General features: G+C 68.5%; 53 protein-coding genes, 1 pseudogene and 1 riboswitch (2 of these 55 only partly in view). Of the genes and pseudogenes, 31 read left to right on the plus strand and 23 right to left on the minus strand.

The window, feature by feature from the left end; translation table 11 throughout:
- Positions 1-15: the 3' end of a nitroreductase family deazaflavin-dependent oxidoreductase gene (locus ABD260_RS13400; RefSeq protein WP_344233895.1), read on the plus strand. 339 nt of this gene lie to the left of the window's left edge; only the last 15 of its 354 coding nucleotides appear in the window; its start codon lies beyond the left edge, outside the window; its stop codon occupies positions 13-15.
- A 24-nt stretch (positions 16-39) separates the two neighbouring features.
- Here ABD260_RS13400 and ABD260_RS13405 read toward each other — a convergent pair.
- Positions 40-903 (minus strand): annotated as a pseudogene (locus ABD260_RS13405) (PDDEXK nuclease domain-containing protein); the annotation flags it as partial.
- A 41-nt stretch (positions 904-944) separates the two neighbouring features.
- On the opposite strand from ABD260_RS13405, the gene ABD260_RS13410 reads away from it, so the two are divergent.
- Positions 945-2,003 carry an adenosine deaminase gene (locus ABD260_RS13410; RefSeq protein ID WP_344233786.1) on the plus strand — a complete coding sequence of 353 codons (1,059 nt, stop codon included), beginning with the start codon at positions 945-947 and terminating at the stop codon, positions 2,001-2,003.
- On the opposite strand, the gene ABD260_RS13415 is transcribed toward ABD260_RS13410, so the two are convergent.
- The 5 genes from ABD260_RS13415 to ABD260_RS13435 all read right to left on the minus strand — a co-directional run bounded on the left by ABD260_RS13415 (position 1,995) and on the right by ABD260_RS13435 (position 6,800).
- Positions 1,995-2,771, minus strand: a complete 777-nt coding sequence (locus ABD260_RS13415) for an ABC transporter permease (protein ID WP_344233787.1) — start codon at positions 2,769-2,771, stop codon at positions 1,995-1,997. The genes ABD260_RS13410 and ABD260_RS13415 overlap by 9 nt on opposite strands.
- Positions 2,771-3,751: an ATP-binding cassette domain-containing protein gene (locus ABD260_RS13420; protein WP_344233788.1), complete on the minus strand. Its 981-nt coding sequence runs from the start codon at positions 3,749-3,751 to the stop codon at positions 2,771-2,773. Before ABD260_RS13420 ends, ABD260_RS13415 begins: the two co-directional genes overlap by 1 nt.
- 145 nt (positions 3,752-3,896) lie before the next feature.
- Complete coding sequence (locus ABD260_RS13425; RefSeq protein WP_344233789.1) at positions 3,897-4,595, minus strand: PadR family transcriptional regulator; 699 nt, start codon at positions 4,593-4,595, stop codon at positions 3,897-3,899.
- A 57-nt stretch (positions 4,596-4,652) separates the two neighbouring features.
- Positions 4,653-5,666: an acyltransferase family protein gene (locus ABD260_RS13430; protein WP_344233790.1), complete on the minus strand. Its 1,014-nt coding sequence runs from the start codon at positions 5,664-5,666 to the stop codon at positions 4,653-4,655.
- Positions 5,667-5,846: 180 nt separating this feature from the next.
- Complete coding sequence (locus ABD260_RS13435; RefSeq protein WP_344233791.1) at positions 5,847-6,800, minus strand: helix-turn-helix domain-containing protein; 954 nt, start codon at positions 6,798-6,800, stop codon at positions 5,847-5,849.
- Positions 6,801-6,882: 82 nt separating this feature from the next.
- Here ABD260_RS13435 and ABD260_RS13440 point away from each other — a divergent pair, with 82 nt between their 5' ends.
- Complete coding sequence (locus ABD260_RS13440; protein ID WP_344233792.1) at positions 6,883-7,152, plus strand: hypothetical protein; 270 nt, start codon at positions 6,883-6,885, stop codon at positions 7,150-7,152.
- Here ABD260_RS13440 and ABD260_RS13445 read toward each other — a convergent pair.
- Positions 7,140-8,306 carry a DUF418 domain-containing protein gene (locus ABD260_RS13445; RefSeq protein WP_344233793.1) on the minus strand — a complete coding sequence of 389 codons (1,167 nt, stop codon included), beginning with the start codon at positions 8,304-8,306 and terminating at the stop codon, positions 7,140-7,142. The two genes, ABD260_RS13440 and ABD260_RS13445, sit on opposite strands and share 13 nt — an antisense overlap.
- Before the next feature lie 118 nt (positions 8,307-8,424).
- Here ABD260_RS13445 and ABD260_RS13450 point away from each other — a divergent pair, with 118 nt between their 5' ends.
- Positions 8,425-9,264, plus strand: coding sequence for a class I SAM-dependent methyltransferase (locus ABD260_RS13450; protein ID WP_344233794.1), 840 nt, complete (start codon positions 8,425-8,427; stop codon positions 9,262-9,264).
- Here ABD260_RS13450 and ABD260_RS13455 read toward each other — a convergent pair.
- Complete coding sequence (locus ABD260_RS13455; protein WP_344233795.1) at positions 9,261-9,404, minus strand: hypothetical protein; 144 nt, start codon at positions 9,402-9,404, stop codon at positions 9,261-9,263. The two genes, ABD260_RS13450 and ABD260_RS13455, sit on opposite strands and share 4 nt — an antisense overlap.
- A gap of 101 nt (positions 9,405-9,505) precedes the next feature.
- On the opposite strand from ABD260_RS13455, the gene ABD260_RS13460 reads away from it, so the two are divergent.
- Both ABD260_RS13460 and ABD260_RS13465 read left to right on the plus strand, forming a co-directional pair.
- Complete coding sequence (locus ABD260_RS13460) at positions 9,506-10,363, plus strand: DNA-formamidopyrimidine glycosylase family protein (RefSeq protein WP_344233796.1); 858 nt, start codon at positions 9,506-9,508, stop codon at positions 10,361-10,363.
- 9 nt (positions 10,364-10,372) lie between these two features.
- On the plus strand, positions 10,373-10,855 hold the full coding sequence (locus tag ABD260_RS13465) for a DUF2871 domain-containing protein (RefSeq protein ID WP_344233797.1): 483 nt from the start codon (positions 10,373-10,375) through the stop codon (positions 10,853-10,855).
- On the opposite strand, the gene ABD260_RS13470 is transcribed toward ABD260_RS13465, so the two are convergent.
- Positions 10,829-11,665, minus strand: a complete 837-nt coding sequence (locus ABD260_RS13470; RefSeq protein ID WP_344233798.1) for a hypothetical protein — start codon at positions 11,663-11,665, stop codon at positions 10,829-10,831. The genes ABD260_RS13465 and ABD260_RS13470 overlap by 27 nt on opposite strands.
- A 115-nt stretch (positions 11,666-11,780) precedes the next feature.
- On the opposite strand from ABD260_RS13470, the gene ABD260_RS13475 reads away from it, so the two are divergent.
- From ABD260_RS13475 to ABD260_RS13485, 3 genes are all read left to right on the plus strand, one after another.
- Positions 11,781-12,104, plus strand: a complete 324-nt coding sequence (locus tag ABD260_RS13475) for a rhodanese-like domain-containing protein (RefSeq protein WP_344233799.1) — start codon at positions 11,781-11,783, stop codon at positions 12,102-12,104.
- 201 nt (positions 12,105-12,305) lie between these two features.
- Positions 12,306-15,674, plus strand: a complete 3,369-nt coding sequence (locus tag ABD260_RS13480) for a phosphodiester glycosidase family protein (protein ID WP_344233800.1) — start codon at positions 12,306-12,308, stop codon at positions 15,672-15,674.
- 10 nt (positions 15,675-15,684) lie between these two features.
- Positions 15,685-16,596, plus strand: a complete 912-nt coding sequence (locus tag ABD260_RS13485) for a S66 peptidase family protein (protein WP_344233801.1) — start codon at positions 15,685-15,687, stop codon at positions 16,594-16,596.
- On the opposite strand, the gene ABD260_RS13490 is transcribed toward ABD260_RS13485, so the two are convergent.
- From ABD260_RS13490 to ABD260_RS13505, 4 genes are all read right to left on the minus strand, one after another.
- A complete protein-coding gene (locus tag ABD260_RS13490; RefSeq protein WP_344233802.1) occupies positions 16,568-18,355 on the minus strand; it encodes a S9 family peptidase in 1,788 nt (595 codons plus the stop codon). The genes ABD260_RS13485 and ABD260_RS13490 overlap by 29 nt on opposite strands.
- Before the next feature lie 57 nt (positions 18,356-18,412).
- Positions 18,413-20,191 (minus strand): ABC transporter ATP-binding protein, encoded by a 1,779-nt coding sequence (locus tag ABD260_RS13495; RefSeq protein ID WP_344233803.1) that lies wholly within the window; start codon positions 20,189-20,191, stop codon positions 18,413-18,415.
- Positions 20,188-21,948 carry an ABC transporter transmembrane domain-containing protein gene (locus ABD260_RS13500; RefSeq protein WP_344233804.1) on the minus strand — a complete coding sequence of 587 codons (1,761 nt, stop codon included), beginning with the start codon at positions 21,946-21,948 and terminating at the stop codon, positions 20,188-20,190. Before ABD260_RS13500 ends, ABD260_RS13495 begins: the two co-directional genes overlap by 4 nt.
- Positions 21,949-22,085: 137 nt before the next feature.
- Complete coding sequence (locus tag ABD260_RS13505) at positions 22,086-23,009, minus strand: helix-turn-helix domain-containing protein (protein WP_344233805.1); 924 nt, start codon at positions 23,007-23,009, stop codon at positions 22,086-22,088.
- Positions 23,010-23,124: 115 nt separating this feature from the next.
- Here ABD260_RS13505 and ABD260_RS13510 point away from each other — a divergent pair, with 115 nt between their 5' ends.
- Both ABD260_RS13510 and ABD260_RS37560 read left to right on the plus strand, forming a co-directional pair.
- The gene (locus ABD260_RS13510) at positions 23,125-27,099 is read left to right on the plus strand and encodes a S8 family peptidase (RefSeq protein WP_344233806.1); all 3,975 of its coding nucleotides are present in this window, start codon (positions 23,125-23,127) and stop codon (positions 27,097-27,099) included.
- Positions 27,100-28,828: 1,729 nt separating this feature from the next.
- Complete coding sequence (locus tag ABD260_RS37560) at positions 28,829-29,005, plus strand: dihydrofolate reductase family protein (protein ID WP_425553338.1); 177 nt, start codon at positions 28,829-28,831, stop codon at positions 29,003-29,005.
- Here the strand turns inward: ABD260_RS37560 and ABD260_RS13525 are convergent.
- Entirely contained in the window at positions 28,995-30,008 is a 1,014-nt protein-coding gene (locus ABD260_RS13525; protein ID WP_344233810.1) for a GTP pyrophosphokinase, read from the minus strand. The genes ABD260_RS37560 and ABD260_RS13525 overlap by 11 nt on opposite strands.
- Positions 30,009-30,157: 149 nt before the next feature.
- On the opposite strand from ABD260_RS13525, the gene ABD260_RS13530 reads away from it, so the two are divergent.
- From ABD260_RS13530 to ABD260_RS13555, 6 genes are all read left to right on the plus strand, one after another.
- On the plus strand, positions 30,158-31,351 hold the full coding sequence (locus ABD260_RS13530) for an ATP-binding protein (RefSeq protein ID WP_344233811.1): 1,194 nt from the start codon (positions 30,158-30,160) through the stop codon (positions 31,349-31,351).
- Between the two features lie 48 nt (positions 31,352-31,399).
- Positions 31,400-32,245 carry a DUF3152 domain-containing protein gene (locus tag ABD260_RS13535; protein ID WP_344233812.1) on the plus strand — a complete coding sequence of 282 codons (846 nt, stop codon included), beginning with the start codon at positions 31,400-31,402 and terminating at the stop codon, positions 32,243-32,245.
- Positions 32,246-32,278: 33 nt separating this feature from the next.
- A complete protein-coding gene (locus ABD260_RS13540) occupies positions 32,279-33,085 on the plus strand; it encodes a hypothetical protein (RefSeq protein ID WP_344233813.1) in 807 nt (268 codons plus the stop codon).
- Positions 33,086-33,102: 17 nt separating this feature from the next.
- Entirely contained in the window at positions 33,103-33,744 is a 642-nt protein-coding gene (locus ABD260_RS13545) for an alpha/beta fold hydrolase (RefSeq protein ID WP_344233814.1), read from the plus strand.
- Between the two features lie 18 nt (positions 33,745-33,762).
- Positions 33,763-33,878, plus strand: a riboswitch (TPP riboswitch).
- Positions 33,874-35,196 (plus strand): purine-cytosine permease family protein, encoded by a 1,323-nt coding sequence (locus ABD260_RS13550; protein WP_344233815.1) that lies wholly within the window; start codon positions 33,874-33,876, stop codon positions 35,194-35,196. (Overlaps the previous riboswitch by 5 nt.)
- 27 nt (positions 35,197-35,223) lie before the next feature.
- Positions 35,224-35,907, plus strand: coding sequence for a class I SAM-dependent methyltransferase (locus ABD260_RS13555; RefSeq protein WP_344233816.1), 684 nt, complete (start codon positions 35,224-35,226; stop codon positions 35,905-35,907).
- 89 nt (positions 35,908-35,996) lie between these two features.
- On the opposite strand, the gene ABD260_RS13560 is transcribed toward ABD260_RS13555, so the two are convergent.
- Together ABD260_RS13560 and ABD260_RS13565 are read right to left on the minus strand one after the other, a co-directional pair.
- Complete coding sequence (locus ABD260_RS13560) at positions 35,997-36,563, minus strand: methylated-DNA--[protein]-cysteine S-methyltransferase (protein WP_344233817.1); 567 nt, start codon at positions 36,561-36,563, stop codon at positions 35,997-35,999.
- On the minus strand, positions 36,556-37,047 hold the full coding sequence (locus ABD260_RS13565) for an RNA polymerase sigma factor (RefSeq protein ID WP_344233818.1): 492 nt from the start codon (positions 37,045-37,047) through the stop codon (positions 36,556-36,558). The genes ABD260_RS13560 and ABD260_RS13565 overlap by 8 nt, the downstream gene beginning before the upstream one ends.
- 152 nt (positions 37,048-37,199) lie before the next feature.
- Here ABD260_RS13565 and ABD260_RS37565 point away from each other — a divergent pair, with 152 nt between their 5' ends.
- From ABD260_RS37565 to ABD260_RS13590, 6 genes are all read left to right on the plus strand, one after another.
- Positions 37,200-37,271 carry a putative leader peptide gene (locus ABD260_RS37565; protein WP_387771715.1) on the plus strand — a complete coding sequence of 24 codons (72 nt, stop codon included), beginning with the start codon at positions 37,200-37,202 and terminating at the stop codon, positions 37,269-37,271.
- 106 nt (positions 37,272-37,377) lie between these two features.
- The gene (locus ABD260_RS13570) at positions 37,378-37,935 is read left to right on the plus strand and encodes a flavin reductase family protein (protein WP_344233819.1); all 558 of its coding nucleotides are present in this window, start codon (positions 37,378-37,380) and stop codon (positions 37,933-37,935) included.
- On the plus strand, positions 37,925-38,977 hold the full coding sequence (locus ABD260_RS13575) for an ABC transporter substrate-binding protein (RefSeq protein ID WP_344233820.1): 1,053 nt from the start codon (positions 37,925-37,927) through the stop codon (positions 38,975-38,977). Before ABD260_RS13570 ends, ABD260_RS13575 begins: the two co-directional genes overlap by 11 nt.
- Positions 38,974-39,813, plus strand: a complete 840-nt coding sequence (locus tag ABD260_RS13580; protein ID WP_344233821.1) for an ABC transporter permease — start codon at positions 38,974-38,976, stop codon at positions 39,811-39,813. Before ABD260_RS13575 ends, ABD260_RS13580 begins: the two co-directional genes overlap by 4 nt.
- Positions 39,789-40,505 carry an ABC transporter ATP-binding protein gene (locus ABD260_RS13585; RefSeq protein WP_344233822.1) on the plus strand — a complete coding sequence of 239 codons (717 nt, stop codon included), beginning with the start codon at positions 39,789-39,791 and terminating at the stop codon, positions 40,503-40,505. Before ABD260_RS13580 ends, ABD260_RS13585 begins: the two co-directional genes overlap by 25 nt.
- A complete protein-coding gene (locus ABD260_RS13590) occupies positions 40,502-41,839 on the plus strand; it encodes an LLM class flavin-dependent oxidoreductase (protein ID WP_344233823.1) in 1,338 nt (445 codons plus the stop codon). Before ABD260_RS13585 ends, ABD260_RS13590 begins: the two co-directional genes overlap by 4 nt.
- Positions 41,840-42,036: 197 nt before the next feature.
- Here the strand turns inward: ABD260_RS13590 and ABD260_RS13595 are convergent, their stop codons facing one another.
- Positions 42,037-42,204, minus strand: a complete 168-nt coding sequence (locus ABD260_RS13595; RefSeq protein ID WP_344233824.1) for a hypothetical protein — start codon at positions 42,202-42,204, stop codon at positions 42,037-42,039.
- Between the two features lie 40 nt (positions 42,205-42,244).
- Between ABD260_RS13595 and ABD260_RS13600 the strand changes: the two genes are divergently transcribed.
- From ABD260_RS13600 to ABD260_RS13610, 3 genes are all read left to right on the plus strand, one after another.
- Entirely contained in the window at positions 42,245-43,048 is an 804-nt protein-coding gene (locus tag ABD260_RS13600) for a glycerophosphodiester phosphodiesterase (RefSeq protein ID WP_344233825.1), read from the plus strand.
- Positions 43,049-43,222: 174 nt separating this feature from the next.
- On the plus strand, positions 43,223-43,639 hold the full coding sequence (locus ABD260_RS13605) for an ATP-binding protein (RefSeq protein ID WP_344233826.1): 417 nt from the start codon (positions 43,223-43,225) through the stop codon (positions 43,637-43,639).
- 82 nt (positions 43,640-43,721) lie between these two features.
- Positions 43,722-44,705: a DUF5926 family protein gene (locus ABD260_RS13610; RefSeq protein ID WP_344233827.1), complete on the plus strand. Its 984-nt coding sequence runs from the start codon at positions 43,722-43,724 to the stop codon at positions 44,703-44,705.
- 169 nt (positions 44,706-44,874) lie between these two features.
- On the opposite strand, the gene ABD260_RS13615 is transcribed toward ABD260_RS13610, so the two are convergent.
- Together ABD260_RS13615 and ABD260_RS13620 are read right to left on the minus strand one after the other, a co-directional pair.
- Positions 44,875-46,089, minus strand: coding sequence for an arginine deiminase (locus tag ABD260_RS13615; RefSeq protein ID WP_344233828.1), 1,215 nt, complete (start codon positions 46,087-46,089; stop codon positions 44,875-44,877).
- A 140-nt stretch (positions 46,090-46,229) separates the two neighbouring features.
- Entirely contained in the window at positions 46,230-46,817 is a 588-nt protein-coding gene (locus ABD260_RS13620; protein WP_344233829.1) for a dihydrofolate reductase family protein, read from the minus strand.
- Positions 46,818-47,017: 200 nt separating this feature from the next.
- On the opposite strand from ABD260_RS13620, the gene ABD260_RS13625 reads away from it, so the two are divergent.
- Together ABD260_RS13625 and ABD260_RS13630 are read left to right on the plus strand one after the other, a co-directional pair.
- Complete coding sequence (locus tag ABD260_RS13625; protein WP_344233830.1) at positions 47,018-47,809, plus strand: glycosyltransferase; 792 nt, start codon at positions 47,018-47,020, stop codon at positions 47,807-47,809.
- A complete protein-coding gene (locus ABD260_RS13630) occupies positions 47,806-49,353 on the plus strand; it encodes an MptA/MptB family glycosyltransferase (RefSeq protein ID WP_344233831.1) in 1,548 nt (515 codons plus the stop codon). Before ABD260_RS13625 ends, ABD260_RS13630 begins: the two co-directional genes overlap by 4 nt.
- Before the next feature lie 21 nt (positions 49,354-49,374).
- On the opposite strand, the gene larC is transcribed toward ABD260_RS13630, so the two are convergent.
- Both larC and larB read right to left on the minus strand, forming a co-directional pair.
- Positions 49,375-50,709 carry a nickel pincer cofactor biosynthesis protein LarC gene (gene larC, locus ABD260_RS13635; RefSeq protein ID WP_344233832.1) on the minus strand — a complete coding sequence of 445 codons (1,335 nt, stop codon included), beginning with the start codon at positions 50,707-50,709 and terminating at the stop codon, positions 49,375-49,377.
- A complete protein-coding gene (larB, locus tag ABD260_RS13640) occupies positions 50,709-51,425 on the minus strand; it encodes a nickel pincer cofactor biosynthesis protein LarB (protein WP_344233833.1) in 717 nt (238 codons plus the stop codon). Before larB ends, larC begins: the two co-directional genes overlap by 1 nt.
- Before the next feature lie 112 nt (positions 51,426-51,537).
- Here larB and ABD260_RS13645 point away from each other — a divergent pair, with 112 nt between their 5' ends.
- Positions 51,538-52,017, plus strand: a complete 480-nt coding sequence (locus ABD260_RS13645) for a DUF4446 family protein (protein ID WP_344233834.1) — start codon at positions 51,538-51,540, stop codon at positions 52,015-52,017.
- A 578-nt stretch (positions 52,018-52,595) separates the two neighbouring features.
- Here ABD260_RS13645 and ABD260_RS13650 read toward each other — a convergent pair.
- The gene (locus ABD260_RS13650; protein ID WP_344233835.1) at positions 52,596-54,188 is read right to left on the minus strand and encodes a bifunctional phosphatase PAP2/diacylglycerol kinase family protein; all 1,593 of its coding nucleotides are present in this window, start codon (positions 54,186-54,188) and stop codon (positions 52,596-52,598) included.
- A 94-nt stretch (positions 54,189-54,282) separates the two neighbouring features.
- Here ABD260_RS13650 and serS point away from each other — a divergent pair, with 94 nt between their 5' ends.
- Both serS and ABD260_RS13660 read left to right on the plus strand, forming a co-directional pair.
- Positions 54,283-55,557, plus strand: a complete 1,275-nt coding sequence (gene serS, locus ABD260_RS13655) for a serine--tRNA ligase (protein WP_344233836.1) — start codon at positions 54,283-54,285, stop codon at positions 55,555-55,557.
- Complete coding sequence (locus ABD260_RS13660) at positions 55,554-56,342, plus strand: HAD family hydrolase (protein ID WP_344233837.1); 789 nt, start codon at positions 55,554-55,556, stop codon at positions 56,340-56,342. The genes serS and ABD260_RS13660 overlap by 4 nt, the downstream gene beginning before the upstream one ends.
- A gap of 149 nt (positions 56,343-56,491) precedes the next feature.
- Here the strand turns inward: ABD260_RS13660 and ABD260_RS13665 are convergent, their stop codons facing one another.
- Positions 56,492-56,663 carry the end of a WhiB family transcriptional regulator gene (locus tag ABD260_RS13665; protein WP_344233838.1) on the minus strand. It continues 383 nt past the right edge of the window, so only the last 172 of its 555 coding nucleotides appear in the window; the start codon falls outside the window, past its right edge; it ends in the stop codon at positions 56,492-56,494.

Below are 56,663 nucleotides of genomic sequence, written 5' to 3' on the forward strand. Positions count from 1 at the left end.
TTCAAGATCCACTGATCCGTTTTGTGCAAGGTGCCCGAGGAACGCCGCGTTGAACTTCACCGCCTTCAACTCGATCACCACGTAGCACCGCAGCTCCAGGTGGTAAAAGAGCAGGTCGCAGTAGAACTCCTCACCGTCCAGCTCGAGCCGGACCTGTTCGCCGATGAACGCGAACCCTTGGCCGAGCTCGAGCAGGAACCTCCCGACGTGCTCGACCAGCTTCTGCTCGACCTCCCGCTCGCGCCATCCGTCGGTGCTGCCGAGAAAGTCGAACAGGTACGGATCGCGGGTCGCCTGCTGCGCCAGATCGGACTCCTCCGGCGGCATCGCGGTCGCGAAGTTGGTCACTGCCTTCCCCGACCGCTCGTGGAACCGCCCTTCGATATGCAGCACCAGCACGTCCCGGCTCCACCCCCGGTCGACGGCAGCGGCGGCGTACCAGAGCCGGAGCTCTGCGGTGTCCAGCTTGTCGAGCAGCGCGATGTGGTGGCGCCAGGGCAATTGTGCAACGCCGCGTTGCACAATTGCCGGATCGGGCCAGGCGGCTGCGAACGCCCGCATGTACTTGAGGTTGCGCGGCGAGTACCCGGTCATCCCCGGGAAGCGTTTCTTCAAGTCGGTCGACAGCCGGTCGATCACCTTCGCGCCCCACCCCTCCGCGTCCTGCCGGACGAGAATCTCCTGGCCGATCGACCAGTAGCTGCGCAACATCTCCTGGTTCGCAGCGGTCACCGCACGTCGGTGGCCGACGGCGACGTGTTCGGAGACCTTGTCGAGTAGTTCCGGGTACCAGCTGGGTAGGGACGATCGGGCGGGGGCGCTCTCGAAGCGCGGCGTCAAGTCGTTCATGCAGATCAGGTTTTCGTGTTCGGCGCCCGTGACACGACGGCCATTTGCGGGCATCCCGGGGCAGGTTCGGGCGGGTGGGCTGGGAGGATGGGGGGATGATTTCGGTGGAGGATTTGGGGGCGGCGCCCAAGGTGTTGCTGCATGATCACCTGGATGGTGGGTTGCGGCCGGGGACTGTGGTGGAGTTGGCGGGGGAGGTTGGGCATGCGCTGCCGCGGACGGATGCCGGTGAGTTGGGGGCGTGGTTCGTCGAGTCGGCCGATTCCGGGTCGTTGGAGCGGTATCTGGAGACGTTCGATCACACCGTCGGGGTGATGCAGACGGCTGAGGCGATCACCCGGGTGGCGAGTGAGTGTGTGCAGGATCTGGCCGCGGACGGGGTCGTGTACGCGGAAGTGCGTTATGCGCCGGAGCAGCACCTGGTGAAAGGGCTGACGCTCGAGCAGGTGGTGGAGGCGGTGCGCGAGGGGTTCGAGCACGGGATGGCGGTGGCGGAGCGGCCGATCGTGGCGCGGCAGTTGCTGACCGCGATGCGGCACCAGGCGCGGTCGATGGAGATCGCCGAGCTCGCGGTCGGGTACCGCGACGGGGGTGTGGTCGGGTTCGACATCGCCGGCGCCGAGGCGGGTTATCCGCCCACCCGGCACCTGGACGCGTTCGAGTACCTGCAGCGGGAGAACGCGCATTTCACCATTCATGCGGGTGAGGCGTTCGGGTTGCCGTCGATCTGGCAGGCGATCCAGTGGTGCGGTGCGGACCGGCTCGGTCACGGCGTACGCATCATCGACGACATCACGTACGACGGTGAGCAGGCCGAGCTCGGGCGGCTCGCGGCGTACGTCCGGGATCGCCGGATTCCGCTGGAGATGTGCCCGAGCTCGAACCTGCAGACCGGTGCCGCCGCGTCGATCGCCGAGCACCCGATCGGCCTGCTCGCGAAGCTCCGGTTCCGGGTGACCGTCAACACCGACAACCGGTTGATGAGCGGTACGTCGATGAGCCGTGAGCTCGCCCTGCTTGCCGAGGCGTTCGACTACGGGCTGGACGATCTCCGCTGGTTCGCGATCAACGCGATGAAGTCGGCGTTCATCCCGTTCGACGAAAGACTGAAGCTGATAGACGAAGTGATCAAGCCTTGGTACGCGTCACACTGAGCGTTGGTACGTCCTGAAGGCTCTTGTGGACAACCAGCCGACGACCAAGGTGAAGGCGACCAAGTACCCGACGTGCCGCCACACCGATGACCAATCCGGATCGGCTGCCAGCGACTGACGGGCGGCGATCGTTGCCCAGTCGACCGGATTGAAGCGGGCCGCGACGTTCACCCAGTGCGGCGCCACCGACGGATCGATCATGATCGACGACATGAACGTCAGCGGCAGCGACACGAACTGGGAGATCCCGATCAGTGCCGTCTGCTGCCGGGTGAGCAGCGCGACCGCGTTCGACAGCGAGCCGAACGACAGCCCGACCAGCACCGACGCGAGGATCGTGACCAGGTAGCCGCCGATCCCGCCGTGGTACCGGGCGCCGGCGGCGATCCCGATCGCGAACACCAGGATCGTCTGGATCAGCGTGGTCGACGCGCTGCTGAGCAACTGCCCCGCCATCAGGCCGCCGCGGCTGACCGGCGACGCGAGCATCCGGTCCATCACGCCGCGCTCCATGTCCTGGATGAACGACGTACCGCTCCAGCCGCTCGTCATCAGCGCGGTCATCATCACGATCCCCGGCGTCAGGAACGCGATGTACGACGAGTTGCCGAACCCCGGGATGTGTACGACACCCTGGAACAACTGCCCGAACAACAGCAACCAGATCGCCGGCTGGACCAACGTGAATGCGATCAAAGCCGGCTGCCGGTACGAAGCGCGCGTCCACCGGCCGAGTACCAAGCCAGTGTGTGAAATCGTCGCGGACATCACGCAGCCTCCTCGGCGATCCGGAACGAACGACCGGTGTGCTGCAGGTACACATCGTCCAGCGACGGCCGCGAGACCGTCACGGCGACGACCGGAATCGCCTTGTCCTCAAGGGCTCCCAGCACGGCTGGTACGGCGGTCGCGCCATGATCGACGCGTGCTCGCAAAGTGTTGCCCTCGACAACGATCTCACCGACCCCGGACAGTTGCCGCAGCAGCGTACGCACGTTGCCGTCGGTGTCCGGTTCGACCAGCTCGACCTGGACCGAATCGCCGCGCAGCCCGGCCTTCAACGTCTCCGGGGTGCCTTCGGCAACGATCTTGCCGTGGTCCACGATCGCCAGCTGCCCGGCGAGCCGATCGGCCTCTTCCAGGTAGTGCGTGGTGAGCAGGACGGTCAGCCCTTCCTGGCCGGACATCCGGAGCACCTCGTTCCACAGGTCGGCGCGGGCTTCCGGGTCCAGCCCGGTCGTCGGCTCGTCCAGGAACAGCACTTTCGGCCGGTGCACCAGGCCGAGCGCGACGTCCAGTTTGCGCTGCATCCCGCCGGAGTACGTCCGTACCGGGCGGCTGCCGTGTTCGGTCAGACCGAACCGCTCCAGCAACTCGTTCGCCCGCCGGGTCGCGTCCGGCCGGGACAGACCGAAGATCCGGCCGCTCAGCACCAGGTTCTCGAAGCCGGTCGCCATCGGGTCCGAGCTGGACTTCTGCGGTACGTACCCGATCGCGTGCCGTACTTTGTCCTGCTCCCGCCCCACGTCGTACCCGGCGACCCGCGCGCTGCCGGAATCGGCCCGCGACAGCGTGGTGAGGATCTTGACCGTGGTGGACTTGCCGGCGCCGTTCGGCCCGAGCAGGCCGAGGACGATGCCCTCCGGGACGCTGACGGTCAGCCCGTCGAGGGCGCGCAGCGGTGGTTTCTTCCGCCCGGCCGGGTACGTCTTGACCAGGTCGACTGCTTCGACGGCATGCGTGGCCATCTGTTGACTCCCTTGTGATTGGGGAGCCGGTCGTCGGGCTGGCTATCCTGATGGTTGCGCCTTGGGTGCCAGGTCTTCGGACCGACTCGAGGAACTTGCGGCCCTTGACCCCTGGTGTTGCCGCACCGTGGGTCGAGGGCCGCGCTTATTCGGCTTCCGGTCGAACCTCCCGCATCCAGGCGAAGTCCTGACCGAAGTACTTGACCGGGTCCTTCAGCTGGTCGGCCGGCGCGATGCCTTCCTCCAGGTAGACCTTCCAGGCCTTGCGCCAGAAGGCCGAGCCGCCGAGCGCGTCGGTACGGATCTCCTCCGCGAGCTGGTGTACGTACTGCGACTCGGCGCGCAGCAACGCCAGCCGGAACTCGGACTCGACCCAGAAGATCCGCGGCAGGTCCTGCGAGTCCATCAGCTTGTGCATGGCGGTCATGTCGCGGATCTCGGTACCGATCAGCACCTGCCGCTGCTCCAGCAGCTCGACGACCCGGTCCGGCGACAGGCCGGGGAGGTACGCGAGCCCGGCCTCCAGCGGGTGGAACTCACGGAACGGCGTACCGAGCAGCTCGGTCAGCCAGTCTTCGAACTCGGCCTGTCCCGCGCCGGTGATCCGGTACACCGTCCGCTCCGGCCGGTTGCCCTCCCGGATCTTCTCCTGCGCTTCGACGAAGCCGTGCTTCTCCAGCGCCGCGACGACCGAGTAGAGCGAGCCGTAGTTGACCTTGATGCTCTGGTCCTTGCCGCGCTCGCGGAGCGTCGTGGAGATCTCGTACGGGTGCATCGGCCGCTCGAACAGGGTGCCGAGCACAGCGAACGCCAGCGGGTTGCCGACCTTGCGCCGTTTGGCCATCACCACTCCTCGATCTCGATTACTCGAAATCAAGTATTAGTCTGCGGGTATCCGATGTCAAGTAGTCAGCCAGGCGAACGCCCGCGCCCGGAGCCCGCGGACCCGCAGCCCGGAGAACGCCCGGAACACCGGCTCCTCGATGTACTTGGTCAGCAGCCAGGCCAGTCCGATCACGCCGACGACCGCACCGATGATCTGGGCCAGCCGGCCGGCGCCCACCTCCATCAGCCGGTACGCGATCAGGTAGCCGACTTCCTGGTTGAGCAGGTACAAGGCGAAGGAGATCCGGGCCAGGAACTCGATCGGCCGCCGGAACCTGGCGAACACCGTCCAGTCCGGTCCGCGAGCGGCGAGTGCGACGAGCAGCAGGAGTACACCGATGCCGAGCGAGGACGGCCAGTCGGCGGTATGCGCGTGCTGGGCGAACACGGTGGCGACCAGCAGGGCGCCCAGGTGCGGCGCGCTGATCCGGTTCTTCGACCAGAGCCAGATGGCGATACCGATCGCGAAGAGCTGCATCCGGTGCAGTCCGAGCCCGTTCCAGAGCTGGATCACCCAGATCGGGCTGTGGTCGATCCGGCCGTTCCACTGCAGCGCCACCGGGGCCAGGATCATGATCCAGAGCAGCGTGGTGATCCGGTTGCCCAGTCCGCGCGGCCAAAGCAGGGCGGCTACGGCGAAGGCCATCAGCTGGAGCGGCAGCGTCCAGTACGAGCCGTCGATCAGCTGCACGGTCGGATCGAACGACGCGGCCAGGGTGAGGTTGCCCCAGAGGTCGTGCCGGGTCGGGAGGATCCAGTTCGAGGGCCCGAAGAACACCAGCAGGGTGTACGTGAACAGGACGGCCGCCAGGTACGGCGGGAGCACCCGGCAGACGCGGCGCCACAGCCAGCGGGACGTGGAGCCCTTTCGGATCGTCACGCAGACGAAGTACGCACTGATCACCAGCAGCACGCTGGCGCCGACCTGAAACGGGTACCGCCCGAGGGGCGCGCCGAGCTCAGGGTGCAGGAAGGGGCCTTGGTACGTCGTGTGCGTGAACATGACCGCGAGCACCGCCAGAACGCGCACGACGTCCCAGCTCAGCCTGCGGCCGTTCCTGACCCGGGGACGGTCCGGCGTTGTCACAGTCACTCCAATTACGCATCGCTCGCCGATCTCTTCGGCCGTTACCCCCCTGTGACACTTCCGTCGATCCTAGGGGCCCGATGCGGGCGTACGCCAATTCGTGTGCGTGGCGTCACGTTCGGGTCAGCCGGTGGTCTGGAACGTGCGGCGGTAGTCCTGCGGCGGTACGCCGACGATGCGGCGGAAGTGGTGGCGGAGCAGCGCGGCGGTGCCGAAGCCGGACTCGGAGGCGATCTGCTCGATGCCCATCCGGGTCAGCTCGAGCAGCGTGCGGGCGCGCAGCACGCGCTGGGTGGTGACCCATTTGAGCGGGGTGGTGCCGGTCTCGGCGACGAAGCGGCGGGCGAAGGTGCGCTCGGACATCTGCGCGCGGCGGGCGAGCGCCGGCACGGTGTGTTCGATGGTGAGGTTGTCGACCATCCAGTCCAGCACCGGCTGCAGGCTCTCGCCGGACGACTCCGGTACGGGCACGTCCACGTACTGCCGCTGGCCGCCGTCGCGCTGGGGCGGAACGACCATCCGGCGGGCGATCCGGGTCGCGACCGCGCTGCCGAGCTCGCGCCGGACCAGATGCAGGCAGGCGTCGATCCCGGCCGCCGTACCGGCGCTGGTGATGATGTTGCCGTCGTCGACGAACAGCACGTCCGGGTCGATCTTCGCGCTCGGGAACTGCGCCATGAACTTGTCGATGTACCGCCAGTGCGTGGTGCAGGCGCGACCGTCGAGCAGCCCCGCGGTGGCCAGCACGAACGCGCCGGAGCAGACCGTGAGCAGGATCGCGCCGCGCGCCTCCGCCCGCCGGAGCGCGTCCAGGATGCGCTCGTCGTACTCGTGCCGCCAGGTGGTGGCCGGGATGCCGATCAGGTCGGCGTCCTCGAGCTCCGCCAGCCCGTACGGCGCAATCACCTGGGAGTGGGTGCTCGTCTGCAGCGGCTCGCCCGGCCGGGTGGAGCAGACCTTGAAGTCGAACGGGGGTACGCCGTCGTCGGTCCGGTCCAGCCCGAACACCTCGGCGAGGACGCCGAACTCGAACAGCGCGACGTCCTCCATCAGCACGACCGCGATCTTCTGCAGCATTCCGCCAGTATGGCCGGATTTTGCCGGACTATGTCAATAGTGCCACTGGTGGCAGGATCTGGTTGGGAGAATCATTACTGCCATGACCGGATACTTCGTACTCGTAGTCCTCGTGCTGGCCGTGATCGCGGCGCTGGAGCTCAGTCACCGGCGCAACTCGACCGGTCCGCAGGCTGGTCCGCGCGGCTCCTGGAGCTCCGACGACCGCGACGTGGCCCGGACCAAGCTCGACCTGCTCGCCCTCGGCGGGTCGGCCGTGCCCTTCAACCACAAGCCCGCTTCGACCACTGGGTCGGTGCACGCGATTCGCAGCGCCCAGTTGTTCGCCGACGACGGCCGTCACGCGGCCTGACCGACCTGTCGCCAGCTGGGGGCGGTCGCGTTCGTGACCGCTCGCAGTGCGCCTTCCACCGGGCCGTACCGGAAGGTGCTCAGCCAGATGTGGCTGGCGATGATCTGCAGCAAGAAGATGCCGGCCGCGAGGCCGACTGTCTCCAGTGGAGACACCTGACCGACCAGTCCGAAACCGACACCAGTGAAGATGAGTACGGTCGCCACCGACTGGCCAAGGTAGTTCGACAGCGCCATCCGGCCGGCTGGAGCGAGTAGACGACGGATGTCCTCGCCGCGATCGGTATGCATGACTCGCAACAGCGTCGCGACGTACGCGGCCGTGAGGAACGGTGCGGTGAGCACGCTCGTCAGTACGGCGCCTGTCGTACCGTTGCCGCCGTCCGACGCGTAGAACACCCCACCGGTGATGCCAACGGTGAATCCGATCAGCTGGATCAGCCGCAGTACCGCCTCGTTGCCCGTGACGTTCTGGAGCAACCGGCGCCGGCCAACCACCATGCCGATCAGGAAGGCGGCCAGTGTGGTTGGGCCCTGGACAGTCAGCAGCGACAGTCCGTACGTCGGCAGCGCGCGGATGTGCTCGCCGATGATGTCGCTGAACGAGCCGGCCAGGTTCGCCGTGGTCTGCTGTGCGGCCGCTACCGCTGTCGTGGGATCGACCAACTGGGACGTGAAGAACGTCGCGGCCGCCAGCGTGACGAACAGGTACGCGTAGATCGCGCCGGCGACGATCAGCGCCGTACGGTCCTTCACGCGGCGCATGCCCAGCAAGACCAGGCCGATGATCGCGTACACACTGAGGATGTCGCCGGTGATCAGGAAGACACCGTGCAGCGCGCCCAGTACGAACAGACCGCCGAGCCGGCGCAGCATGCGCGGCCTGAACGCGGCGCCCGCCCGCTGCGCCGCCTCCAGTTGCAATTGGAAGCTGTAGCCGAACAGGAACGAAAACAGCAGATAGAACTTCATGTCCACGAAGGCAGACGACAGCCAGTGCACCGAATGGTCGAGCCAGGAGTCGTACGCCGGGTCCTTCGCGAGATGAATCGGGAAGCCGGAGGCGGCGAACGTGATGTTGACGATCAGGATGCCCAGCAAGGCGAACCCGCGCAGCGCGTCGACGTCCTGAATGCGAGTCCGTACCTGGCTCATGCCGTCCAGCACATCAGGCCGGCCCGCCGTACACAGTCGCGCTGCATCCTCTTCGAGGGTGGAGTTTCCTCTACCAAATGCGGAGGCGCCGCCCGGGTGCGTGTGCCAGAGTCGGAGCGTGAACGACTACCGGGACGTCAATCGGGCCAACTGGGACGAGCGGGTGCCTGCGCACGTGGCCTCGCCGAGCTACCACGTGCAGCAGTTCATCACCGATCCGTCGTACCTGAGCGGCGTGGTGCGCTTCGACCAACCGAGGCTCGGCGCGATCAGCGGCTTGCGTGGCGTACACCTGCAGTGCCACATCGGTACCGACACGGTCTCACTCGCCCGGCTGGGCGCGCGGATGAGCGGCCTGGACTTCTCGGCACCCGCAGCGGAGCACGGGCAGTCGCTGGCGGACCGGCTCGGGCTGTCGATGGACTTCCACGTGGCCGACGTGTACGACGCGGTGGACGTGCTTGGCGCGGACTCGTACGACTTTGTCTACACCGGGATCGGGGCGCTGTGCTGGCTGCCGGACATCCAGCGCTGGGCGCGGGTGGTTGCCGGCCTGCTGAAGCCAGGCGGCCGGCTCTTCGTCCGCGAAGGGCATCCGATGCTGTGGTCGCTGGACGCGGGCGCGCAGCACCCCGAGGTGCGGTACCCGTACTTCGAGACCGGCGCGGCGATCGTCGTCGACGAGGGTGGGACGTACGTCGAAACCGATGTCGACTTCGACTCCACGGTCACGCACGAGTGGAACCACGGCCTCGGTGAGATCATCACCGCGCTCCAGCAGGCCGGACTGGTGTTCGACTCATTGACCGAGCACGACAGCGCACCCTGGAACGCCCTCCCCGGTCTGATGACCGAGGACGGTGCCGGTGAGTGGCGCCTGACGGAGAATCCGGACCGCCTGGCCGCCACCTACACCCTGCAGGCGCACAAACCGAGCCAGTGCCCCGCGCCCGGCTAGCCGGCCCGGCGCTGCTGCACCTTCTGGAACGCCTGCTTGATCTTCTGCTGATTCTCCGGCTTGCTCAGCTCGCGCTGCGCGACCTGGACCAGCTTGGCGACCACAGCGCCCTTGACCAACGTCTTCACGAAACCGCCCATCGGGGCCTCCCTCTCTCTTCCTGACGAAACTACCGCCCCCGGCAACCCGCCTCCATGGGTGATGTACCGGAACTGTCCCTGGCGTCGGGCACACTAGGAGGGTGCCTGAGCTGCCGGAGGTCGAGTCGCTGGCCACGTTCCTGCGTGAGCGAGCGGTCGGGCATGCCTTCGTCCGGGCGGACATCACCGCGATCAGCGCGCTGAAGACGTACGATCCGCCGATCTCCGCGATGGCCGGGCTGCTGATCGACGGCGTCGAGCGGCACGGGAAGTTCCTGGACATCCAGGCGCAGGGCGTACACCTGGTGATCCACCTGGCCCGGGCCGGGTGGTTGCGGTGGAAGGAAGAGCAGTCGACCGGGCTGATCCGGCCGGGGAAGGGGCCGATCGCGCTCCGGACCGTGCTGGACGACGGCGCGGGTTTCGACCTGACCGAGGCCGGCACCCAGAAGAAGCTCGCGGTGTACGTGGTCCGCGACGTGGCCGAGGTGCCGGGGATCGCCCGGCTCGGGCCGGACCCGTTCACGCTCTCGATCGAGGACTTCGGCGACATCCTGAAGAAGGCCGGCCGGGTGCAGCTGAAGGGCGTGCTGCGGAACCAGTCGGTGATCGCCGGGATCGGCAACGCGTACTCCGACGAGATCCTGCACGTGGCGAGGATGAGCCCGTTCAAACCCGCGTCGAACCTGTCCACCGACGAGCTCCAGACCCTGTACGACGCGATGCGCGAAACGCTCCAGGACGCGGTCGACCGCTCCGCCGGGCTGGCCGTCCAGGACCTGAAGTCAGAGAAGAAGTCGGGCCTGCGGGTGCACGGCCGGAAGGGCCAGAAGTGCCCGGTCTGCGGTGACATCGTCCGCGAGGTCAGCTTCGCCGACTCCTCCCTGCAGTACTGCGCGACCTGCCAGACCGGCGGCAAGCCGCTGGCCGACCGGAGGATGTCGAAGCTGCTGAAGTAGGTTCCGCTCATGCGGAAGATCTACGTGGCTGCCCACGTGTACATGATCCTGGGTCTGATCAGCGGGCTGTACTACCGCGAGCTCACCAAGGCCAAGGACTTCACCGGCGACTCCCAGCTCGGGGTCGTCCACACCCACATCCTCGCGCTCGGGATGCTGTTCTTCCTGATCGTGCTGGCGCTGGAGAAGCTCTTCACGCTGACCTCCGGCAAGCTGTTCAACGGGTTCTTCTGGGTCTACAACGCCGGTCTGGCGCTGACCGTCGGGATGATGCTGACCCGCGGCACGATGACCGTGCTGGGTCACCAGCCCGGGCCCGCGCTGGACGGGATCTCCGGCCTGGGACACATCGTCATCACCCTCGGCCTGATCTTCTTCTTCGTGAACCTCGGCAAGTGCCTGCCCAAAACCGCTGCAGGCAAGGAGTCCGCCGCCGGCAAGGAGACCGCGGCCGGCCAGGCCGAGTCAGCGGTGGACGACGTACGGGGATGACGCGGATCGCCGCCCGGCCTCGAGCCGCACTCTGAGTTCATGATCGCCGGGCGGTCCCGCGACCCGGGTCGCCCAGCCGACTGACCTCCCGCCTTCGAGCCCTTCGAACGCCCACGCCTGTGCGGCGGCGGTCCAGCCGCGGGGCAGTGCGAGCTCGACTTCGCCGCGGGCGGGCGCACGGCCGAAGTTCGTCACCACGACGGTGATTTCGTCCCGGCCCGGATGGATCCACGCAAGCACCGTGCCGACCGGCGCGATCAGCACCCGGCGTACGCCGCTGGGCACCGCGAGCGGGACGACTCGCCGGGGCGGCACCGGGAACGGGCCGATCGTGGTCCTGGTGAGCTGGTGCCCCGTGACCGCGTACCGCCGCCCCGCGAGGCGGATGTGGTGCTGGCTGTCCGGCTCCACCATGCCGACGAAGCGGACGGCCACATCGGTCACGCGCCGGGCCAGCAGATGCGCCTTCGGGCCGGTCGGGGTGAGGTCCCAGACACCGTCCGCGTTCGCGGTGACCGTGTTCGCCGGGACGATCCGGAGCTTGCCCTGCAGGGCGACCCGGACGACCGGCACTGCGCCGGCTTCGGGCAGCCGGACGACCAGGTCGTCACCGTCCTTGCGCCAGGTCAGCGCGCGGCCGGTGTGGTCCTCGACGACGTGCAGCGGCGCGGTGACCAGCCCCGGCAGCCGGACCTCCTGGTCCGCCGGTGGGCACGCGATCCGGAGCAGCAGAAGCTCGCGCGACCGCACGACCGCCTCGCCCCAGGGTTGCGGTTCGAACTCCCCCGGGATGCCCTGAATCAGTGCCACCGCAGCCTCCTCCCGAGCCACGGTCCGAAATCTGTCGCCAACTGTCAACGGCTTATCCCGGTCGGTAACCGCTTCCGGCCACCGCCTGGTAGGGCTGGTCTGGCATGCTGGGCGCATGTTCCGGAACCAGGAGATCCCTTCGGTCGTGGTGGCCGATCTCGACGACAGCCTGCTGGCGGAGGCGTTCGTACTCGACGTGCGCGAGCCGGACGAGTGGGATCGCGGGCACATCGAAGGCGCCACCCACATCCCGCTCGGTCAGCTGCAGGAGCGGGTCGGCGAGGTGCCGGTGGACCAGAAGGTGCTCTGCGTCTGCGCGGTCGGCGGCCGGTCCGGGATGGCCACCCAGTTCCTGAACCAGGTCGGCCGGGAGGCGATCAACCTGGATGGCGGCATGCACGCCTGGGAAGTGTCCGGCCGCCCGATGAGCACGGACTGACCTCCGCGAGCTGACCTCGCGAGCCGCCCTGCGCGAACGGGCCCCTCGCGATCCTCTACGGATTGAGAAGAAAACCTTCCAAAGAGTGACGGCGCGGGTTACTTTGTCACCGGTCGGTTGACCGGCGTACACCTGCGGCTCATGGAGCGGTAGCGCGCACGGCGTCGGATGGCCGCGTCCGTCCACGCTGGGGAGGCTTCCGTGTCGCTCATCCGTCCCTTGACCACAGCGCTGGGCGTCGGCGGCTTGCTCGCCGGCGTCCTCGTCAGTCCGGCCGTAGGCCAGCCCACCCGGCCCGGCATCCCGGACGCCGCCATCGCGGAGAACGGGGTGCTCACGTCCCGGACCGACAGCCCGGTCGCGCCCGGCGTGAACTACACGTCGTTCGAGCGGCTCGACCCGAAGGGCTGGCAGCGCGGCGACATCCTGGACACCGACCTCGACAAGCACGGGGTCACGGTCGACTACGTGAACACCGGCAAGGTGTCGGGCGGGCAGCCGCTCAGTCAGCAGCTCGCCCGGAAGGGTGCGATCGCCGGCGTCAACGGCGACTTCTTCGACATCAACGACACCACCGCGCCGCTCGGTGTCGGCGTCGAGCGGACCGGCCGGCTGATCAACGCGCCGGCCGCCGGCCACAACGACACCGCGGTGATCGGCAAGGACGGCCTCGGCAAGATCGCCCAGCTGTTCCTGCAGGGCACGGCGACCGACGGCGCGACCAAGCTCGAGCTCACCAACCTGAATTCGCCCGGTGTGAACGCCGGCGGGATCGGTCTCTACACCCCGGAGTGGGGCGACGCGGCCCGGACCCGGACCGTCGACGGCCTCGCGAACGTCCGCGAGGTGATCCTTCGCGACGGAGTGGTCGCCAGCTCTGCCACCACTCCGGCCAGCACGCCACTGGCCGCGAACGAGCAGGCGCTGATCGGCCGCGAGGCCGGCGCCGACGCACTCAAGGCGCTCGCGGTCGGCGACAAGGTCGACGTGCAGTACGGTCTGCGCCCCGACGCGGCCGATGTCGCGGTCGGGATCAGCGGCAACTACCAGTTGGCGAAGGACGGACAGGTACCGGCCAATGTGCCGGATGCGGATCTGGCGCCGCGCACGGCGGTCGGGTTCGATGCGGACGGCAGCCGGATGATCCTGCTGACGGTCGACGGCCGGGCGACCGGTTCGCGCGGGTTGACCCTGAAGGAAATGGGTCAGCTGATGATCAGCCTCGGCGCCGACGACGCGCTGAACCTGGACGGCGGCGGCTCCTCCACGATGCTCTCGCGGACCCCCGGCAAGGCCGCGCCGGAGGTGGTCAACGACCCGTCCGACGGCGGCGAGCGGCTGGTGCCGAACGGCCTCGGCCTGCTCCCGGTCAAGGGCTCCGGCAAGCTGAAGGGCTTCCGGGTCGAGTCCGTCGGTACGTCGCAGGCAGGCCCGGACGCCGACATCTCACGCAGCTCCCGCGTCCTGACGGGCCTCAGCCGCGTACTGAGTGCGACCGGCTTCGACGAAACGTACGCCCCGGCGACCGGTACGCCGTCCTGGTACGCGGGTAGCAATGTCCGCGTCGATCGGCGTGGTGTGGTCACCGGGCGGCGAGCGGGCGATGTGGTCGTCACCGCGACCCGCGGTACGGCGAACGGAAGGTTCCCGATGACAGTGCTCGGTACGCCGGCCCGCCTCGCGCCGTCGACCCGCCAGGTCTCGCTCGCCGACGCCAACGCCAAGGGCTTCTTCGAGATCGACGGGTACGACGCCGACGGCTTCTCCACCTGGATCGAGCCGCGCGACGTGAAACTCGACTACGACGCGACCAAGGTGAAGATCGTTGCGAAGGGCAATGGGTTCGAAGTCAGTGCCCTGAGCAACGATGCGGTGTCGGCCGTGGTGACCGCGAAGGTCGGTGGACTGTCCACGCAGCTCAGTGTCACCGCCGGTCTGGCCAGCACAGTGGTCGACAAGCTCGATGACGTGACGAAGTGGGCCGCCAACGCCGTACCGGCCGGGGCCGCGACGGCGACGCGCTCGGCCGCGGAAGGGCATGACGGCGGGCAGGCGATCGCGCTCGACTACTCGCTCACGGGCAGTACGGCGACGCGGGCCGCGTACCTGTCGCAGACTCCGCAGCAGACGTTGCCGGGGCAGCCGCAGAAGCTCGGTGCGTGGATCTACGGCGACGGCAAGGGCGCCTGGCTGCGCGCGAACGCGTACGACGCGGCCGGTGGTACGGCGCAGACGCTGAACCTGGCCGCGACCATCGACTGGACCGGCTGGAAGTACGTCGAGGCGGACATCCCGCCCGGGCTGGCGATGCCGCTGCGGTTCTGGCGGCTGTACGTTGTCGAGACCTCGCCGACCCGGCAGTACTCGGGCCGCATCGTCGTCGACGACTTGACCGTACGCAGCGCGCCGCCCGTGACGATGGACCCGCAGGCCTTGGTGATCGACCCGATGGTGGTCACGGACGGGACCGTGCAGACCAGTGGCCGCTGGCGGTTCGCGGTGATGTCGGACGCGCAGTTCACCGCCGACGACCCGAACTCGGACTACGTGAAGCAGGCCCGGCGGACGATCCGCGAGGCGCTGGCGCAGAAGCCCGACTTCCTGGTGATCAACGGCGACTTCGTCGACCGGGCGTTCGGGCCGGACATCGCACTGGCCAAGCAGATCATCGACGAGGAGGTCGCCGGCAAGGTGCCGGTGCACTACGTGCCGGGCAACCACGAGACGTACGGGCCGGGTGACCTGTCCGAGTGGAAGAAGGTCTTCGGCGCCGCGACCAGCACCTTCGACCACAAGGGCACCCGGTTCATCCTGCGCGACTCGTCGCTCGGGTCGCTGCGGGCCGGTGGGTTCGACCAGATCCTCGACCTGCGCAAGCAGCTCGACTCCGCGGCTCAGGATCGCTCGATCCGCAACGTGGTGGTGATGGCGCATCACCCGATCGACGACCCGTCGCCGACACAGAACTCGCAGCTCGGTGACCGCAAGGAAGCCGCGATGATCGTGAAGTGGCTGGCGGACTTCCGGGCGTCGACCGGCAAGGGCGCAGCGTACATGGCCGGTCACGCCGGTACGTTCGCCGCGACTCGTACCGACGGTGTGCTGCTGCCCTTGACCGGCAACTCGGGCAAGAGCCCGGCCGCCGCGCCGGACGCTGGTGGGTTCACCGGCTGGGCGCTGGTCGGGATCGACCCGAAGGCGACCGCGGCCCCGGCCGGCGAGCGCAACTGGTCGGCGCCGGAACGTGCCTGGTTCCAGGTCGAGCTGCGACCGCATGTCGACTCGCTCGAACTGGCGGCTCCGGCGGTGCTCCGCCGTGGTCAGACCGCTCCCGCGTCCGCCACAGTCGTGCAGGACAGTCGCCGGGTTCCGGTGGCCTTCCCGGTGTCGGCTGACTGGTTCGGTTCGTCCAACCTGCACATCGGTACCGCGAAGAGCGCTCCGTTCTGGGCAATCGCCTCGTACGACCCGGCGACCGGCCAGCTCACCGCGCTCCGGCCTGGCACCGCCCAGCTCGGTGTCACGGTCAATGGCGTCACCAAGAGCACGACGCTTCGGGTCGATTGGTAGCGTCAGCGGGGTGACTGACGTGGTTGTGCCGCAGCGGCTGCGGAGTGGAGACCGGGTTGCCGTGGTGGCACCGTCTGGTCGAGTGGACGGTGCCCGGCTCGCGGTTGGGGTCGAGCACCTGAAACGGTGGGGCCTTGAGGTCGAGGTGATGCCGTCGGTGCTGGCGGGGCACGACCGGTTCCGCTACCTGGCTGCCGACGACAAAGCGCGTGCGGAGGATCTGCGGAACGCATGGCTCGACCAGCGGTTCGCTGCGGTGTTCTGCGCGCGCGGTGGGTACGGCGTGCAGCGGATGCTCGAGTACGTCGACCCGGACGAGCTGGTGGCCGTACCGAAGTGGTTCGTCGGGTTCAGTGACATCACCGCGCTGCACGAGCCGTTGAACGCACGTGGTCTGGTGACTGTGCACGGGCCGATGGCTGCTGCGGTGGAGCAGTTGGGCAACGACGTGGGTCGGGAACGGCTGCGGGCGTTGCTGTTCGAGCCGGAGACAGTCACCGACCTGTTGGCGCCAGTAGGTGCTCGTACGGTTGTCGATGGGGTCGCGGAGGGGCCGCTGCGTGGTGGCAACCTGGCGCTGCTGGCATCGAGCATCGGTACGCCGACGTACGCGCCGCCCGCCGGTGTGGTCGTACTCGAGGATGTGAACGAGGAGGGCTACCGGGCTGACCGGTTGCTCACCCAGCTGTTGCGGGCCGGGTGGTTCGAGCTGGTGACCGGTCTGGTTGTCGGCGACTTCAGTGAGGCCGATGCGGGTATTGGTGACGTCATTCGCGAACGGCTCGAGCCACTGGGCGTACCGATGGTGGAGGGTGCGGCGGTCGGGCATGAGGCGTTGAACCTGGCCGTACCGCTCGGACTGCCGGTACGGCTCGATGCGACCGCCGCGACGCTTACGCCAGGTGCTCTCGCAGGAAGCTGAACGCCTGCGGGTACGCATCCAGCCGGTTGGTGAGCTTGGCGAGACCATGACCCTCGTCGGGGTAGACGAGCAGCCGGCACGGTACGCCCCGCTTGGTCAGCGCGTCCGTGATCTGCTCCGCCTCCGACAGCGGTACGCGCGGGTCGTTGGCGCCGTGGATGACGAACAGCGGCGCCCGGATGTCGTCGACCCAACTGAGCGGGCTGGCGGACTCCAGGAACTCCCGGTCGGTCGCCAGATAGCCGTACTCGCGTTCGCGCATCGCACGCCGGTAGTCCGAGGTGTTCTCCAGGAACGTCACCAGTGACGCCATCCCGACCAGGTCGACACCGGCGGCCCACAGGTCGGGCTGGAACGCCACGCCGGCCAGGACCATGTAGCCGCCGTACGAGCCGCCCCAGAGCGCGGCGCGCGACGAGTCGGCGCCGATGGTCGGCAGCCAGGCGTTGATCGCGGCCAGGTCCTTGACCGAGTCGAGGCGCAGTTCGCGGTCGTCGAGTGAGTACCAGCGCTTGCCGTACCCGGCTGAGCCGCGCACGTTCGGTACGACGACCGTGTGCCCTTCGCCTGCCAATGCGGCGACGATCGGGTTCCACATCCGCAGCGCGGCACCCTCCGGCCCGCCGTGTACGTGCACCACTGTGGAGCCCAGCGCCGTACCGGTCGGACGGAACACGAACACCGGCACCTGCTCCCCGTCGAACGACGGCACTCGCAGGCTCTCCGGGTACTGCAGCTCCGCCGGTACGTCAGGCATGTTCGGCGGCCGGATCGCGGTCAGCTCACCGCCTGGTACGAAACGGAACACCGTTGGCGGCGCGACCGGGGAGTTGTAGGTGATGGCGGCGAACGAGCCGTCCGGCGACCAGACCGGGTTCGGCGTCGCGATCATCAACGCCGCACAACCACCGGCGGGCAGACCGAGTGGTGCAATCGGCGTGCCGTGCTCCAGCCGGTGCAGCGCGAGCGACACCTCGCCGTCGTCCAGTGCGGCAACCAGCAGGTGCTGACCGTCCGGCGAGGGCCAGCCGGCCAAGTCGCGGGCGTCATCGGCCAGGAAGTCGCTCCAGGTGCCGTCGGCCACGTCGTACCGGCGGAGTGCTTTGCGGTCGCGGCCGGCATCACTGGAGACCAGGAACGCGGACGAGTCGGGCAGCCAGGCCAGCGGACTTTGGTCGTTTTGGGCGTCTTCCGCGGTGAGCTCGGTGACGGACCGGCTGGACGTGTCGAGCAGGAGCAGCTGCATCGAGTTTGCCGGGCTGCTGGCCTTGGACAGTACGACCCACTTGTCGTCCGGCGACGGGTCGACGGCCATCACCCAGCCACCGGCGTCGTACAGGACACTCTCGCTACCAGTGGTCAGGTCGTGCGCGATCAGGTCGAAGTCGACGCCGTTGCGACGGTTCGTCGTGTACAGCACGCGTCCGGCGCGTACGGCGACCAGGTGGTGGATGTACTCGGCATCATGCACCAGCGGAGCCAGTACGGGCAGGCCGGCGTCCTTCAGGTCGAGCCGCGACAGCTGACCGCGCTCGTTGCCACCGGCATCATGTTCGACGATCACCTGACTGGTGCCGGGGACGAACTGGGCGCCACGGCAGGTGTCACCTAGATCGGTCAGCGCACGCCAAGTGCCGTCCGGTGCGACCTCGTTGATCTGACGGGTGCCGGTGCCGTCGTACAGCACCAGCAGCCGGCCGTCGTCAGCGACGTCGAGAGCCATGGCGGTGGGCAGCGAGAAGAGCGTCGTCAGCAGCACCCCCTCATCCTGGCACGAGAGGGGTGCCCGGCTGGTTACGCCGGACACCCCTGTTGGTCAGCGTTCGCCGTGCCAGGACTGCCAGAGGGCCGCGTACGGTCCCTGGGCGCCGACCAGCTCGTCGTGGCCGCCGAGCTCGACGATGCGACCGTCCTCGACGACCGCGATCACATCCGCATCGTGTGCGGTGTGCAGCCGGTGCGCGATCGCGACCACGGTCCGGCCCTCCAGCACACCCGCCAGCGACCGTTCCAGGTGCCGGGCCGCCCGCGGATCCATCAAGGAGGTCGCCTCGTCCAGGACCAGGGTGTGCGGGTCAGCCAGCACCAGGCGAGCCAGCGCGACCTGCTGCGCCTGGGCAGGCGTTAGCGAGACCCCACCGGAGCCCACCTCGGTGTCCAGCCCGTCGTCGAACCCCGCTACCCAGCCGTCGGCGTCGACCGAGCGCAGCGCTGCCCACAGGTCCGCGTCGGACGCGTCCTGCCTGGCCAGCCGCAGGTTGTCGCGGACGCTGCCCACGAACACGTGGTGCTCCTGGTTGACCAGTGCGACATGGCTTCGTACCTGCTCTGCCGACATCCGGTCCAGGGCTGCGCCGCCCAGCGTGATGTCACCGACGCGTGGCGAGTAGATGCCGGCCAGCAAGCGGCCGAGTGTCGACTTGCCCGCACCGGACGGTCCGACCAGCGCCACGCGGGCACCCGGCTCGACCGTCAGCGTCACACCGTGCAGCACGTCCCGGCCTTCCAGATAGCCGAACCTCACGTCGTCGGCGAGTACGGTCCGGCCCTCCGGCTCGTCCTCGCTCGCCGCCGCGGCCTCCTCGACCTCACGGACACCGACCAGCCGTGCCAGCGACACCTGCGCCACCTGCAGCTCGTCGTACCAGCGGATCATCATGTTGACCGGCTCAACCAGCATCTGGATGTACAGCGCACCGGTCGTCAGTGCACCGACCGTGAGCCAGCCCTTGATCGCGAACCCGCCGCCGATGACCAGCACGGCCGCCAGCGCGACCGTGTGGGTCATGTTGATCACCGGGAACAGGATCATCCGCAGGAACAGCGTGTACCGCTCCCAGGCGACCCACTGACCGATCCGGGTGTCGCCGAGGCCGATCCGGCGCGCGCCGAGCCGGTGCGACTCGACCGTACGCCCCGCGTCGACGGTCTCCGCCAGCGCGGACGCCACCGCGGCGTACCCGGCTGCTTCCGACCGGTACCCCGATGGTGCGCGCCGGAAGTACCACCGGCCGCCGATGATCAGGATCGGCGCCGCGATCACCACTGCCACCGCCAACGGCGGCGCGGTGACGATCAGCGCACCGATCAGCAGGCTGCCCCAGATCACCGCGATCGTGAGCTGCGGTACGGCGTCGCGCATGGCGTGCGAGAGCCGGTCGATGTCGGTGGTGATCCGGGACAGCAGGTCACCCGTCCCGGCGCGTTCCAGCACGCCCGGCGGCAGGCCCACCGCGCGTACCAGGAAGTCCTCGCGCAGGTCGGCGAGCATCTCCTCACCGAGGACCGCGCCGCGCAGCCGGGTCAGCCGGGTGAAGCCGGCCTGCACCGCCAGAGCGATGACGAAGCCGATCACGACGGACGGCAGCTTCACGTCGGTGTTGCCCTCGGACAGCTTCTGCACCACGTTGCCGAGCAGCCACGGACCGACCATGCCGCTCAGCGCCGCCACTGCGTTCACCAGCGTCAGCCAGAGGAACGCACGGCGGTGCCGGCGGATCAGCGTCTTCAGGTACGCACGCACCGTCGCGCTACCTGCTACCGGGAGCCGCACCACTTCCTGTGGGGCCGCCGGGTCGTACAGAGGGCGCTTCACGACAGCTCCTCGAGAGTTGGCTCTTCTTCACGGGTCACGACCGCGCGGTAGCGCGCATTGGTGTGCAGCAGCTCGTGGTGCGTCCCGGTCGCTTCCACCTGGCCGTCCGGTACGAACACCACGCGCTCCGACCGGTCCAGCATCAGCGGGCTGGACGTGAACACCACCGTCGTACGCCCGGTACGCAGCAGCCGCAGACCGTCTGCGATGCGGGCCTCGGTGTGGGCGTCCACCGCGCTGGTCGGCTCGTCCAGCACCAGCACCTGCGGGTCGACGTACAGCGAGCGGGCCAGTGCCACCCGCTGACGCTGACCACCGGACAGGGAGCGGCCGCGCTCGGTCAGCACGGCGTTCATCGCGTCGGACTCACCGGACGGCAGCGTCTGCCGCAGCACGTCGAGGATGTCCGCGCACTGCGCGGCGTCCAGTGCTGTCTCCGGGGTGACCGAACCACTCGACGGCACGTCGAACAGCTCGCGCACCGTCCCGGACAGCAGCACCGGGTCCTTGTCCTGCACCAGCACGACCGTGCGTGCGGACTCCAGCGGCAGGTCGTCCAGCGCTACCCCGTCCAGCAGTACGGACGGCTCGCCGTCGGCGGTCGGGCTGTGACCGCCCAGCCGGTCGGCCAGCAGACCGCCCGCGTCCGGGTTGCCGGAGACGACCGCGGTGAAGCTCCCGGCCGGGACGTACAGCCCGGTGACCGGGTCGAGCAGGTCGCCCTCCGGCTGCTGCGCCTCGGCGGTCCCCATCGCCACGTCGGTGCGCTGCAGCGACAGCACCCGCGCGGCCCGGCGCGCCGACACCTTCGAGAAGATGAACGCGCTCGCGGTCTCCTCGAACGTGTGCAGCGGCACCAGCAGGAACGTCACGAACCCGTAGGTGGTGACCAGCTCACCGACCGAGATCCGGCCGGACAGCACCAGCCGTACGCCCATCCAGACGATCAGGACCAGGAACAGGCCGAACAGCAGCACCTGCAGGGCCGCGATCAGCGACCACATCCGGGCACTGCGGACAGCGCTGGTCCGGTACTGCTGGGAGGCGTCGCGGTAGCGCTCCAGGAACAGCTGCTCGCCACCGATGCCACGCAGCACGCGCAGCCCGGCGACGGTGTCGGCGGCCAGCTCGGTCGCCCGGCCGCCCTTGGCCCGCTGCTCGTCCGCGCGGCGCTCCGCCGGACCCATCAGCGGCACGATCGAGAACGCCAGCACCGGCACCGCGAGCGCGACGACCAGGCCGAGCTGCGGTTCGTACAGCAGCAGGCCGACGACGACCGCGAAGCAGGTCAGCAGCGCGGCCGCGAACCGGCCGACGACCTCGACGAACCAGCCGATCTTCTCCACGTCGCCGCTGCTCACGGCGACCACCTCGCCGGCCGCGATCCGGCGGGTCAGCAGCGAGCCCAGCTCGGCCGCCTTGCGGATCAGCAGCTGCTGCAGGCGGGCCGCGGTGCTGATCCAGTTCGTCACCACGGCGCGGTGGAAGAACGAGTCGGCGCCGGCCTTCGCCGCGCCGAACACCAGCAGCAGCGCGCCGGCCAGGATCAGCTTGGACCAGGACAGGTCGATGGCCGCCTGCACGGCGAGCCCGACGGCGACCGGAGTGGCGGCGATGCCGCCGAAGAACACCAGGCCCCAGAACACCGCGAGGGCCTGCCCGCGCAGCTGCTGGTGTTCCAGCCAGAGAATGAGTCGGAGACCGGACCGGGTGTCGGGCACACCCGGATCGGCGAACGGAATGAGGCGCAACGACATGACGTCTCACAAAGAGGCATAGAGGGATGAAAGGAAAGAGCCTGACCAGGCGAATGGATCAAGCGTAGGTGCCGCCGCCGACAGTCCGTCAAACCCTTTTCAGCCTCTGATTGGTCAGACCCGCGAACGGGGTCCGGTCAGCCGGCCGAACGGGCCAGTCCGACCGCGACGCCGGCCTGGAACCGGGTCTCCGCGTGCAGGCTGCTCTGCACCCGCTGGATGCGCCGCCCGACGGTCCGGAGGCTGATCCCGAGCTGCCGGGCGATCGCCTGGTCGGTCATCCCGGCGGACAGCAGCGCGATCAGCGTGTGGTCGCCGTCCTCGCCCGGCTCCTCGCTGCCCAGAGCCAGCGGCAGCGCCGCCGTCCAGACCCGCTCGAACAGTGCGATCAGCGCATCCAGCAACGAGCTCGGCCGGACCACCAGCAGGCCTTCACTGGTCCGGGTGCCGGTCACCATCGGGAGCGTCGCGACCTGGTTGTCGTAGATCGCCAGCCGGAGCGGTACGTCACCAGTGACCCGTGCCTGCTCTCCTACCGACAGGGTCACCAGCAGTGTGTCCAGGCCCTGCTCGTCCACGGCAGCCCGGCTGTAGACGATCCGGTGTACCACTCCGTGCTGGATCGCATCCGCGGACACCTGTGCGTCCTCCGGTGAGATCCGCTTCACGTACGGCGGTGTCTCGAAGGCGCGTACCTCCGACCGGGTCGCCCGGTGGATCGCCAGCAGGTACGCATGCGCTTGGTCGCCAGGCACTACCTCCACCGGTGACTGGCGGACCGGGTACGGCGTGGCGCGATGGAGTCGTTCCAGCTCCTGCACTCGGGTGGCGACCTGGTCCAGCTCCAGCTGCCGGGCGTCCAGTAGTCCCTGTAGTGCGACGGCCGGCGGTACGGCGCTGTACTTGCCGTCCTCCACCCGCAGCAGCCGCTTGCTGACCAGCGCATCCAGGCTGGCGCCGGGGAGGTCCTGCGCGAGCTCCGCCGCGCTGCGTCCTGGATGAGTCAGGACGTGCTCGTAGACCTGTTCTTGTACCCCGTCGATCCCCAGGCGCTCCAGCACGCGGACCAGCGTATGACCGATCTCAGCCAATGGCCTAGACCTGCCGTCAGGATGTCTTTACACGGTCGGGGTGGCCCGGTGATGCTCCAGGAAATCGATTCCTGGGAGCCGCCCCATGTCACGCCCAGCCCTGTCACGCACAGCCCTGTCCCGTCCGCGCCCCGCTGTGGTGGCCCTGGTTGGTACGGCGCTGCTCGCCGGCCTCCTGACCAGCCCCGCCGCCACCGTGGCCGCCGCACCGCCGCCCACCGCACAGCTACCGATAGCGAAGCCGGTCGGCCTGCCGCACGTCAGTACGCCGACGACGGTCACCCTGGTGACCGGTGACAAGGTCACCCTCGCCCCGGACCCAGACGGGACCATGCAGGTTCAGCTGCAGCCAGTGGCTCGCCCGAACGGCTACACGCCGGGCATGCAGATGGTGCAGACCAACGCGGAGCAGCTGGCGGTACCGGACGACGCCCTGCCATACCTGTCCGCCGGAGTACTCGACCGCACCCTCTTCGACGTCGGCTACCTGGTCAGCAACGGGTACGCCGACAACGCGACCACCCAGCTCCCGGTCATCACCCAGCTGTCGTCGGCTGTTCCGGCTGCCAAGCTGCGCAACCAGGCTGACGCACTGCCCGGACTGAGCCCGACCGTGCAACTCAACAGCGTGCACGCGACCGCGGCCGATGTCTCGAAGTCCCAGGCTGGTTCGTTCTGGTCGTCCATCGCCGGCGCGGCCGTGCCACGGACCGGGCGGCCCGTACCGCGGGCGTTCGGCCGGAGCGTGACCCACGTCTGGCTGGACCGGAAGCTGAAGGCCACGCTGGACCAGAGCGTGCCGATGATCGGCGCACCACAGGCCTGGGCCGCCGGGTACGACGGGAAGGGCGTCAAGGTCGCCGTACTGGACACCGGCATCGACGCGAACCATGCGGACCTCAAAGGCAGGGTGACCGCGTCGAAGAACTTCACCAGCGACCCGGACATCTCCGACGGGTACGGCCATGGGACGCACGTCGCGTCGATCATCACCGGGTCGGGCGCCGCGTCCGGGGGCAAGTACAAGGGTGTGGCGCCCGGTGTGGATCTGCTCGTCGGCAAAGTGCTCAACAACAAGGGCTTCGGTGAGGACTCCGACATCATCGCCGGGATGGAGTGGGCCGCGGCGCAGGGCGCCAAGGTGATCAACATGAGCCTCGGCGGCACCCCCACGGCCGACGAAGCGGATGATGTCGGTGCGCTGGCGGTCGACCGCATCACCGCGGCAACCGGCGCGCTGTTCGTCGTCGCCGCCGGGAACAACGGTCTGTCCGGTGCATCGACCGTCAGTACCCCTGGTGTCGCTGAGTCCGCCCTGACCGTCGCCTCCGTCGACAAGAGCGACAAGCTCGCGTACTACTCCAGCCGCGGACCACTGCTGTACCCGAACCGAGTGAGCAAGCCGGACATCTCCGGACCGGGCTCGGACATCGTCGCGGCGCGTGCGGCGGGTACGTCCCTCGGCAGCCCGGTCGACGCGAACTACACGTCGCTGTCCGGTACGTCGATGGCGACACCGCACGTCGCCGGAGCCGCTGCGATCCTTGCGCAAGAACATCCGGACTGGCAGGCCGCACAGCTCAAGGCGGCGCTGATGAGTACCAGCAAGGACGACGGGTACTCCACGTACGAGCAAGGTGCTGGTCGGGTCGATGTCGCGCGGGCCGTGACGCAGCAAGTGTCCGGTGTCACCGCCGGCGTGGACTTCGGGAAGATCCTGGAGACCGAGACAGGCGACGTCGTACGGCAGATCAGCTATCGCAATGACAGTGCGGGTGACGTGACGCTGCACCTCAGCAGCGTGCTGCGGTCGACCAGCGGAACCGACCTTGGCCAGGCCGTCAGTGTGCCGGGCCAGGTTGTCGTACCTGCGCATTCGACTGCGAGCGTCGACGTGACCGTCCATGCCGGTCAGTTGCAGGACGGGTTCTCTGCTGGTGCTGTGGTGGCTTCGGCGGACGGCGTTCAGGTCCGTACCGCACTTGCCCTGCGCCGGTCCCGGCAGAGCTTTCAGGTCAAGGTGAACGTGAAGTTCAGCGCCCGGCCGATGTTCGGCGCGATGATCAACGCGATCAACCTCGACGACCACACCGCCAAGATGGTGCTGCTGCAGCGGGCGGAGCTCGCGCCGGACGGGATGAGCGGCTCGTTCTCGCTGGACCTGCCGCCCGGCCGGTGGTCGATCGTCGTCAATCATGACCGCGAGCCGGCCAGTAAGCGGCTGGAGTACGTGATGTTCGCCGAGCCCGAGCTGTCGGTGCAGGGGCCGGTCACGCTGTCGTTCGACGACCAGGACGCGGTTCCGTACCGGAATGTCACCGACGGCCCGACGCAGAACATCGCCGGGGGAATGATGGCGTACCGGTCGACCACCGATGGGACCGATGGACTCGGTGTGACCCAGCTGCTGACCAAGTACGGCGACGGTGGCTTCTTCGTGGCGCCGACGAAGCCGGTGACTGCTGGGGCGTTCTCGCTCAAGTTCAACGCGACCCGGGCGCTTCCGCAGGTGCAACTGGCGGTGGACTCGGCCAACGGCCGAGGTCTGTCGATGTTCCCGAACTACTCGGACTACGCGGGAGTCGCGCCGCGGTTCGACGGCCGCTACCGGAAGCTGCCGGTGCTGGACGTCGGCTGGTCGCTCGAGCCGGCTGAGCTGGCGAAGGTACGCGGCAAGCTCGTACTGATGTCATACACCTGGGGCCACGGTGGGTACGAGTGCGCGCTGCACGTGGACGACCTTGCCGCGCTCAAGGCAGCCGGTGCTGTTGGCGTACTGCAGGAGTCCGGCGACTGTGATCTGTATCCGCAGTGGGTGGAAGGCAATGTCGACCTGCCGGTCGCTGGGATCGATGCGGATGAAGGCGTTCGGCTGCGGGAGGTACTGGCTCGTGGACCGGTGACGGTGTCGCTGACTGGTACACCGAACGCCCCTGTCGTCTACCACTTGGCACAGGTGTCGGCAGGTCGGTTCCCGGACTCCGCTACCTATCGGGTGCGCGACAAGGACCTGGCACGCGTACGGACGAGCTACACGCCGGAGTGGCAACCGAAGCAGTTCGCCGGGCAGGAGGGCGTCGATAGTCGGATCAACGCGGCGGTGGAGTCGCGGACGCTGTTCACCTGGCCGAACTACTTCACGTCGTTCCCCCAAACGCGGGACGAGCTGTACGGACCGGTCGGCCCGGAGGTGCAGTGGATTCGTACCGTCGGAACCGATGCGGCGCTGCGGTCGGCCGAGGAACGGCGTACGACACTGCGCCCCGGCCGGATGCCCGATGAACGCTGGCTGGGTGCACCACGTGGTATCGGACCGTCCGACGTACCGCCGAGTGCGACGAACCTGACGCACATGGGCTTCTGCTTCGCGTGCCGTGACGGCGACCGGCTGGTCGTCATGCCTGAGTACGCGAACCCGGACCCGTTGGTTGTCGCCTCATTGCTGGTGACCGGTACGCAGACCAAGTTGTACCGCGATGGGCAGGAGATTCCGGCGACAATGTACTCCGGGTTCCCGTCCTTCACGATGCCGTCCGGGCCGGGGCGCTATCGCCTCGTACTGGACTCGGATCTGAACACCGGTCCGCAGAAGAGCTACGATCTGTACAAGTACAGCGCGAAGCAGCACACCGAGTGGACGTTCGGTTCGGCCCATGTTGGTACGGCGAATGTTGGCAACACCACCTGTTATCAGGCATGGGTCGAGAAGACCGCTCCGTTGACCTGTGCGCCGCAGCAGCTGCTGTACGTCAGGTACTCGGCTCCGACGGATGGCACCAACAAGGTGCGTCATGGTGTGGTGCCGCTGCAGCTCAAGCCCTACTACGAGCGCACTGCCAAGACAGGTAGCGCGGCGTCATTCCGGTCGGTGAAGGTGACTGCTAGCTACGACGGTGGCAAGAGCTGGAAGCCGGTGGCTGGAGTGAACTTGCGCAGTAGCTACCAGGCGCTGCTGGTGGCACCACGTGGTACGACCACGGTGTCACTGCATGTCGAGGCAACCGACCTGAACGGCAACACCATCTCCCAGACGATCGACTCGTTGCTGGGCGTGCGCTGATCTCACGGGTCCGCCGGCCGCGACCGGTTCGGTGTTCATCGATGTAGCGTCGAGATCGATGACCACCGAATCCAGTCGCGGGCGGCGGCTGCTCGTCCTCGCGATCTGCTGCTCCAGTCTGTTCATCGTCGGGCTGGACTCGACGATCGTGAACCTCGCGCTGCCCGCGATCCGGCACGAGTTCGGTGCCTCGGTCGCCAAACTGCAGTGGACAAGTCGGAGGCCAAGCGGTCTTAGGAAGACAACTCACAAGACCAACTCCTTGGCTCACAGAACGACATGGCTACGATCCGACTTCCAGACCGGGCTGGTGCTGTTCGGGATCGGGTCGCTGCTGTGCGGGATCGCGCCGACGATCGACCTGCTGATCGCGTTCCGGGTGCTGCAGGCGGTCGGTGGGTCGATGCTGAACCCGGTGGCGATGTCCATCATCACCAACACCTTCACCGATCCACGCGAGCGGGCGCAGGCGATCGGGATCTGGGGCGGCGTGGTCGGGCTGAGCATGGCGGTCGGGCCGGTCGTCGGCGGGTCGCTGGTGGATGCGGCCGGATGGCGGTTCATCTTCTGGATCAACGTGCCGGTGGCGGCGGCAGCTGTCGTACTGACCGCGCTGTTCGTGCCGGAGTCACGGGCGGCGGTGCCGCGCCGGATGGACCCGGTCGGGCAGGTGCTGGTGGTCCTGCTGCTGGGTGGACTGACCTACGGCATCATCGAGGGCCGGACCGCCGGGTGGGGCTCGCCGCTGATCATCGGGTGCTTTGTCACCTGCGTGGTCGCGTTGGTGACGCTGGTGTACTACGAGCGCCGCCGAGACCAACCGCTACTGGAACCACGGTTCTTCCGCAGTGCGCCGTTCTCCGGAGCCACGCTGATCGCGGTGTGCGGGTTCTCGGCGTTGTCGGGGTTCCTGTTCCTCAACTCGCTCTATCTGCAGACCGCACGTGGTTTCACCGCGCTGCACGCCGGTCTGCTGACGTTGCCGATGGCGGCGATGACAGTGGTGTTCGCACCCATCTCCGGTTGGCTGGTAGGTCACCGCGGACCACGTGTACCGCTGGTGGTGGCCGGCACCATGCTGACAGCCGCCGGACTGATTCTGTCTCGCCTGACCATCAGCACCTCCACACTGCACTTGCTGATCGCCTATCTGGTCTTCGGACTCGGTTTCGGCATGCTGAACGCGCCCATCACCAACGCGGCAGTCTCCGGCATGCCCCGCGCCCAGGCCGGCGTCGCAGCAGCAATCGCCTCAACCAGCAGACAAGTAGGCGCCTCACTAGGCGTCGCAGTAGCCGGCACCGTCCTCACCGCCCGCCTGGTAGGCCCTTTCGAAACCGGCTTCGTCGACGCCGCCCGCCTCTGCTGGTACATCATCGCAACCTGCGGCGCCCTGGTGTTCGTGCTCGGGCTGATCACCACAGGCGCCTGGGCCCGCCGCACCGCTGCATCTGCCACAGCCGACCTTGTCAAAGACACCCCACCAGCTCCGACCAAGTGACATCAACACACCTTCGAAGGAGCTGACGATGGCCAACAGGATCGTGGTGTCGGTGCAGGTATCGCTGGACGGACGAGTAGCCAGCGCGAACGGCGTACTCGACTGGCTCCAGGTCAAGCACGAGTTGCACGCACACTTCGTCGAGGTACACCGAACAGCTGGTCTGTTCATGTACGGACGCCGCACGGCGACCTCTACCTGCTCGGTAGCGGTCAGCTCATCACCGCGCTGGCCGAACGTGATCTCGTCGACGCGTACGAGATCTACGTACATCCGGTGGCCCTGGGTGGTGGGGAATCGGTCTTGCAGGGACTGCCGGCGCGTCAGGGGCTGACGCTGACCGGCGCTCGGACGTTCGACGGGAACGTGGTCAAGCTCGAGTACGGGCGGCCGATCACGGTGTGACGATGCCGGCGCGGACTAACGCTTTCAGGCGGCCGCGGAGGATCTTTTGGCGGCGTTCTTCGGTGGGGAACAGGTCCAGGTAGGTGGCGCCCTTTGCGGCCAGCAGGTCGTCGTCGAGGCGGCGTACGGTGCCGGCGGGCGCGCGGTGGGTCATGGCGGACTGTACGGCGGCGCTGTCGATGCCGGTGAGCAGGTCGGTGAGCTGCTCTTCCGTAGTCACGCCCAGCCGCGCAAGTACGCCGAGGATCCACGCGTAGTGCGTCGTCTTCGCATGCGGCGCGTCCGGGTAGCGGCGGTTCAGGTACGTGGTCAGCGTGCCCGTGGTCAGATCGAGTGGAGCCTTGTCCGACGCGGTTGCGGCCAGCTCGCGGTACAACCGGTCGATCTCGGTGAACTCGTTGTCGGCCAGCTCCATCAGCGCGGCCGCCAGCAGGAACCGCCGGTCGAACTCCGGCTTCCGGTCCGGCGGGATGTCCAGCTTGTACCTGATGTCGTGCTCGAACTCGGCCCACGCGTGCTGCACCGCCGTACGCACCTGGATCTCCATCACCAGATTCTTCAGCACCGCGTACTCCGGGAGCTCCCGCCGGTGCGCGTTCAGCCGGACCAGATAGTGCTTGCTGGCGTACCCGAAGACGCCCTGCGCGCGAGTGTGCGCCCCCATGTCGGTGTGTTCGACGATCTCGAACTCGGCCTCGATCACCTCACACACCCGGTCCACCGCCTCGACCAGGAACGTGATCACCCGCGCCGCGACCAGGTCGGTGATCTGGTTCAGCGGATCGTCGTACTTCGGCCGGGCCGGATCGTCCGGATGCGGTTTCGCCGCCTTCGCCAGGAACGACTCCGGGTCCTTCGCCCGGGCGGTCGCGCTCAGGTAGTTGATGCCCTCTTCTTCACCGATCAGTTCGTTGATCAGCGCTTCCAGCTTCCGGGCGCCACCGACGTACTGCTGGTGTACGCGCTCGTACAACGCGCCGGCTTGCGGAACCCACTCCACCATGGCGGAACCATAGTGGTCTTGCGGTCGCTGGCAACGTCTATCGGATTCTAGTATTTTTGCTAGAGATCAGTAGAGACCGCTCGCGACACGCTCTGGTCGTTGATTGGTCAATCTACGGAAAACCGTAGACGGCCACATACAGTGAAAGCATGGATCCGATCCGGAATCCCTATGCGCCCGGCGCCGGTCAGCGGCCGCCTGAGCTGGCCGGACGCGACACCGAGGTGCGGCAGTTCGAGGTGGTCCTCGAGCGGGTCGCGGCAGGCAGGCCGGAGCGCAGTCTGGTGCTGAGCGGGCTCCGGGGCGTCGGCAAGACGGTGCTCCTCAACACGCTGCGCAGCCAGGCCATCAAGCGCGCGTGGGGTACGGGGAAGATCGAGGCCCGACCGGAGCAGAGCATCCGGTTGCCGATCGCGCAGGCGCTGCACACGGCAATGCGCGAGTTGGGGCACCGGCACCGGGACGAGGACCGGGTCGATCAGTTCAGCGCCGTACTGAAGGCGTTCGCGCTGCGGACCGGCGCGGAGGACCGGAAGGGCATCCGTTGGCACCCGCCGGTCGACGTGGCGGCTGCGAAGGGCCGGGCCGACTCCGGCGACCTGGAGATGGACCTGATCGAGCTGTTCACCGACGCGGCCGATCTGGCCGGCGACCTGTCGGTCGGTGCCGGTCTGTTCATCGACGAGATGCAGGACATCAGTGCGGACGACCTGTCCGCGCTGTGCGCCGCCTGTCACGAGATCTCGCAGCAGAGCGCCCCACTGGTAGTCGTTGGTGCCGGCCTGCCGCATCTGCCGGCCGTACTGTCGGCCAGCAAGTCGTATTCGGAGCGGCTCTTCCGGTACGTACGCGTCGACCGCTTGGCGCGTGATGCCTGCGACCGCGCGTTGATGATCCCCGCGGAGAGCGAGGGCGTCCAGTACGACGATGAAGCGCTCGACGAGTTGTACGCCCAGACCGACGGCTACCCGTACTTCGTCCAGGCCTTCGCGCACGCGACCTGGGATCATGCGCCGAAGTCGCCGATCACGATCAAGGACGTGTCGGTGGCCGCACCGGAAGCGTCTGCCGAGCTCACCGTCGGTTTCTTCGGCTCCCGCTACGAACGCGCGACGCCCGCCGAACGCGAGTACATGCGTGCGATGGCCGAGCTGGGCATCGGGGTCGACGACGGCTCGGTCCCGACATCCGAGGTCGCCAGCACACTGAACCGCAAACCTCAGTCCCTGTCCCCCGCGCGCGACGGCTTGATCAAGAAAGGCCTGGTCTTCTCCGCCGAACGCGGCACCGTCGCGTTCACCGTTCCACACTTCGGCAAGTTCCTGCGCACCCGCACGGCTTAACAAATCCTGGCTTTCGACTGACGTGTCAACTCTGTAAGGTCAAGTGTCATGACCACCGGGCGGAGCGGCCAGCGCGTGCGTACGCGTGGGCGGCGGGCTCGGCGGCGGAAACCTTACCGGGGCCAATGGCTCACGGTGACGGCGCTCGCGGTCCTGGGGACTGTGGTGGTGGCGCATCCGGATGTCGCGAACCGGACGAGTTTGGCGGCGGATGTAGTTGCGGGGGCCAACCAAGCGCCGGCGGAACGCGCGCAGGCCGCGCCGAGTCTGACCCCGCCGCCGGTGGGGACGCCGACCGAGAAGTACACCACTCCGTTGCGCCCGGCACCGAGTTTGCCGCGCAAACAACCCAAGGGCGCGAAGCCGAACGTGCTGGTGTCCTCCGGCAAACTCGCGGTGGTGCCGGGGAGCAACAAGGCGACCGGCGCACGGGACAAGATGACGTACCGCGTCGAGATCGAGCAGGGCCTGTCGGTGAACGGCGCGGCCGTCGCCGCGAAGATCCACAAGACGCTGACCGATCCGCGCGGCTGGCAGGCGGTGCATCCGGTGAACTTCGAGCGTACGGACAGCGTCGACGCCGACCTCCGCATCATCCTGGCCACGCCGTCCCTGACGGACAAGCTGTGCCTTCCGCTCGACACCGGCGGTGAGGTGTCCTGCCGGGTCGAGGACCGAGTCGTCCTGAACGCCAAGCGCTGGGTGTACGCGATCCCGTCCTACGACGTCGAGCTCTACCGGAGCTACCTGGTCAACCACGAGGTCGGCCACGCCCTCGGCCACGGCCACTCGACCTGCACCGAGCCGAAGACCCCGGCACCGGTGATGATGCAGCAGACCAAGGGCCTGGCCGGCTGCCTGCCCAACGCCTGGCCCACGATCAAGGCGACCTGACAGACTGGGCAGTACAACGGGGAAGGAGCGCAGATGTCGTCACAGGACTTCCCGACGTACGGCCGGGGTGATGAGCCTGAGCAGCTGCCCGGTGATGAGCATCACTACGCTCCGCCCACACCGTACGGAGGCGGTAGCTACGGTCCGGGGCAGCAGCCCGTGCCGGAGCAGTTCCCGTACGCACAGCCGCAGCCGTACGGCGCTGCACCGCAGCAGCACAGCCAGCGTCCGACGCAGCCACCGAACTACCAGCCGGGTGCACCGTTCGGCGCTCCGGCGAGTCCGCAGCCGCATGAGCTCCCCGCGTACGGCCGCGACCAACCGGTTGCCCCACGCGACCCCCGGGCTGCCCGCGTGGTCGGACTGGCCGCGTTCATCGCAGTCATCTACGGTCTGCTCGTTCTGACTGTCCAGCGGGTCGCACTGCGCGAGATCTCGCAGGCACCGGGCTCACCGCTCAACCACCCGCTGCGCACGGACGTACTGGATGCGATCGGCCAACTGCTCCTGGTAATCGTCGGTGCCGCCGCCCTGGTGATGTGGCTCCGCGACGTGGTCGCTCGACGCAAGGCGGGCCGGCAGCCTGACCCAGCGGAGCTGACCGGTCTGGTACTGGTCGCGGTGTCGCTCGTGCCGATCCTGGTGTGGGTGATCCTGGTGCTGTCCACGGGTCTAGGTGCTTCCGACGGCTCAGTGCACCGCCTACCCACCGCGTACGGCTGGGGCGGCTTCGGACTGCTGCTCCTCGCGGTCGGACTGTTCCTCGGCTACCGCGAGCTCAAGCCGGCCGTACCGAACCCAGTAGTACAAGGCCCGCCCGCCAAGGCCCCGTGGGAGTGAGCGCTCCAATCGTCCTGGTGCCCGGCCTGGGCCTCGGACCCGAGTCGTACGCGCGGACCGTCGAGCACCTCGCTACCCCGTACCACGTAGTCACTCTGCCCGGGTACGGCGAGCCAGCCGGCTCCCGTGAAGACCTGCACCCTCAGGCGCTAGCGGTGGCACTAGCCGGCAAGGTCCGCGACCGCTCGGTGCTGGTCGGCCACTCCGCGAGCTGCCAGATCGTCGTCGAGGCAGCGGTGCGCTACCCGGAGCTGACGCACGCACTGGTGCTGGTAGCTCCGACCGGTGACGCGCGGATGTCCAGCTGGGTCGACAGAGCAGTCCGCTGGCTTGGCTCCGCTGTACCGGACTCACCGAAGCTGATCAGGACAGTCACCCCGCAGTACGTACGCACCACCCTTCCGGCGATGGCCCGCGCTGGTGAAGCCGCCCGGCACCACGACCTGGCCGAGGTGATCTCCCGGGTCAAGGTCCCGGTGCTGCTCGTCCGTGGTCGGCATGACCTGCTGTCCACCGCTGAGTGGGTCGAGCGGCTCGCGGAGCTCAGTCACGGCGAGGCGCGGACGCTCGATACGGGCGCGCACATGCCGATCGCCACGAATGGCCCGGAGCTGGCCGCGCTCATAGAACGAGCCGCCGCGCTGCCGTCAGATAGCTGACGCGTTAAGATCACCTGGACAAACCTTTGCGGGAGCTCGCACCGATAGCGCGGGCTGAGAGGGCGACAGCTGGGTCGCCGACCGCCTGAACCTGACCGGGTAATGCCGGCGTAGGGAGTGGGGTCACTCATGGCCGATACCGCTGTTCGATCCGGCACGACCGAAGCGCCACTCGTACTCACCACCGATGCGCCGCGGACGCTGAGCTTCTTCGATCAGTTCACGCTCTGGGGCAACTTCGGGATCTCGTTGTTCGGTCCGGTGACCGGTGCGCTGGTGGCGGCGTACACCGGGTCGTTGTGGAAGGGCCTGCTTGCGGTCGTGGTCGGTTGCGGGATCGGCGCGCTGGTACTCGGCGGGGCGGCCGTGTTCGGTTCGCAGACCGGTGCACCGGCGATGGCGAGTCTGCGCGGGATCTTCGGCCGGCGTGGATCGATCGCGCCGACCGTGCTGAACATCGCGCAGAACGTCGGCTGGGCGACGATGGAGATCATCGTGATCTCGCAGGCCGCGGTCGCGGTGACGAGTGAGCGCTGGCGCTGGGTGTTCGTCGTGCTCGCGGGCATCATCGCCACCACGATGGCGGTCCGCCCACTGGGCAGCGTGAAGATCCTGCGGAAGTTCATGGTGTGGCTCGTACTGGCCGCGTCGGTGTACTTGTTCATCCAGGTGCTCGGCAAACCGGTCCACGCATTGCCACAGGACGGCGTGTTCGGCTTCTGGCCGGCGGTCGACCTGGCCGCGGCTGGTGTCGTTTCATTCGCTCCACTGGCCGCGGACTACACGCGTCACTCGCGGACGAACAAAGCTGCTTTCGCCGGATCGTCCCTCGGCTACGGACTCGCGGCGATCGGGTACTACGCGCTCGGTGTCGTCGCGGTAGCCACGCTGCAAACCGACAGCGAAGGCGTGATCACCGCGCTCGTCACCTTGCCCGCGGGTGCGATCGCGCTGTTCGTCCTGCTGGTGGACGAAGTCGACGAGGCGTACGCGAACATCTACTCGACCACGATGGCGGCGCACAACCTGATCGGTCACGTCGATCGGCGCTGGATCTCGGTCGGCATCGGCGTACTCGCCACCGGCATCGCGCTGTTGGTTGACCTAGGCAACTACACGCAGTTCCTGTACCTGATCGGCTCGGTCTTCATCCCGTTGTTCGCGGTCGCGATCGCCGACTTCTTCGTGGTCTGCAAGATGCGCTGGGACGTGTCCGCGACGGCGAAGTTCCGCTGGCAGCCGACGGTCGCCTGGTTGATCGGCTTCATCGCGTACCAACTCGTCAACCCCGGTACGGTCGCCGGCTGGTCGACTTTCTGGACAAATGTCCAGCAGTGGCTGTTCAACCAGCACCCGGTACCGACCTGGCTCGGCGCGACGTACACGTCGATCATCATCTCGATGCTGGCCGCCGTCGTCCTCGGCCGGATCCGCCGCCCACTGGACAACTGACCCGCGCGGACCGGAATACTGGCGTCCATGCTGAACTCCGCACTGCGCAGCCGGGCCGAGTACGCGGAACTCGGGGCCGACGGATTGGCCGCCCGTACGACGCCGGAGCGGGACGCGGTGATCGTGCAAGCGGTCGAGGAACTGCTCGTCGGCCGCGAGACCGTCCTGGACCTCTGCTGCGGGTACGGGCGGATCGCGCTTCCGCTGCGCCGGGCCGGCAAGGTCGTCCGCGCCCTGGACATCTCGCCGAACCTGCTCGAGGCCGGCAAGGCACAGGCCGCCGAAGAGGAACTCGCGATCGACTGGGCGATCGGCTCGATGACCGACCTGCCGTACAAGTGGGACTCGTTCGACGCGGTGATCTGCCTGTGGACGGCGTTCCACGAGTTGTTCGCCGAGGACGAGCAGCTCTCCACCATCTGCGAGATCTCCCGGGTACTCAAACCGGGCGGGATCGCGATCATCGAAGGACCGGTCTGGGGGCCGGCGACCGCGGCCGAGATCGCGAACGGGATGCGGCAGGGACCGGAGCACCGGATCGTCACCACCGAGCACGACGACGACCGCAGCAGCGTGCACTTCATCCACGACGAGATCAGCTACGGCCGGCTCTGCGCGGCGGCCGGAATCGATGACTTCAAGGTCTACAAACGCGACTGGGGCGGCCGCCGCCGGCTGATCCTCGAACTCCATCAGCCCGCAACTAGCTGACAAGTAAAAGAAGCAGATCCCCACTCCACACTGGGGATCTGCTTCTTTCTGCATTCAGTCTAAAACCATTCCGGGCGATTCCGGAAAACTCAGCTTTTTGCTTCGAGATTCAGCAAATAGCGTTTCGCGTCCAGTCCGCCGGCATATCCGGTGAGCGCGCCGTTCGCGCCGACCACCCGGTGGCAGGGCAGTACGACACAGACCGGGTTCGCGCCCAGCGCCGTACCCACCGCGCGGGCCGCCTTCGGCTTGTCGATGTCACGGGCAACGGCTCCGTAGCTGGTCGTCCGCCCGTACGCGGTGTGGTCCGGCAGGTCGTTCAGTACGAGCCGCTGGAACGGCGTCGCCAGGACGAGATCCACCTCGACGTCGAAGGCGTGGCGAGCACCGGTCAGGTACTCGTCGAGTTGGCGGCGCAGCTCGTCCAGCGGGCGCGCCTGCCGGAGTACGCGGGGCGACACCGCGCGAGCGAGCCGCCCGGTCATCGTCTCCTCGTCGCCGAACGAGCTGGCGACCACCCGCCCGCCCGCGACCGCCAGCAGCATGGTGCCGATCGGGGTGTCGTGCAGGGTGTAGGCGACATCGGCGTCCGGAAGGACCGGTGGTTTCAGGTCAGGGGTGTCGAGCCGGGTCAGCCGGCTCTCGAGATCAGTCATCGTGTACTCCGAGTTTGCCGCGCAGGGTCGCCAGTGCGTCGCTGACGAGCCGGCGCGATGCGGCCGGCGTGGTGTCCAGAGCGGCGGCCACGCCATGGTGGTCCAGGTCGCCGACGTATTTGAGCGTGATCGCGAAGCGTTGCCGCTCCGGTAGTTCGTTGACCGCCCGCCAGAGGTCCGGGTCCGGCCAGGCGGCGGCCTCCGGGCCGTCGACCGCGACCGGCGGCGCCTCGTCGAGTGGCCGCTGCGGTTTCCGCGCCCGGTGCACGTCCGTCGCGCACCGGGCGGTGATGGTGAGCAGCCAGCCGCGCAGGTTCTTCGCCGACTTCAGCGCCGGGTACGCCGCGTACGCCTTCTCCCAGGCGCGCTGCGCGACATCGTCACCGTCGTCGCCGGCCATCGCCCGCGCCAGCCTGGCGACGTCCCGCCAGTGCGCGTCGATCAACGCCTGGAACGGCGGCAGTTCGACCTTCTCCCGAGCCATCACGTAAGTAGAACGCATCCCCGGCGGCGGATGTGAGGGCGCCCCGAACCAGTGCCTCGAACCAGTGTCCCGGCCAGTGCCCCGATCAGTACGCGGTCCGGATCACGAGATTGTCTAGTTAGGCAGTAGACATAGATGCGAAGATGGCTGACATGACGACGACCTTCCTCACCCGCCGTCGCGTCATCGATCTGCTCCGGACGGCGAGCGCCACCTGTCGGTGACGCGGTCTCCGCTGCGCGCTTTCTCACGAGGCTGGTCCGAGCCTCCACCCCGCCCGGTGTGCCGTCAGGCTGCCGGTCGTCCCTGCCCCGGTTCCGAGGGAGAGACATGTCTTTGCCTGCCCTGAATCGTCCTGCCCTGTCCGTCGTCCCCGATCGAGCCGAGGAACGGATCGTGGACGCCGACGTCTACAAGTCCGTCTTCCGCCGGCACGCCGCGGGCGTCGTCGTGATCACCGCCGATGCCGGTCACGGTCCGGCCGGATTCACCGCGACCTCACTGGTCTCGATCAGCCTGCTGCCGCCGCTCGTCTCGTTCGCGATCGCCACCAGCGCGTCCAGCTGGCCGACCGTGAGTACGGCGAGCAGCGTCGTGATCAACTTCCTGTCCGCCGACCAGCACGCGATCGCCGGCCGGTTCGCCACCAGTGGGATCGACCGGTTCGCCGAACCGACCCGCTGGTCCCGGTTGCGCACCGGCGAACCCGTGCTCGACGAGGCGCCGAGCTTCCTGCGCGCGCAGGTCGAACACCGGTTCGCGGTCGGCGACCACTACCTCGTCGTCGCCCGCCTGGCCACGCACACCGAGCGCCGCGAGCACGAACCCCTGCTGTACCACGACGGAAGTTACGCCACCGCCACCCCGAAAGCACATCATGCCCAGTAAACGAATCATTGCTGCCCTCTTCGCCGTCGCCGCCTTGGCGACCGGATGCGGTGGGAACGCCGCCGCGGGAGGCGACGCCGCCGGCAAGCTCTCGCTCGACGCGGCGCTGCCGACCAGCGTTCCGGACGGCGCCAAGATCGTCGTCGGCGACCCGGCGACCGAGGTCGCGCTGAAGCTGTCCGGTCAGTACGACAAGGTCGCGAAGTACGTCCAGTTCGCCAACCTGAGCGGTGGTCCACAGACCACCGAGGCGTTCCGGGCGCACGCACTGGACCTTGGGTCGGTCGCCGAGATCCCGCCGATCCATGCCACCTGGACCGGTCTGCACGTGAAGATCGTCGCCTCCAAGTTCCGCCAGGAGCCGCTGACGCATCCGATCTACAAGCTCGGCATCGCGCCAGGCGTCTCGGTCAAGACGCTCTCCGACCTGCGCGGCAAGAAGATCGCGTACAGCCCCGGTCAGGCGCAGGGCGCGCTCATCCTCAAGGTGCTGCAGAAGGCCGGCCTGACCAAGGACGACGTCAAGCTGGTGGAGTTGCCCAGTACGGGTGACGTGTACGTGCAGGCGCTGGCCGGCAAGCAGGTCGACGTGGCGCCGATCGGCGGCGTCCAGATCAAGCGGTACCTGGCCAAGTACGGCAAGGACGGCGCGTCGACGATCGATCACGGACTGCGCGACGACGCCGGCCATCTGTACGGGCCGATCGAATCGCTAGAAGACCCGGCCAAGGCAGCCGCGATCCGGGCGTACGTCGCCGCCTGGGGCATCGCCCAGGAATGGATCGACCGGCACCCGAAGGAATGGATCGCCGGGTACTACGTGAAGGACCAGGGCCTTTCCGAGGCGGACGGGCAATGGCTGGTCGACAACGCCGGGCACCCGGACATCGCGGCCGACTGGACTAGTGCGATCCAGCGCCAGCAGGAAACCATCGACCTGCTCGCCAAGGAGACCGGCAACCCGGTGATCCAGGCCAAGGACCTGTACGACCTGCGCTTCCAGACCGTCGCCACGGACGCGATCAAGGGCGGTGCCAAATGAGCGCGACGACATTGCCCGGGCTGCGATCCCGCGCGGCGGCGGCGCGGCCGGTCGTACGCCGCCGGCGGCTCGGTCCGGGGAAGCCGATCAAGTTCGGCTCGGCGATCGGCCCGGTACTGCTGCTCGCGATCTGGAGCATCGGATCGGCAACCGGTTGGATCGACCAACGAGTACTGTCCGCGCCCTGGACGGTGGTGACGACCGCCGGTGACCTGATCGCCGACGGGCGCCTGCAGTCGAACCTGTGGACCTCCGCGCAACGCGCGCTGATCGGGCTCGCGTTCGGCATCGTGCTGGGGGTCGCGCTGGCGCTGGTCTCGGGCCTGTCGCGAATCGGCGAGGCCGTGCTCGACGGACCGATCCAGATCAAGCGCGCGATCCCGTCGCTGGCGCTGCTGCCGTTGCTGATCCTCTGGCTCGGGATCGGTGAGTCGATGAAGATCGTCACCATCCTGCTCGGGGTGTTCGTGCCGATCTACATCCACACCCACAACGGGTTGCGGACGATCGACAGCCGGTACGTCGAGCTCGCTCAGACCGTCGGGCTGTCGCAGTGGCAATTCATCCGGCGCGTGGTGCTGCCGGGCGCGCTGCCCGGATTCCTGCTCGGCCTGCGGTTCGCGGTCACCGGCGCCTGGCTGTCGCTGGTCGTCGTCGAACAGATCAACTCCACCAGCGGCATCGGCTACATGATGGAGCTGGCCCGCACGTACGGACAGACCGACATCATCATCGTCGGCTTGGTCGTGTACGGCATCCTCGGCCTGCTCTCCGACGCCATCGTCCGCCTGATCCAGAGGAGGGCCCTGACATGGCGCCGAACACTAGCGTCCTAAGCGCGACCGTCCAGGTGCGCGACCTCGTCCGGCGGTACGACGATCGGGCTGTGCTGGACGGACTGGACCTGGACATCGCGCCGGGTGAGTTTGTTGCTCTGCTCGGTAAGAGCGGATCGGGTAAGAGCACGCTGCTGCGGGCGCTGGCCGGGCTCGATCATGATGTCGACGGGACCGGTGAGCTGGCGGTGCCGGCGCAGGTCTCGGTCGTCTTCCAGGATTCCCGGTTGTTGCCGTGGGCAAAGGTTCTGGACAATGTCGTGCTCGGGCTGAACGGCGCGGCCGAGCGTGGGCGGACGAGTCTGGAAGAAGTCGGGCTCGCCGGGCGGGAGAACGCGTGGCCGAGCGAGTTGTCCGGCGGAGAACAGCAGCGAGTGGCGCTGGCGCGGTCCCTCGTACGCGAACCCGAACTGCTCCTCGCGGACGAACCGTTCGGTGCGCTGGACGCGCTCACCCGGCTCAAGATGCACGTGCTGCTGCGGAAGTTATGCGCCGCGCACCAACCCGCCGTACTGCTGGTGACGCACGACGTGGACGAGGCGATCGTGCTGGCCGACCGGGTGATCGTGCTCGACCACGGCCGGATCGTCGCGGAAGAGGTGGTCGAGCTGGCCGCGCCGCGCAGTTCGGCCGATCCAGGATTCGCCGCGGTCCGGTCGCGGCTTCTCGACGCACTGGGAGTTTCGGTATGAGTAGGCAATTGCACCTGAACGCGTTCCTGATGAGTACCGGGCACCACGAGGCGTCCTGGCGGCTGCCCGAGAGCGACCCGTTCGCGAATGTGAAGATCGAGCACTACCAGGAGCTGGCCCGGACCGCCGAGCGCGGGAAGTTCGACTCGATCTTCTTCGCCGACTCGCCGGTGCTCTGGGGTACGGTCGGGCGCCGCCCGGCCGGTGCGCTCGATCCGACCGTACTGCTCACCGCGCTGGCCGTGGTGACCTCGCGGATCGGGTTGATCGCGACGGCGTCGACGACGTACAACGACCCGTTCAACCTGGCTCGGCGGTTCGCCAGCATCGACCATGTCAGCAGTGGCCGCGCGGGGTGGAACGTCGTCACCACGGCCGGTCCGGAGGCGGCGCGGAACTTCAACCTGACCGATCAGCCGGCGCACGCGGAGCGGTACGAACGGGCGGCGGAGTTCCTCGAGGTCGCGTACAAGCTGTGGGACTCGTGGCAGGACGACGCCACGGTCGCGGACAAGGATTCCGGTGTGTGGGCGGTCGATGAGCGGGTCGTACCGATCGACCATGTCGGACGGCACTTCCAGGTCCGCGGGCCGCTCAACGTACCGCGGTCGCCGCAGGGGCATCCGTTGATCGTGCAGGCCGGGTCGTCGGAGGACGGCAAGGGCCTGGCGGCGCGGTACGCCGAGGCGGTGTTCACCGCGCAGCAGACGCTCGAAGACGCGCAGGACTTCTACCGAGACCTGAAGGCGCGTACGGCAGCACTTGGGCGCGATCCTTCGTCGATCAAGATCCTGCCCGGGATCGTGCCGGTGATCGGGTCCACGGTCGCGGAAGCGGAGGCGTTGGAGCGGCAACTGGACGAGCTGATCCGGCCGGAATACGCGCGGCTGCAGCTGGCCAAGACGCTGCGCGTGGCGCCGGAGGATCTGCCCTTCGACCAGCAGCTTCCCGCGGAGCTCCCGGACGAGGACGAGATCGAGGGCGCGAAAAGCCGGTACACCTTGATCGTGACGCTCGCCCGGCGGGAGCGGTTGACCGTACGCGAACTGATCGGCCGGTTGGGTGGTGGGCGCGGGCATCGGACGTTCACCGGTACGCCCGAGCAGGTCGCGGATGCGATCCAGCACTGGTTCGAGGCGGACGCGGCCGACGGGTTCAACATCATGCCGCCGGTGCTGCCGTCCGGTCTGACCACGTTCGTCGACGAGGTGATCCCGATCCTGCAAGCGCGGGGCCTGTTCCGCACCGAGTACACCGGCACCACCCTCCGCGACCACTACGGCCTACCCCGCCCAGCCGGCCGTACACCGCACTTGGCGGAGGCAACCGGGTAGCCCCGAATCTCCAGGCCATCACAATCGCCGGTGCCGCCGGTGCCGCCGGTGCCGCCGGTGCCGCCGGTGCCGCCGGTGCCGCCGGCGCAGCCCGCGTGCCCGCGCCGGGAGGGGCCCATTGTGATGGCCTGGAGATCCGCACCACCAGCTTCCCGACCGCCCCGCCGTCTTCCATCACGCGATGCGCCGCGCCGATCTCATCCATCGCGAAGACCCGCGCGCAGGTGGTGCTCCGAACGGTTCAGCCCGAACGCCTCGACCTTGATCCGCACCCAGCCGTCGGCCGGCTCCGGGACCGGTGCCGTCCGGATCCGCAGTTCCTCCGGTGCGACCGGGCCGTCCAGCACGATTGCCCGCATGTCCATGACGCCTATCTTTACCGCCGGTGTGAAAGAGTTTCCCGGTATGGGGAAACTCCCGAGTGTTGTTGCCCATCGGGGTGCCAGTGCCGTGAATCCCGAGCACACGCTGGCGGCGTACCGGCGGGCGATCGAAGTCGGCGCGGACGCGCTCGAGTGTGACGTCCGGCTGACCGCCGACGGCCACCTCGTCTGCGTCCACGACCGGCGGATCGACCGGACCTCGAACGGGCGCGGCGTACTGTCCACAATGCGCCTGGCGGAACTCGAGTCGTACGACTGGGGTTCCTGGAAGCAGCCGTGGGCCGACCTCGACGAGGACGCCGAGCTGCCCCAGCTGGACATGCGCAAGGTGCTCACCCTGGAGACCCTGCTGGCGACGGTCCGCGACGCCGGCCGGCCGGTGCAGCTGGCGATCGAGACCAAGCACCCGACCCGGTACGCCGGACTGGTCGAGCGCCGCCTGATCGAGGCCCTGGAGCGCTACGGCTGGGCGCACCCGAAGGTCGGAACCGAGTCGCCGGTCCGGGTGATGAGCTTCTCCTGGCTGTCGCTGCGCCGGATTCGGACCGCCGCGCCCGGCCTGCGGACCGTACTGCTGATGGACCGGGTGCCACTGCGCTTCCGGGACGGTTCGCTGCCGACTGGGGTTTCGTACGCCGGACCGAGCCTGGAGATCGTCACCGCGCATCCCGAGTACGTCGACCGGGCGCACAAGCACGGGCATCAGGTCCACGTCTGGACCGTGAACGCGGAAACCGACATCGGCCGCTGCCGCGAACTCGGCGTCGACGCGGTGATCACCGACCGCCCGGATGCGGCCTTGCGGGTGCTCGGTATGGATACGTAGCCGGAAGAATGCGCGCGGTTATTGCAACGTTCAATTCCGTCGATTTCATCACGGTTTCCGGGCGTTTAGGCGTGATCTTCGCCGAGGCTATGTAACGGAATACCCGCGGGTGTTTTCCGGGGCCGGATCGTGGGCAGAAGTTCCTGTGGCTGAACCGATCCCGAGGAGCCCTGCTTGTCCTCTGCGACCCTGCCCGCCGACGTGAGCGTCGTGGACGTCGTACTGCCGCACCAAGTGTCCGCGGTAGCGGACGCCCGCCGCCGTCTGGCCGCCTACCTGAAGCGTTACCGGGTCACCGAAGCCGCCCGCGACGACGCGCAGCTGGTGCTGTCCGAGTTGCTCTCGAACGCGATCCGGTACGCGCCGCCGTTGCCGGCCGGTGAGGTCCGCGCGGCCTGGTGGATCGACCGGGCCGGGATTCATGTCGAAGTCACCGACGGCCGGGGCGACACCGAACCGCGCCGGATCACCGACCCGCACCCGGAATCGGTCGGTGGGCGCGGGCTGGCGATCGTCGATGTGCTCACCTCCAGCTGGGACGTCCGCACCGCGGCCGGCCACCGGACCGTGCACGCGATCATCCCGGGCTGACGCCGGCACCGGATTCGGGCTGACCAGGTTCGCGCTGACCGGGTTCGCGCTGGGGCGGACTCGGCTGCAAGACTGCGGGGTTATGGGAAAGAAGTCGCGGCAGCGCGCGAAGAACACGACGACGACCGTCACGCTCGACCCGGCCGACCTGGTCGACGTCGGCCCGCGGGAACCCTGCCCGTGCGGCTCCGGCAAGCGGTTCAAGCAGTGCCACGGCAAGGAGCGGGCGCAGGCGGCGGACGCGTTCGTGATGCGGCCGTTCGAGGGCCTGCCGGCGGAGTGCGACCTGATCGCGTTCCGCGAGATCGTCCCGTCCGGGACGGTGCAGTTGGAGCTGGCCGGCGACAAGGTCGGTGACAACGCCGGCAAGGTGATCAACCTGGTCACCCTGCTGCCGATGGCGATGCCCGGTCTGGTCCGCGACGACGAGACGATCTGGATCGGCATGCAGACGCACGCGTCGTCCGGAGACCCGAGCCGGGACCTCGGCCACGCGATCACGGCCGCGCTCCGGACCGAGCCGGGCAACCCGATCCAGGTCGGCGACCTGATGAAGGACGGCCCGCGCCTGCAGGACCTGATCGACACCGGCAAGCCGGTCGAGGTCAAGGTGCACGAGGGCTTCGACTACTGGGTCGGCGAGAACGTCGACGACCCGACCGGCGAGGTCGCGGCCGGGCTGGAGCGCGCGAACGCGGCGGCGGCCCCGACCGTACGGCTGGAGTCGGTCGACGCGGCGTACTGGACGCAGATCGGTGACCGGATCTACCTGCGCTGGGTGCTGCCGCACACCGAGGAGACGCTGCTCGACGCGCTCGCCCGCCTGCACGCGGCCGGTGCGTCCGCGCTGATCTCCGGCAGCCGCCTGATCGGCTCGTTCCGCGCCCTCGGCGTGCTCGCGCCGGTCTGGGAGCTGCCCGCCGGCACCGAGGCCAGCGACGTGGAGAAGCCGGCCGCCGACTTCGCCGTGGCGCTGGAGAAGGCGCTGGCCGCGGACACCGCGCTGACCACCGAGGAGCGTGCCGCCCGGGCCGGCCTCGCCAGCCGGCAGCTGACCATCCGTTGATCATCCGGTGACAAGAAACGCCCACCTCGGCGGTGCCGAGGTGGGCGTTTCTACGTGGACGGCCCAAGTCCTGCTGACGGGGGAGCAACAGGGCCTGGGCCTAGGCAAAGAGAGTACTCAGGTTAGGTGCTCGCCACAAGCCCCGATTTCACTCCGCGTGTCGCTGGGCTCACGTAGCCGTCGGGGCGCGCAGTACCGGACAGGACATGCAGCGCGGGCCGCCGCGCCCGGAGCCGAGCTCGGAGCCGGAGATCCGGACCACCTCGATGCCGGATTCCTCGAGCCGCGCGTTGGTCTCGACGGTCCGCTCGTACGCGATGCAGACCCGGGGTGCCACCGCCAGTGTGTTGTTCCCGTCGTCCCACTGCTCCCGCTCCGCGGTCACGGGGTCCAGACCGGTATCGATCCGGCGCAGCGTGTCGATCCCGAGCGCCTTCGCCGCCGCGACCAGGAACGGCTCCGGCGCGGCGACATGCAGCTGATCGCCGTCGGTGGTGACCGCGAGCGCCCGCATCTGCTCGGCCATGTTCGGGTACATCAGCACGGCGTCGGTGTCGACCATCGTGCACACGGTGTCGAGATGCATCGTCGCCCGCTGCTGCGCGATCGGTACGGCCAGCACCGTGTGGGCCAGGTCCTTCGCGAAGACGCGTTGTGCCAGCCGTTCGACACCGGCCGGTGTGGTGCGTTCGCCGACGCCAACTGCGAGTACGCCCGGTCCGAGCGCCAGTACGTCACCGCCCTCGACGTGCTCCAGCTGGTGGTCGTACACCTTGTCGGCGCCCGCGAAGCGTGGGTGGTACGTGTAGATCACCTCGGTCAGCTGCGTCTCGCGCATCCGGGCCGGCATCGCCAGTGAGGTGACCGCGACCGAGTCCTTGATCCAGACGCTCGAGTCGCGGGTGAAGAGCAGGTTGGGCAGCGGGTCGATCAGGAAGTCCTCGTGCGCGAGCAAGGACGTGACCAGGCCGCCGGCGCGTACCTCGTCGTTCCGGATGCCGGCCATCAGCGTCTCGGCCAGCCGGGCCGGATCGAGCTCGCCGAGCGCGGCCCGCAGGTAGTCACGCAGGGTGTCGCCGAGCCGCAGGTCCTCGGTCGCGCCGGTGATCGCCTGCGCCCGGGCGGCCGGGTCGTCGAGCGCTTCGGTCAGCAGCTCACCGAGGTACAGCACCTCGACGTCGCGGTCCCGGAGCGCCTGCGCGAACGCGTCGTGCTCGTCCTGCGCCCGGCCGACCCACGGGATGCCGTCGAAGAGCAGCTTGTCGTTGTTCCGCGGGGTCAGCCGGCGGAGCTCGTTGCCGGGGCGGTGCAGCATCACCGTCCGCAGCGGACCGACCTCGCTGTCGACGCCGTACGCCCGGCCGTCCTGCTGCGTCTCGGTCATCCGTCCGCCCTCCGCTCGGGTTCTGCTCTCCACGCTACGACAGTGCTCTCGTTCTGTCTGATTGTCCGACAATATCCCTGGGAAGGCCAATCAGCGCTGATCCTTCCGGCGGAGGGTCTGGAGCTGCGGCCGGGCAGAGTTCAGCGGACCCGGTCGTAGAGCAGGCAGAGCGCGCCGGACTCGGTCGGCGTCGAATCGGTCAGCTTCCAGGAGGTGGCCGGCAGCCCGTCCTCGAACAGCCGCGCCCCGCCACCGACCAGCTCGGGGTCGAGCGTGATGCTCAGCCGGTCCACCTCGTCGGCGGCCAGCAGCGCCCGGATCACACTCGAGCTGGCCAGCACGATGATGTCCCCGCCGTCCTGGGCGCGCAGCTGCTTGACCACGGCGGCCGGCTCGCCGTCGGCGATCCGGGAGTTCTGCCACGGCGCCTCGGTCAGGGTCGAGGAGAACACCACCTTCTCGGTCTCGTTCAGCCAGCGGGAGAACTCCCGGTCCTGCGGCGCCGCGTTCTCGTCGTCCGCGACGGCCGGCCAGAAGCCGCCGAAGCCCTGGTAGTTCTTCCGCCCGAGCAGCGCGGTGGTGGCCGGCTTCGTCACCCGGATCATGTGCTCGCGGGCACCCTCGGTGATCGCGTGCGGGACGATCCAGCTCATGTCGTACTCACCGCCGGCTCCACTCACCCGGCCGTCGAGCGAGAGCGAGATGTTGGCGGTCACGGTGCGGGTCATGTCGGTTCCTCTTTCCGGTTCGGTTCGGTTTGTTCCGATGGCTTGAATCCTGCCGCCGGTGGCCGGGCGGAACATCTGCCACCTGGCTGATATCCGATGGCCCGGTGGCTGATTCGATGATCGTTCGAAAGAATGAAGATTCCCCGCCTGGTGACCGCTGACGACGTCGATCGGCCGCGGAGGAACTAGGCTGCAGTGCTGTGCCCGGTGAAGATGTCTCCCCCGAACCGTTCGAGCGTGCCGTCGCCTGTGTGATCCCGGCGAAGGACGAGGCGGACCGGATCGCGATGACCGTCGACGCGGTGCACAAGATCATCGGAGTGGACCTGGTCGTGGTCGTCGACGACGGCTCCACGGACCGCACGGCCGAGGTCGCCGCGGGAGCCGGCGCGGTCGTCGTCCGGCACGAACGGAACCGTGGAAAGGCCGCGGCGATGGAGTCCGGCGCCGCCGCCGTCGCCGAGCGCGACGGCGCCCGCCCGCGGCACCTGCTGTTCCTGGACGCTGACCTGACCGACACCGCGGCCGCCGCCGGTCCACTGATCGAGCCGGTGCAGACCGGCCGCGCGGACATGACCATCGGTACGCTGCCGGTCCAGGTCCGCGCCGACGGATCGAAGGCCGGCGGGCACGGATTCGTGGTCCGGCTGTCCCGGACCGGCATTCAAGAGGCCACCGGCTGGGCGCCGGAGCAGCCGTTGTCCGGTCAGCGCTGCCTGACCCGGGCCGCGTTCGACTCCGCCGTGCCGCTGGCGTTCGGGTTCGGGGTGGAGACCGCGCTGACGATCGACCTCGGCCGGAAAGGCTTCCGGATCCTCGAGGTGCCGATCGACGTCCGGCACCGGGCCACCGGGACCGACCTGCGCGGCCAGCTGCACCGCGCGAAGCAGTACCGGCACGTCCGCCGCGCGCTCGCCGCCCGGAGCGCGCTGCCCGCGGACGGCGGTGGACCGTCGTTGCGCAGCCTGTTCCCGCGGAAGTCGACGCAATGAACACCGATCTGGAGCTTGGACGGAAGTACGGTCGCCGGGCAGTTGCTCTCTATCTTGCTTGTACGGCGCTGATCGTCGCGGTCGGCCTGCTCGGTCCGTCGGTGGTCGTCCTGACGCTGACCAACCGGCATCCGTGGCTGCCGACGTACTGGTTCGACACGAAGCCGAACGACTGGCTCGTGTCGGTGATGATCTACGTGGCCATCCTGCTCGGTGGATACGGCGTGTACCTGGCCACGAAGGCGCTTCGGCACGGCTGGGCGCCGCGCGTCAACCGTTTGATTGCCTTGGGCATCGGTACGACGGCGGCCATCACGTTGGTCCCGCCAATGGCCTCCGGCGACGTCCTGATCTACGCGGCGTACGGGCGGATCATGGCGCTCGGCGGCGACCCGTACACGGCGTCGCCCGCGGACACGATCCGGCTCGGGTACGACCCGGTGATCGCCGCGACCGAGCGGCCGTGGCAGGGCGCGCGCAGTGTGTACGGGCCGATCGCCACGTGGATTCAGTGGCTGGCGTCGAAGATCGGCGGCGACTCGTCGCAGCTCACCGTGTGGATGCTGCAGTTGTCGGTCGGGATCAGCTTGGTCGTCACCGGTCTGCTGCTGGTGAAGCTGGTCGGCAAGAACCTGCCGGCCCGCCGGCGCGTGATCATGCTCAGCCTGGCGAACCCGCTGCTGCTCTGGGCGGTGCTGGCCGGTGCGCACAACGACGCGATCGCGGTGATGTTCGCGGTGATCGCGCTGATGCTGCTCCGCCGGCACGTGTTCCTGGCCGGTCTGATGCTCGGCGTCGCGGGCTGTACGAAGCTGTCCATCGGTCTGGTCGGGGTGGCGATGCTGTGGTCGCTGCGCGCGGATCGGCGCAAGGCGATCTTCTTCTGCGGCGGCGGCGCGATCGCGATGGGCGGGCTGTACGCGATCGTCGGCCTGCAGGCGTTCCAGCAAGCGCGATCGCAGACCTCGTTCATCTCCACCGGCACGCCGCACAAGGTGCTGCTGAGCTTCTTCACGCTCTTCCTGCCCAACGGCCTGGTGCGGACCGTGCTGGCAATCCTCGCTTGGGTCGGCCTGGTCGTGGTGGCGATCCTGCTCTCCCAGGTGTTCCCGAAGTCGCTCATCCCGCAGACGCACCCGGACGACCCGGCCCCGGCCGCCCTCCGGTACACGGCGATCTACGCGATCCCGTGGGTGCTGACCGCGATGTACTCGCTGCCCTGGTACGACGTGATCGCCTGGGCCGCGCTCGCGGGCGTGGCCGCTTCGAAGGTGGACACGCTGATGGTGATTCGTACGACCATGCTCGCGATCGCCTACGTACCCGGCCGGGATCCGAACGCACGGCAGGTCGCGGCCAGCTTGTCGGACTCGCTGGAGTTCTTCAGCGCACGGCTGCGGGACACGCTCACCCCGGCAGTCGAGCTGGCCGTACTGATCGGGCTGATCGTCTGGGCGCGGCGCCAGGGCGCGCAGTGGTGGCCGTACGACTGGCCGCGCCGCAAGCCGAAGTCGGTCCCGCAGCAGGCTGCCGAGGTGCACTGACCTCGGCGGTCCACTGCTTGGTCAGCTCCAGAGGGATTCGGCGGCGGCGATCGCGCGGGCGAGGACGAGCTTGACCGGCTGACCCAGCTCGGTGGCGGCGGCGACCACGTCGTCGTACTCGGGTTGCACGTTCACCACCTGGCCGTCGTACCGGGCGATCTTCACGCTGATGGTCTGACCGTCGAGCTTGACCGTGCTGAACTCGCGGTCCGCCGCGTGCTTGGTGATCGGGTACTCACGCAGGCCGATCGCGGTCGTCTCGGTGAGGATGACCTTCCGGACCGCGGCCGCCTTCGTGCCGGTGACGAGCACCGAAAGGGTGTGCGCCGGCCGGCCCTTCTTCATCAGGATCGGCGTCAGCCAGGCGTCGGCGGCACCGGCCGCGAGCAGCTTCGCCAGCACCGGCGGCCACAACCGCGGGTCGAGATCGTCGACGTTCGTCTCGTAGACCAGCTCGGTCGCCGGTCGATCGGAGGTCTCGCCCACGATCACGCGGAGCAGGTTCGGTACCTCGACCGGATCACGGCCGCCCGCGCCGACACCGGTCCGGGTCACGCGCATCGGCGGCATCATCCCGTACTCGTCCGCCAGTGTTGCGAGGAGAGCGGCGCCGGTCGGGGTTGTCATTTCGTACGGAGCGGTGCCGCCGATGACCGGGGCTTCGGCTTCGGTGACCAAGTGCAGTACGGCCGGGCCGGGGATCGGGATACCGCCATGCTGGCCGCGTACCTGGGTGCCGCCGCCGAGGGTGATGGTTGAGACGACGACATGCTCGAGTCCGAGGCTGACGGCTGCGGCGGCGACACCGACGATGTCCGCGATCGCGTCCAGCGCGCCTACCTCGTGGAAGTGCACCGTGTCCGGCTCGACCCCATGCGCCGACGCCTCGGCCCGGGCCAGCCGGGCGAAGGTGTCGAGCGCCTTGGCTCGTACGGCATCGTCCAACCGAGCTTCTTCAAGCAACCGCCGCACCTCAGCCCACGGCCGCGTCGGCCCATGCTCATGCCCGTGGCCGTGGCCGTGGCCGTGGCCGTGGCCGTGCCCGGCGCCATGTTCTTGCCCGGCGCCGTCGTCGTGCCCATGTCCGTGGCCGTGCCCGGCGCCCGCATCGTGCCCGCCCTCGCCCTGTGCGGCGTCCGGGAAGTTTTCTGGGTGGGGGGTGCCGTGTACCTCGACTGTGGCTTTGGTGGCGGCGATCTGGTGCCGGGCGGTCGCGGTGACCGTCACCGACAACGACGGATCGACGGCCGCGACCGCGGCATTCACCTCCGCGAGATCAGCCCCCGCCGACAGCAGCGCACCGAGCAGCATGTCACCGGACGCGCCGGCCGAACAGTCCAGCCAAGCGATCCGCATCAGGCCTCCTTCGTCGTCCGCGGCACCGACTGCCGCGCGACCCGAGCCGCGAACACCCCGGCCCCGAACCCATTGTCGATGTTCACCACCGACACCCCCGGCGCACACGAGTTCAGCATCCCGAGCAGTGCGGCCAGGCCGCCGAACGACGCCCCGTACCCGACCGACGTCGGCACCGCCACCAGCGGTACGCCGACCAGTCCACCGACCACGCTCGGCAGCGCACCTTCCATCCCCGCGACCACGATCAGGCAGTCCGCCGCGTCCAGCCGCTCGCGTACGCCGAGAATCCGGTGCAGCCCGGCGACCCCGACGTCCGTGATCATCTCCACCCCCGCGCCGAACACCCGCGCGGTTGTCGCCGCCTCCGCCGCGACCGGCGCATCCGACGTACCCGCCGCGACCACGGCGACAGTCCCGTGCAGCGCGGGCGGTTGACCAAGTACGGCCGTACGCCCGACCGGATCGACGACCGCGTCCGGCAGCGCGGCGTGCACTGCGTCCTGCGCCTCGACGCTCAGCCGGGTCGCGAGCACGGCGTGCCCCGGGTGGGTCGCGTGCAGGGTCCGCAGCAGTTCCACTACCTGAGACGGTGTCTTACCCGCTCCGTAGACGACCTCCGCGTCGCCGGTCCGCTCCATCCGGTCGGTGTCGAGCCGCGCGTACCCGAGGTCGTGGACGCCGGGTTGTGGCCCCTGATCAGGCAAATGTGTCACGCCGCGAATCTACGTTGCCCAAGCTCTTCGTACCGCATCCGTCCTGGTGTGCACACACTGTGCGATCACCTGAACACTCAGGCAGTACACCGTATGCCTTAGGCTCTCGTGCGTGTCTTCGTCGTTAGCCGGTGCTTTCGCAATTGCCGCTCTGTTCGTGGCGGTGCTCGCCCTGGTGTTCGCGATCCAGGCCCTCCGCGCCCGAACCGCCCCGCCGGCCCGCCCCGCCGTCCCGGCCCCCACCCCCGAACCGGAACCCGAGACACACCCCGAACCCAAGCCCGGCACGGTCAAGTCCGAACTCCGCAAACTCACCAAGGACCTGACCAGCACCCGCGCCGACCTGAAACTGGCCCTCCAGCATCTGGCCGTCGTCCGCTACGACGCCTTCGGCGACACCGGCGGAAAACTCTCCTGGTCCATGGCCCTCCTGGACGACAACGGCAACGGCGTAGTCCTCACCTCGATCAACAGCCGAGCCGACGCCCGCACGTACGCCAAGGAAATCAAGACCTACACCAGCGAATCCAAACTCTCCCCCGAAGAACAACAAGCCCTGCAATCCCTCCAACCCACCACCGATCAGCCGTAGTTTTCCTCCCACGTACGCCCCCGCGCACTCCGCATACGCCCCCGCGCACCCCGCGGCCGCCACTCGTCGCTCCGCTCCTCGCCGCGTTCCCTACGCGCGCTACCCACCCACCCCCAGGCTTAGCGCCGATACATCCCCCGGCTTCCGCTGGTCGTTGCGACTGTCGCCGCCCTCCCCGGGCTGTCGCGAAACCTGCGGCTGTCGCCGGAACGTGCGGCTGTCGCCGGAGCCTGCAGCTGTCGCTGTGACGTGCGGGTGTCGCCGGGTTCCCCGGGCTGTCGCCGAAACCTGCAGATGTCGCCGAGACCTGCAGCTGCCTCCGAGACGTGCGGCTGCCTCCGAGACCTGCAGCTGTCGCCGCGACGTGCGGCCGCCGTCGCATCAGCTGGTTGAGCGGACCACCCAATGCCCCGCGGACCAGGTACCGAAGGACGGGTAGTGGTGCCGGGTTGGTGGCTGTGTCAAGCGGGGACGCCGCTGCTGAAGTGGTGGTCCGCACCACCACTACCCGTGCTTCGGTACCGCTGGAAGGATCGGGCGCCCAACAACCGACCCGATGGCGGAGTCTGCTCGTGGATTCAGCGGCGCTTAGGTACCCGGGCGGTCAGCGCGCCCGGTTCGATCTCTGTGGTCAAGTACCGGCCGGGGCCGATCGGGTCGCCGTCCAGTTGGCGTTGGACGTCTACCGCGGCGTGGATCTCCACCTTGTGGCCGGTGAAGCGTTCCAAGTACATGTCGCTGCGGTTCGTACGCGTCATCAAGCGCCACAGGACGATCGGCCACTGCGTCACCCGGCGCGGGGCGATCACGACCACGTCCAGCAAACCGTCATCCGGCCGCGCATCTGGAAGCAGCGGGATGTTCGCCTGCAGCATGCCGACGTTCCCGACCACCACGGTCCGGACGCGGCGCTCGATCGGTTCCGCGTCGTCCAGGGTGATGGTGACGCGTACGGACGGGTGGTTCACGTTCTTCGCGGCGGACACCAAGTACGCGGTCCAGCCGATCTGCTTCTTCAGATGTGGCGGTGCGTCCGACATGATCGCGGCGTCCAGGCCGAGGCCGGCCATCACGGCGAAGCGGTCGGTGTCGAGGTCGTCGCCCTGTACGCGGACCAGGTCGATGCGCCGGTCGCGACCCTCCAGGATGCGCTCCAACGCATCGTCCAGGTCGAGCGGGATGTGCAGGTTCCGGGCCAGCAGGTTGCCGGTGCCGGCCGGGATGACGCCGACGGGTATGCCGGTGTGCGCGAGCGTCGCGCACACCACGCGGACCGTACCGTCACCGCCCGCGACCAGGACCAGATCCGAATCGTGCTCGATCGCTTGTTTCGCCATCGCCTGGCCGGCGTCGTCGACCCGGGTTTCCAGCCAGAGCGGTTCCTCGTACCCGCGAACCGCGAGCGCCCGGGTCACCTTCCGCCGGAACGCGACCCCGTCGCCGACCTTGATCGGGTTCACGATCACCGCGGCGCGTGGCGGCGCGGTCGTGCCTTCCCCGTCGGAGGGCGTACGCCGGCGGCGGCGCCGTAGGCCTGGGCGCAACCCGAAGCCGATCGACGTCGCGGTCAGGATGGCCAGCCCGAGCGCCCAGCCACCGAGGACGTCCGACACGTAATGCACGTTCAGCACGATCCGGTCGGCGGATGCGATCCACACCACAATGACGACCGGCAGGAGTACGAGCAGCCGGAACCGCCGGCGCCAGCCGCGGACCGACGGCAGCACGACGCCGAGCGCGCCGGCCAGCACGAAGGCGGCGGTCGCGTGCCCGGAGACGTACGAGAAGCCGGTGGTCTCGACCAGCATGTGTACCGGGCGGTCGCGCTCGAAGATCGCCTTGACCGCCTGGACCAGGGCCAGCTCGGCCGCCGCCGAGGTGAGCAGCCAGATCGTCAGCAGCCGGGCCCGGCGGTGCCACAGGTACGCGGCGACGACGAGGATCACCGCCCGCGTCGTCCACGGCTGAGCCACCACGCCGACGACCTGCCAGAAATCGACGACACCCTCGTGCGTGGCTCCGTACGCGCCGGACTTGGCCGCGACCGACTGGTCCCAGCGGGCCAGCGGCGGCCAGTGCTTGAAGACCAGCAGTGTGACCACGGTGAACGGCAACGCACCCAGTACGACCGTGAGCACACGGCCGACCTGACTGGGTGGATGGTGGTTCATCGCCCGCTCAAAGCCCCCTCGACGATCGCCTGTGCACACCACATCATCCCGAATACACTTCGCCGGTTCAGACACGCCCCGATACCCTCAGGGTGTGATTGACGCGAAACTGCTCCGTGAGAACCCCGATGCCGTCCGCGCGGCCCTGACCAAGCGCGGCGAGAGTACGGACCTGGTGGACCGGGTTCTGGTCGCCGACAGTGAGCGTCGATCGTCCATCTCCGCCTTCGAGGCGCTCCGGGCCGAGCAGAAAACGCTCGGCAAGCAGGTCGCGCAGGCCAAGGGTGACGAGCGGGCGGCGTTGCTGGAGCGGACCAAGACCGTGGCCGTCGACGTGAAGGCGAACGAGGCGGCGGCGAAGGAGGCCGAGCTGCGTTTCGACGAGCTCGCCAAGGCGCTGCCGAACCTGGTCTCGGACGAGGCGCCGGTCGGTGGCGAGGACGACTTCGTCGTGGTCGAGGAGGTCGGCAAGCCGCGCGACTTCGCGGCCGAGGGCTTCGAGCCGCGCGACCACCTCGAGCTGGGCGAGCTGCTCGGCGCGATCGACATGGAGCGCGGCGCGAAGATCTCCGGCGCCCGGTTCTACTTCCTCAAGGGCGCCGGGATGCTGCTCCAGCTCGGCATGCTGCAGCTGGCGATCCAGCAGGCGGTCGAGGCCGGTTTCACCCCGATGATCACGCCGACCCTGGTCAAGCCCGAGGTGATGGGCGGCACCGGGTACCTGTCGGCGCACGACGACGTGTACCGGCTGGAGGACCCGGAGCTGTACCTGACGGGTACGTCCGAGGTCGCGCTGGCCGGGTACCACATGGACGAGATCCTCGACCTGAGCGCCGGCCCGATCCGGTACGCGGGCTGGTCGTCGTGCTACCGGAAGGAAGCCGGGTCGCACGGGAAGGACACCCGCGGGATCATCCGCGTCCACCAGTTCGACAAGGTCGAGATGTTCTCCTACTGCAGGCTCGAGGACGCGGCCGCCGAGCACCTGCGGCTGCTGGCCTGGGAGAAGGAGATGCTCGACAAGATGGAGCTGAGCTACCGGGTGATCGACACCGCCACCGGTGATCTCGGCGTGTCGGCGTACCGGAAGTTCGACTGCGAGGCGTGGGTGCCGACGCAGGGCGCGTACCGGGAGCTGACCTCGACGTCGAACTGCACGGACTTCCAGGCCCGCCGGCTGAACATCCGGCACCGGGACGCCGACGGCAAGACGCAGCCGGTCGCGACGCTGAACGGCACGCTGGCCACCACCCGCTGGATCGTCGCCATCCTGGAGACGCACCAGCAGGCGGACGGCTCGGTCCGGGTACCGACCGCCTTGCGGCCGTACCTGGGCGGCCGCGAGGTCCTCGAGCCGGTCGCCAAATGATCGAGCAACCGACAGCTGTTGCCCTGGACATCGACGGAACGCTGATCGACCACGACGAGGGGATGTCGCCCGCGGTCGTGGACGCGATCCGGCGCACCGCCGCGCGGGTACCGGTGATCCTGGCCACCGGCCGGGCCTGGTCGACCACCAAACCGGTGGCCGAGCGGCTCGGTCTGCCGGCCGGTGGATTCGTTGTCTGTAGCAACGGTGCGCGGACGCTCGGGTACCCGGACGGCGAGGTTGTCGACGAGCGGACGTTCGACCCGTCGACGGTGATCGAGTCGGTCCGCCGGTACGCCCCGAACGCGCGGATGGCGGTCGAGGAGTCCGACGGTACGTACCTGGTGACCGCTCCGTTTCCGGAGGGCGATCTCGGCCGGGACGCGAAGATCCGGGTGGTCGGTGACGACGAGCTCGCGCCGCAGCCGGTGACCCGGTTGATCATCCGCGACCCGGAGCAGTCCGAGGACGACTTCGTCCGGCTGGCGGAACGGCTCGGCCTGCACGGCGTCAGCTACTTCGTCGGCTGGACCGCCTGGCTGGACATCGCGCCGGAGGGTGTGGACAAGTCGACCGGCCTTAAGGTGGCGCTTGCGCAGCACGGCCTGGAGCCGTCCGGGCTGGTGGCGATCGGCGACGGCCGCAACGACATCGAGATGCTCACGTACGCCGGCCATGGTGTCGCGATGGGATCGTCCCCCGACGAGGTGAAGGCGGCCGCGGACGAGGTCACCAAGTCCGTCCAGGACGACGGCGCCGCCGCGATCCTCAACCGCTGGTTCTGAGCACACCCTTTCGGTCTGGATCGAAAGGGTTCACTTGCTGTAGGCAACCGAAAGGCCCGGAAACCCTGCGTTCACAGGGTTTCCGGGCCTTCGCTGTCAGTGACCGAGGGTGCGCTGACCGATAGTCCGCTGGCGGGCCGAGTATCGGATCAGGCGACTCGGCTGCTGCCGGTCCGGCGGGGCTGGCACGGCTGGTCGACGACGGTGTCGAAAGCGTCCAGCACGGCGCCCACCTCGGGCCGCTTGCGCGGCGCCTTGGCGGCTGGGCTCTGGCCGCGCCGGGCCCGGCGCAGGTGCCGCTTGACGGTGGACAGCGAGCAG

Origin of the sequence: Kribbella hippodromi, from assembly GCF_039531045.1 — a bacterium.
GTDB classification, from domain to species: Bacteria; Actinomycetota; Actinomycetes; order Propionibacteriales; family Kribbellaceae; genus Kribbella; species Kribbella hippodromi.

What these genes read in the sequence shown, in the direction of transcription:
- ABD260_RS13410 (WP_344233786.1), top strand. Translation starts at nt 945, where the DNA reads ATGATTTCGGTGGAGGATTTGGGGGCGGCGCCCAAGGTGTTGCTGCAT.
- ABD260_RS13415 (WP_344233787.1), bottom strand. Translation starts at nt 2,771, where the DNA reads ATGTCCGCGACGATTTCACACACTGGCTTGGTACTCGGCCGGTGGACG.
- ABD260_RS13420 (WP_344233788.1), bottom strand. Translation starts at nt 3,751, where the DNA reads ATGGCCACGCATGCCGTCGAAGCAGTCGACCTGGTCAAGACGTACCCG.
- ABD260_RS13425 (WP_344233789.1), bottom strand. Translation starts at nt 4,595, where the DNA reads ATGGCCAAACGGCGCAAGGTCGGCAACCCGCTGGCGTTCGCTGTGCTC.
- ABD260_RS13435 (WP_344233791.1), bottom strand. Translation starts at nt 6,800, where the DNA reads ATGCTGCAGAAGATCGCGGTCGTGCTGATGGAGGACGTCGCGCTGTTC.
- ABD260_RS13440 (WP_344233792.1), top strand. Translation starts at nt 6,883, where the DNA reads ATGACCGGATACTTCGTACTCGTAGTCCTCGTGCTGGCCGTGATCGCG.
- ABD260_RS13445 (WP_344233793.1), bottom strand. Translation starts at nt 8,306, where the DNA reads ATGAGCCAGGTACGGACTCGCATTCAGGACGTCGACGCGCTGCGCGGG.
- ABD260_RS13455 (WP_344233795.1), bottom strand. Translation starts at nt 9,404, where the DNA reads ATGGGCGGTTTCGTGAAGACGTTGGTCAAGGGCGCTGTGGTCGCCAAG.
- ABD260_RS13465 (WP_344233797.1), top strand. Translation starts at nt 10,373, where the DNA reads ATGCGGAAGATCTACGTGGCTGCCCACGTGTACATGATCCTGGGTCTG.
- ABD260_RS13475 (WP_344233799.1), top strand. Translation starts at nt 11,781, where the DNA reads ATGTTCCGGAACCAGGAGATCCCTTCGGTCGTGGTGGCCGATCTCGAC.
- ABD260_RS13500 (WP_344233804.1), bottom strand. Translation starts at nt 21,948, where the DNA reads ATGTCGTTGCGCCTCATTCCGTTCGCCGATCCGGGTGTGCCCGACACC.
- ABD260_RS13510 (WP_344233806.1), top strand. Translation starts at nt 23,125, where the DNA reads ATGTCACGCCCAGCCCTGTCACGCACAGCCCTGTCCCGTCCGCGCCCC.
- ABD260_RS13525 (WP_344233810.1), bottom strand. Translation starts at nt 30,008, where the DNA reads ATGGTGGAGTGGGTTCCGCAAGCCGGCGCGTTGTACGAGCGCGTACAC.
- ABD260_RS13530 (WP_344233811.1), top strand. Translation starts at nt 30,158, where the DNA reads ATGGATCCGATCCGGAATCCCTATGCGCCCGGCGCCGGTCAGCGGCCG.
- ABD260_RS13535 (WP_344233812.1), top strand. Translation starts at nt 31,400, where the DNA reads ATGACCACCGGGCGGAGCGGCCAGCGCGTGCGTACGCGTGGGCGGCGG.
- ABD260_RS13540 (WP_344233813.1), top strand. Translation starts at nt 32,279, where the DNA reads ATGTCGTCACAGGACTTCCCGACGTACGGCCGGGGTGATGAGCCTGAG.
- ABD260_RS13550 (WP_344233815.1), top strand. Translation starts at nt 33,874, where the DNA reads ATGGCCGATACCGCTGTTCGATCCGGCACGACCGAAGCGCCACTCGTA.
- ABD260_RS13555 (WP_344233816.1), top strand. Translation starts at nt 35,224, where the DNA reads ATGCTGAACTCCGCACTGCGCAGCCGGGCCGAGTACGCGGAACTCGGG.
- ABD260_RS13560 (WP_344233817.1), bottom strand. Translation starts at nt 36,563, where the DNA reads ATGACTGATCTCGAGAGCCGGCTGACCCGGCTCGACACCCCTGACCTG.
- ABD260_RS13565 (WP_344233818.1), bottom strand. Translation starts at nt 37,047, where the DNA reads ATGGCTCGGGAGAAGGTCGAACTGCCGCCGTTCCAGGCGTTGATCGAC.
- ABD260_RS13570 (WP_344233819.1), top strand. Translation starts at nt 37,378, where the DNA reads ATGTCTTTGCCTGCCCTGAATCGTCCTGCCCTGTCCGTCGTCCCCGAT.
- ABD260_RS13575 (WP_344233820.1), top strand. Translation starts at nt 37,925, where the DNA reads ATGCCCAGTAAACGAATCATTGCTGCCCTCTTCGCCGTCGCCGCCTTG.
- ABD260_RS13580 (WP_344233821.1), top strand. Translation starts at nt 38,974, where the DNA reads ATGAGCGCGACGACATTGCCCGGGCTGCGATCCCGCGCGGCGGCGGCG.
- ABD260_RS13585 (WP_344233822.1), top strand. Translation starts at nt 39,789, where the DNA reads ATGGCGCCGAACACTAGCGTCCTAAGCGCGACCGTCCAGGTGCGCGAC.
- ABD260_RS13590 (WP_344233823.1), top strand. Translation starts at nt 40,502, where the DNA reads ATGAGTAGGCAATTGCACCTGAACGCGTTCCTGATGAGTACCGGGCAC.
- ABD260_RS13595 (WP_344233824.1), bottom strand. Translation starts at nt 42,204, where the DNA reads ATGGACATGCGGGCAATCGTGCTGGACGGCCCGGTCGCACCGGAGGAA.
- ABD260_RS13600 (WP_344233825.1), top strand. Translation starts at nt 42,245, where the DNA reads ATGGGGAAACTCCCGAGTGTTGTTGCCCATCGGGGTGCCAGTGCCGTG.
- ABD260_RS13610 (WP_344233827.1), top strand. Translation starts at nt 43,722, where the DNA reads ATGGGAAAGAAGTCGCGGCAGCGCGCGAAGAACACGACGACGACCGTC.
- ABD260_RS13615 (WP_344233828.1), bottom strand. Translation starts at nt 46,089, where the DNA reads ATGACCGAGACGCAGCAGGACGGCCGGGCGTACGGCGTCGACAGCGAG.
- ABD260_RS13620 (WP_344233829.1), bottom strand. Translation starts at nt 46,817, where the DNA reads ATGACCCGCACCGTGACCGCCAACATCTCGCTCTCGCTCGACGGCCGG.
- ABD260_RS13630 (WP_344233831.1), top strand. Translation starts at nt 47,806, where the DNA reads ATGAACACCGATCTGGAGCTTGGACGGAAGTACGGTCGCCGGGCAGTT.
- larC (WP_344233832.1), bottom strand. Translation starts at nt 50,709, where the DNA reads ATGCGGATCGCTTGGCTGGACTGTTCGGCCGGCGCGTCCGGTGACATG.
- ABD260_RS13650 (WP_344233835.1), bottom strand. Translation starts at nt 54,188, where the DNA reads ATGAACCACCATCCACCCAGTCAGGTCGGCCGTGTGCTCACGGTCGTA.
- ABD260_RS13660 (WP_344233837.1), top strand. Translation starts at nt 55,554, where the DNA reads ATGATCGAGCAACCGACAGCTGTTGCCCTGGACATCGACGGAACGCTG.